Annotated in this window: 51 protein-coding genes and 1 pseudogene (1 of these 52 cut by a window edge); 24 read left to right on the plus strand and 28 right to left on the minus strand. The window is 73.0% G+C overall.

What is annotated here, in order from left to right; genetic code table 11:
- Nucleotides 1-58 precede the first annotated feature (58 nt).
- From IH45_RS1000000150165 to IH45_RS0125340, 4 genes are read right to left on the minus strand one after another with little or no spacing between them, the layout of a single operon-like run.
- Nucleotides 59-718, minus strand: a complete 660-nt coding sequence (locus tag IH45_RS1000000150165; RefSeq protein ID WP_234440665.1) for an FUSC family protein — start codon at nucleotides 716-718, stop codon at nucleotides 59-61.
- Nucleotides 601-1797, minus strand: coding sequence for a hypothetical protein (locus IH45_RS01000000144100; protein WP_234440666.1), 1197 nt, complete (start codon nucleotides 1795-1797; stop codon nucleotides 601-603). Before IH45_RS01000000144100 ends, IH45_RS1000000150165 begins: the two co-directional genes overlap by 118 nt.
- Nucleotides 1798-1819: 22 nt before the next feature.
- The gene (locus IH45_RS0125335) at nucleotides 1820-2866 is read right to left on the minus strand and encodes an acyl-CoA dehydrogenase family protein (protein WP_030672797.1); all 1047 of its coding nucleotides are present in this window, start codon (nucleotides 2864-2866) and stop codon (nucleotides 1820-1822) included.
- Between the two features lie 28 nt (nucleotides 2867-2894).
- On the minus strand, nucleotides 2895-4064 hold the full coding sequence (locus IH45_RS0125340; RefSeq protein ID WP_030672800.1) for an acyl-CoA dehydrogenase family protein: 1170 nt from the start codon (nucleotides 4062-4064) through the stop codon (nucleotides 2895-2897).
- A gap of 113 nt (nucleotides 4065-4177) precedes the next feature.
- Between IH45_RS0125340 and IH45_RS0125345 the strand changes: the two genes are divergently transcribed.
- From IH45_RS0125345 to IH45_RS0125355, 3 genes are all read left to right on the plus strand, one after another.
- Nucleotides 4178-5005 carry an SDR family oxidoreductase gene (locus tag IH45_RS0125345; protein ID WP_050515173.1) on the plus strand — a complete coding sequence of 276 codons (828 nt, stop codon included), beginning with the start codon at nucleotides 4178-4180 and terminating at the stop codon, nucleotides 5003-5005.
- A 79-nt stretch (nucleotides 5006-5084) separates the two neighbouring features.
- A complete protein-coding gene (locus IH45_RS0125350) occupies nucleotides 5085-5672 on the plus strand; it encodes a TetR/AcrR family transcriptional regulator (protein WP_030672806.1) in 588 nt (195 codons plus the stop codon).
- Nucleotides 5673-5728: 56 nt separating this feature from the next.
- Nucleotides 5729-6886, plus strand: a complete 1158-nt coding sequence (locus tag IH45_RS0125355; protein ID WP_030672809.1) for an acetyl-CoA C-acetyltransferase — start codon at nucleotides 5729-5731, stop codon at nucleotides 6884-6886.
- Nucleotides 6887-6929: 43 nt separating this feature from the next.
- On the opposite strand, the gene IH45_RS0125360 is transcribed toward IH45_RS0125355, so the two are convergent.
- The 5 genes from IH45_RS0125360 to IH45_RS0125380 form a co-directional block, all read right to left on the minus strand.
- Nucleotides 6930-7241: a hypothetical protein gene (locus IH45_RS0125360; RefSeq protein WP_030672812.1), complete on the minus strand. Its 312-nt coding sequence runs from the start codon at nucleotides 7239-7241 to the stop codon at nucleotides 6930-6932.
- Between the two features lie 202 nt (nucleotides 7242-7443).
- Entirely contained in the window at nucleotides 7444-8499 is a 1056-nt protein-coding gene (locus tag IH45_RS0125365) for an NAD(P)H-dependent flavin oxidoreductase (protein ID WP_030672815.1), read from the minus strand.
- Nucleotides 8496-9281, minus strand: a complete 786-nt coding sequence (locus tag IH45_RS0125370) for a CoA-transferase subunit beta (RefSeq protein WP_030672818.1) — start codon at nucleotides 9279-9281, stop codon at nucleotides 8496-8498. The genes IH45_RS0125365 and IH45_RS0125370 overlap by 4 nt, the downstream gene beginning before the upstream one ends.
- A 16-nt stretch (nucleotides 9282-9297) precedes the next feature.
- Nucleotides 9298-10173 (minus strand): CoA transferase subunit A, encoded by an 876-nt coding sequence (locus IH45_RS0125375; RefSeq protein ID WP_032918326.1) that lies wholly within the window; start codon nucleotides 10171-10173, stop codon nucleotides 9298-9300.
- On the minus strand, nucleotides 10170-10985 hold the full coding sequence (locus IH45_RS0125380; RefSeq protein ID WP_030672825.1) for an enoyl-CoA hydratase family protein: 816 nt from the start codon (nucleotides 10983-10985) through the stop codon (nucleotides 10170-10172). Before IH45_RS0125380 ends, IH45_RS0125375 begins: the two co-directional genes overlap by 4 nt.
- Nucleotides 10986-11083: 98 nt before the next feature.
- Here IH45_RS0125380 and IH45_RS0125385 point away from each other — a divergent pair, with 98 nt between their 5' ends.
- The 3 genes from IH45_RS0125385 to IH45_RS0125395 all read left to right on the plus strand — a co-directional run bounded on the left by IH45_RS0125385 (nucleotide 11084) and on the right by IH45_RS0125395 (nucleotide 13764).
- Nucleotides 11084-11920, plus strand: coding sequence for an SDR family oxidoreductase (locus IH45_RS0125385; protein WP_030672828.1), 837 nt, complete (start codon nucleotides 11084-11086; stop codon nucleotides 11918-11920).
- Nucleotides 11913-12860: an SDR family oxidoreductase gene (locus tag IH45_RS0125390; protein ID WP_030672831.1), complete on the plus strand. Its 948-nt coding sequence runs from the start codon at nucleotides 11913-11915 to the stop codon at nucleotides 12858-12860. Before IH45_RS0125385 ends, IH45_RS0125390 begins: the two co-directional genes overlap by 8 nt.
- Nucleotides 12861-12984: 124 nt before the next feature.
- A complete protein-coding gene (locus IH45_RS0125395; RefSeq protein WP_030672833.1) occupies nucleotides 12985-13764 on the plus strand; it encodes an SDR family oxidoreductase in 780 nt (259 codons plus the stop codon).
- 40 nt (nucleotides 13765-13804) lie between these two features.
- Here the strand turns inward: IH45_RS0125395 and IH45_RS0125400 are convergent, their stop codons facing one another.
- The 5 genes from IH45_RS0125400 to IH45_RS0125420 all read right to left on the minus strand — a co-directional run bounded on the left by IH45_RS0125400 (nucleotide 13805) and on the right by IH45_RS0125420 (nucleotide 18329).
- Nucleotides 13805-14119 carry a hypothetical protein gene (locus IH45_RS0125400; protein ID WP_030672835.1) on the minus strand — a complete coding sequence of 105 codons (315 nt, stop codon included), beginning with the start codon at nucleotides 14117-14119 and terminating at the stop codon, nucleotides 13805-13807.
- 394 nt (nucleotides 14120-14513) lie between these two features.
- Nucleotides 14514-15197, minus strand: coding sequence for an N-acyl homoserine lactonase family protein (locus IH45_RS0125405; protein WP_030672838.1), 684 nt, complete (start codon nucleotides 15195-15197; stop codon nucleotides 14514-14516).
- Nucleotides 15198-15360: 163 nt separating this feature from the next.
- Nucleotides 15361-16167 carry a DeoR/GlpR family DNA-binding transcription regulator gene (locus IH45_RS0125410; protein WP_030672839.1) on the minus strand — a complete coding sequence of 269 codons (807 nt, stop codon included), beginning with the start codon at nucleotides 16165-16167 and terminating at the stop codon, nucleotides 15361-15363.
- Nucleotides 16168-16469: 302 nt separating this feature from the next.
- Nucleotides 16470-17354 (minus strand): class II fructose-bisphosphate aldolase, encoded by an 885-nt coding sequence (locus IH45_RS0125415; protein ID WP_030672841.1) that lies wholly within the window; start codon nucleotides 17352-17354, stop codon nucleotides 16470-16472.
- Between the two features lie 63 nt (nucleotides 17355-17417).
- On the minus strand, nucleotides 17418-18329 hold the full coding sequence (locus tag IH45_RS0125420) for an SIS domain-containing protein (RefSeq protein WP_107058722.1): 912 nt from the start codon (nucleotides 18327-18329) through the stop codon (nucleotides 17418-17420).
- Between the two features lie 382 nt (nucleotides 18330-18711).
- On the opposite strand from IH45_RS0125420, the gene IH45_RS0125430 reads away from it, so the two are divergent.
- Nucleotides 18712-20124: a sugar porter family MFS transporter gene (locus tag IH45_RS0125430; protein ID WP_030672845.1), complete on the plus strand. Its 1413-nt coding sequence runs from the start codon at nucleotides 18712-18714 to the stop codon at nucleotides 20122-20124.
- Nucleotides 20125-20330: 206 nt separating this feature from the next.
- Nucleotides 20331-21167, plus strand: a complete 837-nt coding sequence (locus tag IH45_RS0125440) for a nucleotidyltransferase family protein (RefSeq protein WP_030672848.1) — start codon at nucleotides 20331-20333, stop codon at nucleotides 21165-21167.
- Between the two features lie 5 nt (nucleotides 21168-21172).
- On the opposite strand, the gene IH45_RS0125445 is transcribed toward IH45_RS0125440, so the two are convergent.
- From IH45_RS0125445 to IH45_RS0125460, 4 genes are all read right to left on the minus strand, one after another.
- Nucleotides 21173-21472 carry a YciI family protein gene (locus IH45_RS0125445; RefSeq protein ID WP_030672851.1) on the minus strand — a complete coding sequence of 100 codons (300 nt, stop codon included), beginning with the start codon at nucleotides 21470-21472 and terminating at the stop codon, nucleotides 21173-21175.
- 147 nt (nucleotides 21473-21619) lie between these two features.
- A complete protein-coding gene (locus IH45_RS0125450) occupies nucleotides 21620-22141 on the minus strand; it encodes a hypothetical protein (RefSeq protein WP_030672854.1) in 522 nt (173 codons plus the stop codon).
- Between the two features lie 474 nt (nucleotides 22142-22615).
- Nucleotides 22616-22831 (minus strand): ferredoxin, encoded by a 216-nt coding sequence (locus tag IH45_RS0125455; protein ID WP_030672857.1) that lies wholly within the window; start codon nucleotides 22829-22831, stop codon nucleotides 22616-22618.
- A 5-nt stretch (nucleotides 22832-22836) separates the two neighbouring features.
- On the minus strand, nucleotides 22837-24027 hold the full coding sequence (locus IH45_RS0125460; RefSeq protein WP_030672859.1) for a cytochrome P450: 1191 nt from the start codon (nucleotides 24025-24027) through the stop codon (nucleotides 22837-22839).
- Between the two features lie 195 nt (nucleotides 24028-24222).
- Between IH45_RS0125460 and IH45_RS0125465 the strand changes: the two genes are divergently transcribed.
- Entirely contained in the window at nucleotides 24223-24903 is a 681-nt protein-coding gene (locus tag IH45_RS0125465) for a TetR/AcrR family transcriptional regulator (RefSeq protein WP_030672861.1), read from the plus strand.
- Nucleotides 24904-24973: 70 nt separating this feature from the next.
- On the opposite strand, the gene IH45_RS0125470 is transcribed toward IH45_RS0125465, so the two are convergent.
- Nucleotides 24974-25540 (minus strand): GNAT family N-acetyltransferase, encoded by a 567-nt coding sequence (locus IH45_RS0125470; protein ID WP_030672864.1) that lies wholly within the window; start codon nucleotides 25538-25540, stop codon nucleotides 24974-24976.
- Between the two features lie 138 nt (nucleotides 25541-25678).
- Between IH45_RS0125470 and IH45_RS0125475 the strand changes: the two genes are divergently transcribed.
- Nucleotides 25679-26416, plus strand: coding sequence for an endonuclease V (locus IH45_RS0125475; RefSeq protein ID WP_030672868.1), 738 nt, complete (start codon nucleotides 25679-25681; stop codon nucleotides 26414-26416).
- 33 nt (nucleotides 26417-26449) lie between these two features.
- Here the strand turns inward: IH45_RS0125475 and IH45_RS0125480 are convergent, their stop codons facing one another.
- Complete coding sequence (locus IH45_RS0125480) at nucleotides 26450-27676, minus strand: saccharopine dehydrogenase family protein (RefSeq protein ID WP_050515174.1); 1227 nt, start codon at nucleotides 27674-27676, stop codon at nucleotides 26450-26452.
- A 202-nt stretch (nucleotides 27677-27878) separates the two neighbouring features.
- On the opposite strand from IH45_RS0125480, the gene IH45_RS0125485 reads away from it, so the two are divergent.
- Together IH45_RS0125485 and IH45_RS0125490 are read left to right on the plus strand one after the other, a co-directional pair.
- Nucleotides 27879-28808 carry a dihydrodipicolinate synthase family protein gene (locus tag IH45_RS0125485; RefSeq protein ID WP_030672874.1) on the plus strand — a complete coding sequence of 310 codons (930 nt, stop codon included), beginning with the start codon at nucleotides 27879-27881 and terminating at the stop codon, nucleotides 28806-28808.
- Nucleotides 28805-30301 carry a sialate:H+ symport family MFS transporter gene (locus tag IH45_RS0125490; RefSeq protein ID WP_078897777.1) on the plus strand — a complete coding sequence of 499 codons (1497 nt, stop codon included), beginning with the start codon at nucleotides 28805-28807 and terminating at the stop codon, nucleotides 30299-30301. The genes IH45_RS0125485 and IH45_RS0125490 overlap by 4 nt, the downstream gene beginning before the upstream one ends.
- Here IH45_RS0125490 and IH45_RS0125495 read toward each other — a convergent pair.
- Both IH45_RS0125495 and IH45_RS0125500 read right to left on the minus strand, forming a co-directional pair.
- Entirely contained in the window at nucleotides 30277-30711 is a 435-nt protein-coding gene (locus IH45_RS0125495; protein WP_030672881.1) for a phosphatase domain-containing protein, read from the minus strand. The two genes, IH45_RS0125490 and IH45_RS0125495, sit on opposite strands and share 25 nt — an antisense overlap.
- A gap of 35 nt (nucleotides 30712-30746) precedes the next feature.
- Nucleotides 30747-31484: an MgtC/SapB family protein gene (locus IH45_RS0125500; RefSeq protein WP_030672882.1), complete on the minus strand. Its 738-nt coding sequence runs from the start codon at nucleotides 31482-31484 to the stop codon at nucleotides 30747-30749.
- A gap of 374 nt (nucleotides 31485-31858) precedes the next feature.
- Between IH45_RS0125500 and IH45_RS0125505 the strand changes: the two genes are divergently transcribed.
- From IH45_RS0125505 to IH45_RS0125520, 4 genes are all read left to right on the plus strand, one after another.
- On the plus strand, nucleotides 31859-33076 hold the full coding sequence (locus tag IH45_RS0125505; protein WP_078897778.1) for a CaiB/BaiF CoA transferase family protein: 1218 nt from the start codon (nucleotides 31859-31861) through the stop codon (nucleotides 33074-33076).
- Between the two features lie 49 nt (nucleotides 33077-33125).
- Entirely contained in the window at nucleotides 33126-34280 is a 1155-nt protein-coding gene (locus tag IH45_RS0125510; RefSeq protein ID WP_030672891.1) for an acyl-CoA dehydrogenase family protein, read from the plus strand.
- 77 nt (nucleotides 34281-34357) lie between these two features.
- On the plus strand, nucleotides 34358-35572 hold the full coding sequence (locus tag IH45_RS0125515; RefSeq protein ID WP_030672895.1) for an acetyl-CoA C-acetyltransferase: 1215 nt from the start codon (nucleotides 34358-34360) through the stop codon (nucleotides 35570-35572).
- A 32-nt stretch (nucleotides 35573-35604) separates the two neighbouring features.
- Nucleotides 35605-37779 carry a 3-hydroxyacyl-CoA dehydrogenase NAD-binding domain-containing protein gene (locus IH45_RS0125520; RefSeq protein ID WP_030672898.1) on the plus strand — a complete coding sequence of 725 codons (2175 nt, stop codon included), beginning with the start codon at nucleotides 35605-35607 and terminating at the stop codon, nucleotides 37777-37779.
- A 62-nt stretch (nucleotides 37780-37841) separates the two neighbouring features.
- On the opposite strand, the gene IH45_RS0125525 is transcribed toward IH45_RS0125520, so the two are convergent.
- A complete protein-coding gene (locus tag IH45_RS0125525) occupies nucleotides 37842-39236 on the minus strand; it encodes an ATP-binding protein (RefSeq protein WP_030672901.1) in 1395 nt (464 codons plus the stop codon).
- A gap of 87 nt (nucleotides 39237-39323) precedes the next feature.
- On the minus strand, nucleotides 39324-40055 hold the full coding sequence (locus IH45_RS0125530) for a MerR family transcriptional regulator (RefSeq protein WP_030672904.1): 732 nt from the start codon (nucleotides 40053-40055) through the stop codon (nucleotides 39324-39326).
- Between the two features lie 501 nt (nucleotides 40056-40556).
- Here IH45_RS0125530 and IH45_RS0125535 point away from each other — a divergent pair.
- The gene (locus tag IH45_RS0125535; protein ID WP_030672908.1) at nucleotides 40557-42053 is read left to right on the plus strand and encodes an amino acid permease; all 1497 of its coding nucleotides are present in this window, start codon (nucleotides 40557-40559) and stop codon (nucleotides 42051-42053) included.
- A 75-nt stretch (nucleotides 42054-42128) separates the two neighbouring features.
- Here IH45_RS0125535 and IH45_RS0125540 read toward each other — a convergent pair whose 3' ends face one another.
- On the minus strand, nucleotides 42129-43610 hold the full coding sequence (locus IH45_RS0125540) for an MFS transporter (RefSeq protein WP_234440668.1): 1482 nt from the start codon (nucleotides 43608-43610) through the stop codon (nucleotides 42129-42131).
- Between the two features lie 191 nt (nucleotides 43611-43801).
- Between IH45_RS0125540 and IH45_RS0125545 the strand changes: the two genes are divergently transcribed.
- Complete coding sequence (locus IH45_RS0125545) at nucleotides 43802-44623, plus strand: CPBP family intramembrane glutamic endopeptidase (RefSeq protein ID WP_234440669.1); 822 nt, start codon at nucleotides 43802-43804, stop codon at nucleotides 44621-44623.
- Between the two features lie 4 nt (nucleotides 44624-44627).
- On the opposite strand, the gene sph is transcribed toward IH45_RS0125545, so the two are convergent.
- The gene (gene sph, locus IH45_RS0125550; protein WP_030672918.1) at nucleotides 44628-45632 is read right to left on the minus strand and encodes a sphingomyelin phosphodiesterase; all 1005 of its coding nucleotides are present in this window, start codon (nucleotides 45630-45632) and stop codon (nucleotides 44628-44630) included.
- A gap of 386 nt (nucleotides 45633-46018) precedes the next feature.
- Here sph and IH45_RS0125555 point away from each other — a divergent pair, with 386 nt between their 5' ends.
- On the plus strand, nucleotides 46019-46441 hold the full coding sequence (locus tag IH45_RS0125555) for a hypothetical protein (RefSeq protein WP_030672920.1): 423 nt from the start codon (nucleotides 46019-46021) through the stop codon (nucleotides 46439-46441).
- 69 nt (nucleotides 46442-46510) lie between these two features.
- On the opposite strand, the gene IH45_RS0125560 is transcribed toward IH45_RS0125555, so the two are convergent.
- Nucleotides 46511-48016: a M1 family metallopeptidase gene (locus IH45_RS0125560; protein WP_030672923.1), complete on the minus strand. Its 1506-nt coding sequence runs from the start codon at nucleotides 48014-48016 to the stop codon at nucleotides 46511-46513.
- A 112-nt stretch (nucleotides 48017-48128) separates the two neighbouring features.
- On the opposite strand from IH45_RS0125560, the gene IH45_RS0125565 reads away from it, so the two are divergent.
- From IH45_RS0125565 to IH45_RS0125575, 3 genes are all read left to right on the plus strand, one after another.
- A complete protein-coding gene (locus IH45_RS0125565) occupies nucleotides 48129-50216 on the plus strand; it encodes a Xaa-Pro dipeptidyl-peptidase (RefSeq protein WP_078897779.1) in 2088 nt (695 codons plus the stop codon).
- A gap of 109 nt (nucleotides 50217-50325) precedes the next feature.
- Nucleotides 50326-51639: a M14 family metallopeptidase gene (locus IH45_RS0125570; RefSeq protein WP_030672928.1), complete on the plus strand. Its 1314-nt coding sequence runs from the start codon at nucleotides 50326-50328 to the stop codon at nucleotides 51637-51639.
- Nucleotides 51640-51704: 65 nt separating this feature from the next.
- Entirely contained in the window at nucleotides 51705-53447 is a 1743-nt protein-coding gene (locus IH45_RS0125575) for a BCCT family transporter (RefSeq protein ID WP_050515178.1), read from the plus strand.
- A gap of 64 nt (nucleotides 53448-53511) precedes the next feature.
- Here IH45_RS0125575 and IH45_RS0125580 read toward each other — a convergent pair whose 3' ends face one another.
- Nucleotides 53512-54501 carry an FAD-dependent oxidoreductase gene (locus tag IH45_RS0125580; RefSeq protein ID WP_030672935.1) on the minus strand — a complete coding sequence of 330 codons (990 nt, stop codon included), beginning with the start codon at nucleotides 54499-54501 and terminating at the stop codon, nucleotides 53512-53514.
- A 185-nt stretch (nucleotides 54502-54686) separates the two neighbouring features.
- On the opposite strand from IH45_RS0125580, the gene IH45_RS0125585 reads away from it, so the two are divergent.
- Together IH45_RS0125585 and IH45_RS0125590 are read left to right on the plus strand one after the other, a co-directional pair.
- Nucleotides 54687-55733 (plus strand): hypothetical protein, encoded by a 1047-nt coding sequence (locus IH45_RS0125585; RefSeq protein WP_030672938.1) that lies wholly within the window; start codon nucleotides 54687-54689, stop codon nucleotides 55731-55733.
- A 335-nt stretch (nucleotides 55734-56068) separates the two neighbouring features.
- Nucleotides 56069-56311 (plus strand): annotated as a pseudogene (locus IH45_RS0125590) (FUSC family protein) (its annotated part continues 493 nt past the right edge of the window); the annotation flags it as partial.

Genomic DNA, 56311 nt, shown 5'->3' on the forward strand with positions numbered 1-56311 from the left:
GCACCGGCGCGGCCCGGGGGGTGGCTGCCGGGGGACGGCCCGGTCCGGCGGCCACGCGCTACGCGGCCAGCGCCGGGGCGGACAGGCGGCGCACGAGGCGGGCCAGCGTGCGGTGCCCCCGCTGCTCGGCCAGGGTGACGCGCTCCTCGGGGACGGCCCGCTGCCACCACTCGCCGGCCGACACCTCCACCGCCTCCCGCAGCTCCATCAGGCTCGCGGCGAGCCGGTCCCGCGCCCAGCCGGTCTCGCGCGCGTCGTCCTGTACGGCCTCCGTGGCCGGCTCGCCGTCGCCGTCCAGCAGCCGCAGGGCCGCCGCCTCGGCCGCGGCCACCCGGTCGAGCGCGACCTCGATGCGGTCCGCGGCGCGGCGGTTGGTGACCAGGACGCAGCAGGCCAGGCCCACGGCGGCGCCCACGACGGTGTCGGTCCAGCGGTCGGTGACCAGCGTCCGGGCGGGCAGCTGCCGCGCGAACTCGGTCAGCAGCAGCGCCATCGGGGTGACCCAGACCGAGCCGAGCCAGTAGTTGCGGGTGATGCTCGCCTCCGCGCAGAACTGGAAGGTGAGCGCCAGCAGGATCATCGCGAGGTGGCCGGTGTGGATCACCGGCAGCAGCGCGGTGAAGAGCAGCAGGCCGAGCAGGTTGCCGAGGGTGCGCTGGAGGGCCCGCTGCCACGAGAGGGTGGTGTTGGCCTGGTAGATGGAGGCCGCGGTGACCACGGCCCAGTACGGATGGCCGACACCGACCGCCATCGAGGCCCAGCCCGCCAGCGCACAGCCCGCGGCGACCCGCGCGCCGATGGGCAGCAGCGGCGAACCGGGCGCGAGGCGGCGGAGCACGGCGGGGAAGCCGCGCGGGCGGCCGGGGGCGGGGGGGGGGGGCACAACGCCTGCCGCCCGTTCGTGCTCAGCGGGGGTCCCCCCCCACCCCCCCCCCCGGGCGCCGGGAAGTAACGCTCGGCCTCCGCCGGATCGGCGTCCCGGGCCGCGAGGGCCGACTCGGCCCGTACGAGCAGCCGCTCCAGCCCGGCGCGGGCGGCTGCCGCGGCAGGGGTGCGGCCCGGCACCTGGAACAGCGTCTGCCAGGCGGCGTTCACGGCGGCCGCGGTGGCGTGCCGGGCGCGGTCCGGCCCGCCGGGGGTGTCCGCCGCGGCCGGGCCGGAGCGCAGCAGCCCGGCGGCGGCCTCCAGCGCCCGCGCCGTCGCGATCCGCTCCGGGCCGCGGGGCCGGACCAGCGCGGGCGCCATGCACACCAGCCAGGCCAGCCCGCCCGCGCCGAGCGCCAGCGCCAGGTGGAAGGGCAGCTGCCCGATCCGCTGCGGAACGAAGAAGGCGGATGCCGAGATGAAGGTGAAGATCAGGTTTCCGGGCGGTCCGACGCGCGTCGCGTCGCACACCATCTTGTGCACGGCGGCGACCAGCGAGGCGAGGAGGACGAGCAGCGGTACGGAGGTGGTCAGGGAGGCCGCCGACAGGGCGACGCCGAGGCTCGCGACCATGCCGAGCACCACCCACACCAGGGTGCGGGCCCGCGCCGCGTACGGCAGGCCGTGCGCGTACAGGGCGCACATCGCGCCCGCCGAGGTGTAGAGCACCAGATCCAGGCGCCCCAGCGCGAGCAGCGTGAACTCGGGGATGCCGAGCGCGACGACGGCGCTCAGCGCGGGCTTGTGCCAGATGTCCACGGGGCGGCGCAGCAGCACCGTGCTCCTGATGGGCAGCGGGCGGGCGCGTACGGCGCCGCCGCTCCCGGACGTGACCGCCGCGCGCTTTCCCGTGGGCCTGGCATGCTTCCCCATACCCGAAAGGTTAGCAGGTGTTTTACTCGTGAAATATTTGCGCTCCGGCCGACGCGGGGCCGGGGAGGATCCGGGCCCGGCACTCCGCGGGCGTTCCCCAGGCGCCACGCAGGGCCCGCGCCTTGCGGATCCACAGGGAAAGGTCCAGCTCGTCGGTGTAGCCGAGGGCGCCGTGCAGCTGGAGTGCGGCCCGTGCGGCGGTGTACGCCGCCTCGCCCGCGGCCACCTTCGCCATTGCGATGCCGACGCCCGTCGCATCCGCCGAACCCGCCACACCTGCCTGCGATGCCCCTGCCAGCTCCACCGCCGCCCCGTACACCAGCGGCTCGGCTAACTCCAGCGCCAGCAGCACATCGGCCAGCCGGTGCTTCACCGCCTGGAACGAGCCGATGGCGACGCCGAACTGGGTGCGCTGCTTCACGTACGCCACGGTGTCGTCCAGCAGTCGCCGGCCGACGCCGAGCGCCTGGGCCGCGGTGAGCAGCCGCGCGGTGTCCGCGGCCTGCGCGGCGGCGGCCCGTACGGCCGGACCGCTCGCCAGGACGGCCCCTGCGGCGCACCGGGTCAGTCGCCGCACCGGATCGACCGAGGGCTGGACCGGCCCGTTCCCGCCGGAGGCCCGCAGCGTGTCGCCGTCGACGAGGAGCGTCACATCGGCGGTCGCCGCATCAAGGGCGTACGGACCGCGGGACAGGTCCGCGTACGACACCATCGCGTCCCCGGCCGCGATCGCGGGCAGCCAGGTATCGGCCAGGCCGTCCGCGTCGCCGAGCCGGTCCAGCAGGACCGCCGCCGCGACCGTCTCCGCCAGCGGCCCGGGTACGGCATGCCGCCCCAACTCCACGAAAGACACGACCAGTTCGATGGGCAGGAGCCCAGCACCCTCGTGCTTCTCCGGTACGGCGAGCCCGAACACCCCGGCCCCGGCGAGCCGCCGCCACGCCGCGCGCCCGGGCCCGCTGTCACCGGCGCCCCAGGCCCGTACGGCCGCCGGGGTGTCCGCCGCCGCCAGCATGCGGCCGAGGGTCCGGCCGAACTCCGCCTGCTCCGCGTCCAGCAGGAACCGCATCCTCACTCCTCCCACCGGCGCGGCCCGCTCAGCGCCGTCCCTTCGGCAGGCCCAGCAGCCGCTCGGCGATGATGTCGCGCTGGATCTCGTTCGTACCGGCGTAGACCGGACCGGCCAGCGCGAAGACCCAGCCGTCGGCCCAGCTGCCGTGGTCCGGTGCCTCGGGTGCGGCGTCGGCCAGTTCGCCGCGCGGCCCGAGGAGGTCGAGCGCGGTCTCGTGCAGGGCGATGTCGAGTTCGGACCAGAAGACCTTGGTGAGGCTGGCCCCGGCGCCCGGGGTGCCGCCCTCCGTGAGGCGTGCGACGCCTGCGTAGGCGGACAGCTGGTAGGCGCGGGCTCCTATGAGCGCGTCGGCGACCCGGTCGCGCAGCGCAGTGTCCGCCGGGTCGGCGGTGGCCCGCCACAGGGCGGCGAGCCGGCCGGCGGCGGCCGTGAAGCGTCCGGGGCTGCGCAGCGTCAGCCCGCGTTCGTTGCCTGCCGTGCTCATGGCGACCTGCCACCCCTGGCCCGGCTCGCCGATCACGTCCGCGTCCGGCACGAACACGTCGTCCAGGCGGAGTTCGGCGAAGGCGGGTTTGCCGTCGAGGCGGCCGATGGGCCGTACCGTCACGCCCGGCGCGGCCAGGTCGAACATCAGGTACGTCAGGCCGTGGTGCGGCCGGTCCGCGCCGGGATGGCTGCGGAACAGCCCGAAGGCGCGGTCCGCGAAGGCGGCCCGGGAGGACCATGTCTTGTGCCCGCGCAGCAGCCAGCCGCCGTCGGTCCGTACGGCGGACGAGCGCAGCGCGGCGAGGTCGGAGCCCGCGCCGGGCTCCGACCACGCCTGCGCCCAGATCGTCTGCCCGCGCGCCATCGGCGGCAGCACCCGCGCCACCTGCTCGTCCGTACCGTGCGCGAAGAGGGTGGGGGCGAGCAGGCTGATGCCGTTCTGGGAGACCCGGCCCGGAGCGCGCGCCGCGTAGTACTCCTCCTCGAACAGCAGCCACCGCAGCAGCGACGCGCCGCGCCCGCCGTACTCCTCCGGCCAGGTCACGGCCGACCAGCGGCCGCCGTACAGCTCGCGTTCCCACTCCCGGTGGGCGGCGAAGCCCTTGGCCGTCTCCAGGGAGGGCAGCGGTTCGGCGGGCACATGGGAGGCCAGCCAGGTCCGCGTCTCCTGCCGGAACTCCTCGTCCTCCGGGCCGAGTTCGAGATCCATCGACGAGCGGCCTCCCGTTGCGGTGGCGGCTGGCTCCGGCGTGGTTCCTGCCGGGGGCCGCGGCTGCTCCGCGACCGTTCCCTAACAAGTGTTAGGTAGGTTAGCGTACGGCCATGACGCCCGAGAAGCCTCCGACGGCGCACCCGGCACCGCAGACACCGCAGGCACCCCCGTACGTCCGCGGGCACGGCCTGCTCGACGGGCGGACGGCGGTCGTCACCGCCGCGGCGGGCACCGGTATCGGCGGCGCCACCGCCCGCCGGCTCCTGGAGGAGGGCGCGGACGTGGTCCTCTCCGACGCGCACACCCGGCGGCTGAAGGAGTCCGAGGCGGCGCTCGCCGCCGAGTTCGGCGCCGCGCGGGTCGCCGCGCTGCCCTGCGACGTCACCGACGAGGCCCAGGTCACCGCCCTCTTCGACGGCGTCGAGCGGCGGCACGGACGGCTGGACGTGGTGGTCAACAACGCCGGACTCGGCGGCAGCGCCGACCTGGTGGCGATGACCGACGAGCAGTGGACCGCCGTCCTGGACGTCACGCTGAACGGCACCTTCCGCTGCACCCGCGCCGCACTGCGCAGAATGCGGGCCGCGGGGCAGGGCGGAGTGATCGTCAACAATGCCTCCGTCGTCGGCTGGCGGGCCCAGCGCGGCCAGGCGCACTACGCCGCCGCCAAGGCCGGGGTGATGGCGCTGACCCGCTGCGCCGCCGTCGAGGCCGCCGCGTACGGGGTGCGGGTCAACGCCGTCTCGCCCAGCCTGGCCGTCCACCCGCACCTGGCGAAGGTCGCCGACGAGGAGCTGCTGGCCGGGCTCGCCGCCCGGGAGGCGTTCGGGCGCTCCGCCGAGCCGTGGGAGGTCGCCAACGTCATCGTCTTCCTGGCCAGCGACTACGCCTCGTACATGACCGGCGAGACGGTCCCGGTCAGCAGCCAGCGCGCGTGAGCGGGGGAGCGACAATGGCCCGGTGCCCACCGACAGCAAGCCCCGGAAGACCGGCGGCAAGTCCCAGAAGAAGCCCGCCGTGACCCCCTCGCCCGCCCGCCGTCGCGAACTGCTCGCCGCCGCGGCCGAGGTGTTCGCCGCGCACGGCTACAGCGCCACCACCGTACGCCGTATCGCGGAGGAGGCCGGGCTGCTCGCGGGCAGCCTCTACTACCACTTCGATTCCAAGGAATCGATGCTGGACGAGATCCTCAGCACGTTCCTGGACGAGCTGTGGGCCGGCTACGACGCGGTGCTCGCGGCCGGTCTCGGCCCCCGGGAGACCATCGAGGCGCTGGTCACCGAGTCCTTCCGGGAGATCGACCGGCACCGCGCCGCCGTCGCCATCTACCAGAACGAGTCCCGGCAGCTGGCCGCCCGCCCGCGCTTCGGCTACCTCGCCGACTCACAGCGCAGATTCGAGAAGGCGTGGCTCGGCACGCTGGAACGCGGCGTCGCCGAGGGCGTCTTCCGCCCCGAGCTGGACGCCCGGCTCACCTACCGGTTCGTCCGCGACACCGTCTGGGTCGCCGCGAGCTGGTACCGGCCGGGCGGCCACCACGGCCCGGAGGAGATCGCCCGCCAGTACCTGTCGATGGTGCTGGACGGCATCGCCGTACGGGACTGACCGCACAGCGCCCCTTCAAGAAGCACCGCGCACGCCCCGACGACCGAGGAGCCCGCATGGCCGAGGCCTACATCATCGACGCGCTGCGCACCCCCGTCGGCAAGCGCGGCGGCGGGCTCGCCGCCGCGCATCCGGCCGACCTCGGCGCCCACGTGCTGAAGGCGCTGATGGCACGCACGGGCGTGGACCCGGCCGCCGTGGACGACGTGGTCTTCGGCTGCCTGGACGCCGTCGGCCCGCAGGCCGGGGACATCGCCCGGACCAGCTGGCTGGCGGCCGGGCTGCCCGAGGAGGTGCCGGGCGTCACCGTCGACCGGCAGTGCGGCTCCTCCCAGCAGGCCGTCCACTTCGCCGCGCAGGGCGTGCTCTCCGGCACCCAGGACCTGGTGGTCGCGGGCGGCACCCAGAACATGTCGATGGTGCCCATCGCCTTCGCCAGTCGCCGGGCCGCCGAACCGCTCGGCCTGACCGAGGGCCCGTTCGCCGGCAGCGCGGGCTGGCGCGCCCGCTACGGCGACCGGCCCGTGAACCAGTTCCACGGAGCCGAGCTGATCGCTGAGCAGTGGGGCATATCCCGTACGGATATGGAGGAGTACGCGCTGGGCTCGCACCGGCGGGCCGTGCGCGCCCTCGACGAGGGGCGCTTCGCGCGCGAGCTGGTCCCGTACGGGGACATGACGGCCGACGAGGGCCCGCGGCGCGACACGTCCGCCGGGAAGATGGCCGCCCTGCCGCCCGTGGTGCCCGGCGGGCGGCTCACCGCCGCCGTCTCCTCCCAGGTCTCCGACGGCGCGGCGGCCCTGCTGCTGGCGAGCGAAGGTGCCGTACGGGACCACGGCCTGACGCCGCGGGCCCGCGTCCACCACCTGTCCGTCCGCGGCGAGGACCCGATCCGGATGCTGACCGCGCCGATCCCGGCCACCGCGCACGCCCTGAAGAAGACCGGGCTGCGCATCGACGCCATCGACCTCGTGGAGATCAACGAGGCGTTCGCGCCGGTGGTGCTGGCCTGGCTGAAGGAGACCGGCGCCGACCCCGCCCGGGTCAACGTCAACGGCGGCGCCATCGCGCTCGGCCACCCGCTCGGCGCGACCGGGTGCAGACTCATGGCGACGCTGCTGCACGAGCTGGAGCGCACCGGCGGGCGCTACGGCCTCCAGACGATGTGCGAAGGCGGCGGGCAGGCCAATGTGACGGTGGTCGAACGGCTGTGAAACCGGGCCGGGACCGCGGCCCCGGCCCGGCGGCGCGCCCGCGTCAGCAGGCCCGGTTCTTCACGTACAGGGCGCGCGGGCCCCGGTCCGTGCCGTACCGGACGTCCTTCGTCTGTGCCTTGGCGAGGCGTCCGTTCACGGCGGGCCGGGTCGGTACGACGATCGTGTAGCAGGCCGGGCGCTGCTTGCAGAGGTTCTTCAGGCGGACCACCCGCTGGTGGTCCTTGGTGAAGTACTTCAGCACCTTGGCGCACTGCGGCGCCCGCGGGGCCGCGGCGGCCTGCGACGCGGTGGCCAGACCGAGCGTCGAGCTGAGCGCCGTCACCGCGACGGCTGTGGCGAGAAACTTGCGCATCTGATCTCCCCCGATGGAAACCTGCGCCCGCGATGGCACCACGGGCAACCTCTCTGGTCGGTCCCCACCGTAGTCCGCCGGAGTCCCGTTCGATATTCGGGGCATGCGTTCGAGCCGGGTGGCCGGTCGCCGGCCGGACGGTACGGGTCCGGGCGGCGGCCCGATCGGCGCCGGGTGGCCCGCCCCCGGCGTGGCGCCCTGCTCAGGCCGGGTGGCCGGCCCCCAGCCGGGCCAGCGTCGCCGCCGCCTCGGCCATGACGCGGTCGACCAGTTCCGCGCACGACGGCAGGTCGCCGATGAGCCCCGCCACCTGACCGGACGCCAGCACCCCGGCGTCCGTACGGCCCTCCACCAGGCCGGCCCGCAGCATCATCGGCGTGTTCGCGGCCAGCAGCACCTGGCCCCAGGTCAGCTCCGCGCCGCGCTTCATGGCCAGCCCGTCGCGCACCATACGGGCCCAGCCCGTGCCCGTCTGCTTCCGGAACGCCGCCGCGTGCCGCACGGACCGCAGCAGGGCCGCCGGACGCCCGGACCGTTCGAGGGCGGCGACCAGGTCCGTCCGCAGCATCCGGTGCGGCAGCCCGTCCACCTTGCGCGTCACGGTCACGTCCCGGACCGAGGCGGCCAGATAGCGCGCCTTGACCGCGGCCGGGACGGTGCTGTCGGAGGTGAGCAGGAAACGCGTGCCCATGGCCACGCCCGCGGCCCCGAAGGCCAGCGCGGCCACCAGCCCCCGCCCGTCGTGGAAGCCGCCGGCCGCCACCACGGGGATGTCCACCGCGTCCACGACCTGCGGCAGCAGCACGGTGGTGGCCACCTCGCCGGTGTGCCCGCCGCCCTCGGCCCCCTGGACGACCACCGCGTCCGCGCCCCACGCGGCGACCTTCTCCGCGTGCCGCCGCGCCCCCACCGTCGGGATGACGACCACGCCCGCGTCCTTCAGCCGGGCGATCAGCTCCCGCGAGGGCGCCAGGGCGAACGAGGCCACCCGTACGCCCTCCTCGACGATGATCCGCACCCGCTCCGCCGCGTCCCCGGCGTCCGCCCGCAGGTTGACGCCGAACGGCCGGTCCGTACGGGCGGCCACCTCGCGGACCGCGGCCCGCAGCCGCTCCGCGGACATGGTGGCGGAGGCGAGGATGCCGAGCGCCCCGGCCTCGGCGGTGGCGGAGACCAGGCGCGGCCCGGCGACCCAGCCCATGCCGGTCTGCACGATCGGGTACCGGACGCCGGTCAGCTCGGTGAGCGCGGTGGTCAGGGGCCGCACGGCGGCACCTCCCGGTCGCGCAGCCCGCCCGGATCGAGCACCTCGCGGAGCAGCCGCAGCTCGGCAGGGTCCGGCGCGCGTGTCTCGGGCACCCCGCCGTCCGCCCCGCGCAGGGGGAATCCGGTCGCCTCCCGTACGTCCGCCGGCCGTACGCCGGGGTGCAGCGACCGGATCCGCATGGTGCGGTCCGGCGTGTCGAAGTCGAAGACGCCGAGATTGCTGACGACCTCCCGCACGTCGTGATAGCGGGTGGCGGACGGCCCGGCCGCCGCGGCCCGGTCGTACCCGACGCCGCAGACCATGTCCACCCGCGCGACGAAGGTCCGGGGCGAGTGCCGGGGCACCCAGTAACTGGTCGGGTTGTTGAGCGTGTTGACGGGCGCGCCGCGCACTCCGAGCAACTGCCGGGAGGGGCGCGCCCAGTCCCCGACGCAGGAGATGTTCTGGTTGCCGTACCGGTCGATCTGGCTCGCGCCCATCATGACGTGCCGGCGGCCGGTGGCGACCAGCGCCAGATGGCGGCGGTACGGGAGCCAGCCCTCCGCCACCGCCGCTCCGTTCCCCGGCTCCGGCGCGTCGCCGACGAGCAGCGCCTCGCCGTCCGTCAGCAGGAGGTCCGGGGAGAAGGTGAGCTTCGCCAGGCGGGCGCCGAGGGCGGGGACGGTGCCCATGGGGGAGGCGAGCACCTCGCCCGCGCCGCGCCACGCCTCGGCACACGCGACCACGCAGTACTCGGCGCGGGTGACGGTCATGGGTCCGGCCTCGGCTGTCATGTGCGCTCCCCGGCTGTCATGCGTGCTCCCCGGCGGTCTCCTCGGCGAAGGCGGCGACCGCGGCGCGGTAGTCGTCCTCGTCGCCCGACAGGAAGCGCTTCGCGAACGCGGCCCAGGCGTCCGGCTCCGCCGCCGCTCGTACGTAGGCCCGCTGGAACGCCTCGTCCCGCCCGTAGTCCGGCGCGCACGAGGTGAAGTGCGCGCCGTGCGGCGCCTCGACGACACCGCTGACGAACATCCGGCTGACCAGCAGCGTCTGCGGGCCGCCCGCCCGGCTCAGCTCCGCGCCGTCCACGATCCGCTCGCACGAGACGTACGCCGCGTCCGCCGCCTCGCAGAAGAGGTCGTCGAAGTACGGGTCGGGCCCCAGGTACTGGCCGTTGCCGCGCGCGTCCGCCCGGTTGAGGTGCACCAGGGCAGCGTCCAGCCGCAGCGCGGGTACGGCGGCCAGCTCCTCGCCGTCCGCGTACGGCGAAGTCACCGTACGGATGTGGGGGTTGACCCGCATGACGTCGGACCCCGGGCCGGCCCGTACCGGCAGGAAGGGCAGCCGCTGGCCGGCCGCGGTCAGCCCCCACATGAACATCGCCTCGTCCAGCTCGGTCAGCGCGAAGGCGCCGCGCTCGCGTGCCGCGCGGAAATGCGGCTCCAGCGGGACGGAGTCCAGGGTGACGAAGGGCGTGACCAGCCGCCGTATTCTCCCGGCGGCAGCCAGCAGGCCGACGTCCGGGCCGCCGCAGGAGACGATCGTGAGGTCCGTCAGCGGGGAGCGCAGCAGGGCCCGTACGAGAGCCATCGGCTTCCGGCGCGAGCCCCAGCCGCCGATGCCGATGGTCATGCCGCTCGCCAGCCGCGCCACGACGCCGTCGGCGGTCATGGTCTTGTCGCTCAACCCGCTCCCTCCTCAGGCGTGTTGGTTCCTGCTGTGCCCGGCTGGTCCGCGGGTCGCGGCGTCCCGTTCCCGAACGCGTCCCGGAGCCGGTCCGCCACCCCGCTGAGGCCGGCCTCGAAGGTGAAGCCCTGCTCGAAGCGGTAGCTGCGGTGTACGTCGACGGGGTCGATGCCGTTGATGGCGGCCTTGGCCAGCCGCAGCAGATACCCGTCCTTGGCAGCGATCTCCCCGGCCAGCGCAAGCGCCGCCGCCAGCAGCGCCTCGCGCGGCACCACCTCCCACACCGAGCCGTGCCGGTGGAGTTCGGCGGCGGTCACGGTGCGCGAGGTGTAGTAGAGGGTGCGCATCAGGTGCGGCGGGACCAGCCGGGCGAGGTGGGTGGCCGCGCCGAGCGCGCCACGGTCCAGCTCCGGCAGGCCGAACGTCGCGTCCTCGCTCGCCACGATCGCGTCCGCGTTGCCGACCAGCCCGATCCCGCCGCCCAGGCAGTGGCCCTGCACCGCGGCGACGACCGGCACCTCGCAGTCGTACACGGCCCCGAACGCCGCGTGGCACCCGCGGTTGACGCCGAGCAGCGCGCCGAACCCCGGTGTCCTCCGCAACTCCTTGATGTCCACCCCCGCGTTGAACCCGCGCCCGGCGGCGGCGAGCACCACACAGCGGATGCCGGGGTCGCGGCCCGCCGCCCGTACCGCGTCGGCGAGGTCGAACCACCCTTGTACGGGCAGGGCGTTGACCGGCGGCCGGTCGACGGTGACGAGTGCGATGCCGTCCCCGGGGCGGGACAGCGTGACGGCGGTGGAGACACCCATGGGCGGATCAGCTACCTTTCCACCAAACGTTTGTTAGGTGCCGGGTGTCTGAGAAGGTAGCAGCGCGGCGCCCGCAACGGGAGGGCGGAGGTGGCCTTTTGGCGATCGGCATCGACCTGTCGGGGCGCGTCGCGGTCGTCACCGGCGGCACGCGCGGCGTCGGCGCCGGCATCGCCAGGGCCCTGCTCGCGGCGGGCGCCACGGTCGTCGCCGCCGCGCGCCGCCCGCCGGACCGGCCGGTCGCCGGGGCGGACGGGCGCGCCGCCGTCTTCGAGCAGGTGGACGTGCGCGACGCCGACGCGGTCACCGCCTGCTTCGCCCGCGTACGGGACCGGTACGGCAGTCTCGACATCCTCGTCAACAACGCGGGCGGCACCCCCTACCGGCTCCTCGCCGACTCCACGCCGCAGCAGGCCGCCCGGGTCATCGAGCTGAACCTCGTCGCACCGCTGACCGCGTCCCTCGCCGCCCGCGCCGTCATGGTGGACCAGCGGACCGGCGGTTCCATCATCATGGTCGGCAGCGTCAGCGGCACCCGCCCCTCGCCCGGCACCGCCGCCTACGGAGCTGCCAAGGCGGGCCTGGAAAATCTCGCCCGCACCCTGGCCGTCGAATGGGCGCCGCACATCCGCGTCAACACGCTCGTCGTCGGCATGGTGCACACCGAACGCTCCCACCTGCACTACGGCGACGCGGCGGGCGTCGCCGCCGTCGGCCGCACCGTCCCGCTCGGCCGCCTCGCGACCCCCGACGAGGTCGGCGAGGTCTGCGCCTTCCTGGCGGGGGACCGGTGCGGGTACGTGACCGGCGCCAGCCTCGCCGTCCACGGCGGAGGCGAGCGGCCGGCGTTCCTGGACGCCGCTGCCGGCGCGCCGAGCGGTCCGCCTTCGTTCCGTACGCCCGCAACCACCGACCCGGAGGACGCAGATGGCTGAGAACGCGCGCAAGGAAGCGGCCGGTGCGGGGCTGTGCGCCGGGCGCGTGGTCGCCGTCACCGGGGCGGGCCGCGGCCTCGGGCGCGCCCACGCGCTGGCGTTCGCCGCCGAGGGGGCGCGCGTCGTCGTCAACGACCTGGGCGTACGGCCGGACGGCAGCCCGGCGGCGGAAGCGGGCGGACCCGCCGAGGAGGTCGCCGCGGAGATCCGCGCGGCGGGCGGCGAGGCGGTCGCCCACGACGGGGACATCGCCACGCCCGCGGGCGCCGCCTCGCTCGTGGCCACCGCGCTCGGCACATTCGGGCGCCTGGACACCCTGGTCAACAACGCGGGCTTCGTCCGCGACCGGATGCTGGTGAACCTCACCGAGGACGAGTGGGACGCCGTGCTGCGCGTCCACCTCAAGGGCCACTTCCTGCCGCTCCGGCACGCGGCAGCGCACTGGCGCGCGGAGGCGAAGGCGGGCCGCCCGCCGCGGGCGCGCGTCGTCAACACCAGCTCCGGCGCGGGCCTCGCGGGCAGCGTCGGCCAGGCGAACTACTCCGCCGCCAAGGCCGGCGTCCTCGGCCTCACCCTCGTGGCCGCCGCCGAGCTGAGCCGGTACGGGGTCCAGGTCAACGCCATCGCGCCAGCCGCCCGCACACGGATGACCGAGCGGACCTTCGCCGAGACCATGGCCGCGCCGACGGACGGCACGTTCGACGCCATGGCCCCCGAGAACGTCTCCCCGCTCGTCGTCTGGCTCGGCTCAGCCGCCTCCGAAGGCGTCACCGGCCGCATCTTCTCCGCGGAAGGCGGCCGGATCACGGTCATGGAGGGCTGGCGCCCCGGCCCCACCGCCGACAAAGGGGCCCGCTGGAGCCCGGGCGAGGTGGGGGAGGCCGTGCGGGGGCTGGTGGCCGGTGCGAGGGCGGCGGAGGGGGTTTACGGGGCGGGGTGAGAGGCGCTGACGGGCTGGTGGGCGTGCGCTACGGGCGTACGTACGGGCCAGGCCGAGGTGGCGTGCGGGGCGTTCGGAACCCGCGGGTATGTTGGCGCGGCCAGCATCGACCGAGGAGCACACCATGCCGTCCCGTACCTACCTCGTGACCGGAGCGGCCTCCGGCATAGGCGAGGCCACCGCCGCCCGTCTCCGCGCGCAGGGCCACACCGTGATCGGCGCCGACCTCAAGGACGCCGACATCGAAGCGGACCTCGCCACCGCCGAAGGCCGTACGGAACTGGCCGTACGGGCCCGGGAACTGACCGGCGGCCGACTGGACGCGGTGATCGCCTGCGCCGGTACCGCCGCCTTCGACCCGCTGACCGTCAAGGTGAACCACTTCGGCGCGGTGGCCACCCTGGAAGGGCTGCGCCCGCTGCTCACCGCCGGCACCGACCCGCGCGCGGTCGTGGTCTCCTCGATCGCGTCGGTGCACCCGTACGACAGCGCCATCGTCGACGCCGCGCTGGCCGGTGACGAACCGGCGGCGGTCGCCGCGGCGCAGGCGGCCGTCGACCGCGGCGAGAGCCACCTCGTCTACGGCTCGTCCAAGGCCGCCATCGCGCGCTGGATCCGCCGTACCGCACCGACCGGCGACTGGGCGGGCGTCGGCATCCCGCTCAACGCCGTGGCCCCCGGCACCGTCGTCACGCCGATGACCGCGCCCATGCTCGCCGACCCGGACACCCGCCGGATGGTGAACGCCGGCGTGCCGATGCCGCTGCACGGACACGCCCGTCCGGAGCAGGCCGCGGCGCTGCTGACCTGGCTGACATCACCCGAGAACACGCACGTCACCGGGCAGGTCGTCTTCCTCGACGGCGGAGCGGACGCGGTTCTGCGGGGCGACAGCACCTGGTGAGAGGGCATCGCGTCACCCATCGGCCGTCACCCGGCGCCCGTCACCCGTCGGCCGCACCGTCCCGCTTGCCCTTCTTGCCGCCCGCCCGCTTCACCAGGAAGACGGTGCGCATCGACGGAAGGAAAGTCCTGCCGCGGCTCTTGCCGGTGGCGGCGGGCACACCGACGTCGTGATGGGCACCCTCGGCGGTGACCAGAGCGTACGCACGGGAGAGGTTTTTCAGCGCCTTGCTGGACCGCCCTTTCCGCTTGCCCTTGCGGAGGGCGGTGGCTTCGCCGGCGATCGCTTTGAGGAGTTTCTCGTGGGTGACGGCAGCGGGTGACCGCGGGACGGCGGTCGGTTCCTTCTTGGCCATGATGGTTCCTTTTCTTGTCAGGCCTGTGAGCCCGGTGAGCGGGGACGGACTGCCGTCGGGACGGCGTCGGCACCCGCAGCAATGTGAAATGGGCAGGCGGGACGGCTGCGCACCACCGAAAAGCGGGGCGGATTCGCGGACGGAACACCGACGTGTGGCGGACGCGATGCACGGCGATTCCGTCGGTCACGGTCTCGTCGGCACGCACCTGCTCATGGCTGACACGCGCCTGCCCATGGGTGGGACGCACCTGCCCACGGCTGGGACGCACCGCCCATCCCCGGATTTCCGCCGGCCTCACCAGCAGTTTCCCCAACAACGGCAGGACATAAGCCTTTTCGGGCGCTCTGTCCCCGCGGGAAACAGGCTTCGCGGCCTGCCGCTGTCGGCCCGCCTATCGAGCCGGTTCCCACACCGAACAGTCGTGGGCGAACAACACCCGCCGCGGGTCGAACGCGTTGAGCCGTTCCAGCCACGCCGGGTGCCCGGGCAGCGGGGCGCCGGCACCGTCGAGGGCGGCCTGCCGGGCCAGCTGGTCCGACGCGAACTCCGAGGCGAAATCGTGCGCCTGGCCCGCCAGGACGACGGTGCCGTCCGGCTGCCGTACGGCCAACGACTGGTGCCCCGCGGTATGGCCCGGCGTCGGGACGATGTGCACGCCGGGCCACACCTCGGCCTCACCGTGCAGTTCCTCGTACACGACACCCGGGAAGTCGACCAGCGCGTCCACCGTGTACCCGCTCCGGCGGGCCAGTTCCAGCTCCGTCGCCTGTACGAGGACGGGTTTCCCGGCCAGCAGCGGATTGCCGCCGCAGTGGTCGAAGTGCAGATGGCAGTTGACCACCAGGGAGACGTCCGCGAGCCGGTGCCCGGCCGCGGCCAGCGCCGCTTCCAGGGGCCTGCGCCGCGGCCGGTAGTGCGCCTCGGTTTCCGGATCGGCCATGCCGATACCCGTATCGAACAGCAGCAGCCCGGCCTCGTGCCGCACCAGATAGGCGAGCGCCGGTTCCACCCGCGGTTCCGGGCCTCCGGTCTCCGATGCGGGACGGACGAAGTAGCCGAGATCGAGCCGGCGCACTGCACGCGGCGCTGCTGCCTTCGCGGGAACGGTTCGGGGTGCGGGTGCGGGTGCGGGTGCGGGCGCGGGGGTGGGTGCGGGGGTGGGTTTGGGTGCGGGTACCTGTTCCTTGGCGTCCATCCGGCCATCGTGGCAGCGGCCGGAGGGGAACTCAGAGGGGAACTCAGTCGTCCGCGGTGGTTGTCCGGGCGGCGACCACGCGCAGGCCCCGCTCGCCGAACTCCCGCCGGACGGACTCCTTCGCGCCGCTGTCCGTGATGAGGGTGTCGAAGACGTCCGCGGCGCCGACCCGGGCGAAGCAGCGCGCGCCGATCTTCGAGGAGTCCGCCACCACCACGGCACGCCGGGCCCGTTCGGCCATCAGGCGGTTGACCCGGGCCTCCGCCTCGTCGTGCACGGTCGCGCCCATCACCGGGTCCATCCCGTTGGCGCCGATGAAGGCGATGTCCACGGAGATCTGCTGGAGGACCAGCTCGCTGAACGGGCCGACCAGTTCGAACGACCGGGAGTGCGCCACGCCGCCGGTCAGCACGATCTTGATCTGCGGGCGTACGGCGAGTTCGTTGGCGATGTTCAGCGAGTTGGTGACGATGGTCAGGTGCGGCTGCGGCCCGGCCTCGGCGAAGTCCGGCCGGGTGGCCAGCACCCGGGCGATCTCCGTGGTCGTGGTGCCGCCGCTCAGGCCGACCACGTCGCCGCGCTCGACCAGCTTCGCCGCCGCCTGCGCCACCGCCTCCTTCTCGTCGGCGCGGTGCGCCCGCTTGTAACGGATGGGCAGGTCGTACGCCACCGAGCTGAGCACCGCGCCGCCCCGGGTACGGGTCAGCAGCTGCTGGTCGGCCAGCGCGTCCATGTCGCGCCGCATGGTCGCGGCGGACACCTCCAGCTGGGTCGCGGCCTCCTCGACCTCCACCCGGCCGCGTTCGCCGAGCAGCTCCAGGAGGGCGTTCATCCGTTCATGGCGGTTCATGGCGCGAGCCTAAGTCCTTTCCGGCGGCCTGCGTGATATCGGGGAGCCCGACGAACGGCCGGGGCGAAGGGCGGGCGGGAGCCGCGCCCACCCGTGGTGCGAGGGTACGCAAGCGTTTTCGCGTCATATGCCGGAGGGGGCGCCATGCCTGCCGCCGCTCCGCTCCCTTCCGCACGACCGGCGCACGCCCCTGAGTGCCTGCGCACACCTCCACATCGGTTCGCGCCGGTTCGCGGCCCTTCGCTCCGGTTCACAGCCCTTCGCGCCGGTCCGCGGCAGTGCTCCCCGCGCCCCGCATTCCCTCACCCCTGCACAGGCGCCTCCGCGGCGGTCGACTGGCCCGGGACCGCGGCCGGGGCGCCGAGTACGGCCAGCAGCCGCGCGGCTTCCCGGGTGACCGCTTCCCTGGCCGGCTTCACGTACTTCCGCGAGTCGACGAGGGCCGGGTCCGCGTCCAGGGTGTCCCGGATGCTGCGGGTGAAGACGGAGACCAGATGGGTGGAGATATTGATCTTCGTCATGCCGGCCGCGATGGCCCGGCGCAGCTCGTCGTCCGGCACGCCGGAGGAGCCGTGCAGCACCAGCGGCACCGGCAGCTTCGCGGCCAGCGCGGCGATCAGCTCCTTGTCCAGGACGGCGGTGCGCTCGTGCATCGCGTGGGACGAGCCGACGGCGACCGCCAGCGCGTCCACCCCGGTCGCCCGGACGAACGCCAGCGCCTCGTCGGGGTCCGTACGGGCGCCGGGCGCGTGCACACCGTCCTTGCCGCCGACCTCGCCCAGCTCGGCCTCGACGTAGGCGCCACGCTCGTGGCACCAGGCGGTCAGCTCCGCCGTGGCGGCGACGTTCTGCTCGTACGGCAGCGCCGACGCGTCCACCATCACCGACCGCACCCCGGCCTCGACGCCCGCACGCACCAGCTCCGCTTCGGTGATGTGGTCCAGGTGCACGGCGACCCGGGCACTGGACGCCTCGGCGAGTGCGAGCGTGGCCCGGACGATGGGCAGCAGGCTGCCGTGGTAGCGGATGCAGTTCTCGCTGATCCCCAGGATGACCGGGAGCCCGGTGCGCTCGGCAGCCGCGACGAGCGCTTCGGCGGTCTCCAGATGGATGACGTTGAACGCCGCCGCACCGGCCCGCGCCTCACGCGCGGCGGTGACGATGGAAGAGGTAGGAACAAGCGACATGGAACCTGACTCCCTTGCGGGGCGGGGTGGTTGGGGGAAGAGGCGGGGGAGGGGAACCCGCCCCTACCCGGTTGCCCCCTCCCCGGCCGTGAGCATCACCGACCGCGTCAGGCTCCGCGGGTTGTCCGGGTCCAGGCCGCGGGCCCGGGCCCGTGCCAGGGCGATGCGCTGGACCAGGACGAGGTCGGCCAGCGGGTCGCGGTCGTGGTGGACGAAGCGGGCGCCGGTGCGGGCGACGTCGGCCTCCAGGCCCTCCGGGATTTCGCCGAACACCCAGGTGACGCGGCCCGGGGCCGCTATGGAGATCGGGCCGTGGCGGTACTCCATCGCGGGGTAGGACTCCGTCCAGCTCTGCGACGCCTCGCGCATCTTCAGCGCCGCCTCGTTGGCCAGGCCGTACGTCCAGCCCGTGCCCAGGAAGGAGAACTGCTCGGCGTCCAGCCACTCCTTCTCCACGGGTGCGGTCAGCGCCTCCTCCGCGTCGCGCACCGCGTCGGTCAGGTCCGCGCCGAGGTGGGCCCGCAGCAGTGCGAGCGCGGTTGTCGCGAACCGGGTCTGCACCACGGACCGCTCGTCGGCGAAGGGCAGCGGGACGGTGGCGTCCGACAGGCCGGTGGCGGGGGTGTCGGGGTCGCCGAGCACCGTCACGGTCGGAATGCGCCCCTTGACCTCCTCCAGGACGCGCAGCACCTCCGTCGTGGTCCCGGAACGCGTGATCGCCAGGACGGTGTCGTAACCGCGGTCGGCGCCGAGGAACGCCTCCGAGGCGGCGAATGCGTCCGTCACGCCGAGCCCGGCGCCCTCGCGCAGGGCCGCGTACGCCTGCGCCATGAACCACGAGGTGCCGCAGCCCACCACCGCGACGCGCCGGCCCGCCCCGGGCAGCGGGCCGTCGGCGCCGCCGATCCTCGCGGCCTCCCGCCACGTCCCGGGCTGGCTGCGCAGCTCCTGCTCCATGTACGAGGTCCCGCCCACGACACCCTCCAGCTGCTGTCTGCGTGAACTTGCAACATCATGCTTGCTTACGAACAACTCTACGCACGCCCTGTGTCGTAATCCATCCCTCGTAAGGGTGGGACATCCGGGCAGGGTGGGAAGGGATGCTGCACGAACTAGCGCTACCTGCAGGAACTGTGGCGAACACCTGGTCGCCTCAGGTGACTGTTGACACATGCATGAAAGGAGCCGAATACTCGCAGGATCACTCATGCAGCCGCAGTGGGGCGGCGGCCGTCAGGCAGTGCAGCCAGTGCTGGCACCGGGCGGTGCGTCCGGTCCCGGCCGCCCACCGGTGGCTGTCGCAGTGATCGTCACGCAGCAAGGCCGTTCCGCCGACAGTCGTCACAAAGGACTTCCCATGTCCGTTGCAACGCGCTCCACGCAGCCACCGTCATCGCCGCCGCCCGGCCCGCCGCCCCGCCGCACCGGCCGGCTCTTCGCCCTCACCGGCGCCGTCGTCGGCGTGATCTACGGCTACGACACCGGCAGCATCTCCGGCGCCCTGGTGTTCCTGAGCAAGGACTTCCACCTCACCGACACCGAAAAGGGCCTGGTAAACAGCATCCTGGTGTTCGGTTCGATCGTGGGCGCGCTGCTCGGCGGCAAACTGGCGGACGCGCTGGGCCGCAAGGCCGCCATGCTGATCGTCGCCGGGTCCTACACCGTCTTCGTGGCACTGTCCGCCCTCGCGCCGAACGTCGTGATTCTGGACGTGGTGCGCTTCCTGCTCGGCATCGCCATCGGCATCTCGATCGTGGCGGCCCCGCTGTACATCGCCGAGTCCACCCCGGCCCGTACACGCGGCGCGTCCGTGGCCGCGTACCAGGTCGCCACGGTCGCGGGCATCGCCCTGACGTACTTCGTGAACTGGGGCCTGTCCGGCGGCGGCCACTGGCGGCTGATGCTCGGCCTGTCCGCCATCCCGGCCGCGCTCGTGCTGATCCCGCTGTTCCGGCTGCCCGACACACCGCGCTGGTACGTCCTCAAGGGGCGCACGGAAAAGGCCGTCGAGGTCATGGCGCTGACCGACCCCGACGTGGACCCGCGGGCGGAGACCGAGGCGGTGCGTGCCGCGCTGGCCGAGGAGAGCGGCGGTTCACTGCGCTCGCTGCTGCGCAAGCCGTACGCCCGCGCCACGCTCTTCGTCATCGGCCTCGGCTTCTTCTGCCAGATCACCGGTATCAACGCCGTGACGTACTACAGCCCGCAGATCTTCGAGGAGATGGGCTTCACCGGCGACGGGCAGAACTTCCTGCTGCCGTCCTTCGTCCAGCTGGCCTCCCTGGCCGCGACCGTCCTGGCCATCCTCATCATCGACCGGCTCGGCCGGCGCGTCGTCCTGCTCTCCGGCATCGCCACGATGACGGCCATGCTCGCCGTGCTGACCGCCGTCTTCGGCTTCGGCGACCCGCAGGGCACCACCATCTGGATCGGCTTCGGCGCCATCCTGCTCTTCACCGCCGCCTTCAACTTCGGCTTCGGCTCCCTGATCTGGGTGTACGCGGGCGAGGCGTTCCCCGCCCAGCTGCGCTCCACCGGCGCGTCGGCGATGCTCACGGCCGACCTCGTCGCCAACCTCCTCATCGCCCAGTTCTTCCCCTCCCTGATGGCCTGGGCAGGCGCCGCCACCACCTTCGCCGGCCTCGGCCTCCTCGCCCTCGCCGCCCTCGTCTTCGCCGCGGCCACCGCCCCGGAGACCAAGGGCCGCCAACTGGAAGAGATCCAGGGCTACTGGATCAATGGGGGCCGCTGGCCGTCTCCCGCCGCGTAACGAAGCGGGTGGGACGGGCGATCGGCGGTCCGCCTCCGTACACCGAAATCCGGTGGCCCGCCGCCGATCACTCCTGGCACCATGCCCCCATGGGCATCTTCATCTGAGCAGACGGACGAGTTCCGCGACCTGGCCGCCCGGCGTCACACCGCCGGGCCGGTTCCGTATGTCCGTATGCCCGACCGTCTGCTCAGGAGACCGAACCCATGGCACACACACGCCACCACCCCGCATCGCCCTGTCCCGCCCTCGACCGCCGCATCGCCCGCCTGCGTGAGCTGGCCGAGGCCGAGCCCCGGCTGGAGGGGGTGCTGCTCTACGGGTCGTGGACCCTCGGGGAAGCCGATGCCCACTCCGACATCGAGGCGTATCTGTACGTCCGCGACGCGCATGCCGACACCTTCGACGGGGTGGAGTTCGTCGGCCGTCTGGCGCCGCTGAAACTGGCGTACACCAATATGTACGGGATCCTGGCTGTCGTCTTCGACGATCTGATGCGCGGCGAGTTCCACGTCGTCGCCGCCGGGACGGGGATCGACGAGGTGCCCACCTGGCGCGGCATGGTGCATCTGCCGGACCCCGGCGCCGCCGTACTGCTGGACCGCAGCGGCCGGCTGACCATCGCGGCCCGTCGCCTTGCCGACCGCTGCCCGCCCGAGCCCGGCCCGACCGCTCAGCAGCTCGCCGACGAACTCGCCAACTGGACGTTGATGCTCGCCCACGTCCTGGGCCGTGGTGAGACCGCTCGCGCACATGCTCTTCTGCATACGGTCGTCGCCCCGCAGCAGCTTCAGCTGTGCCGCCTGCTGCGCGGGTCCACCACACACTGGCTGACGCCCAGCCGCGCTCTGGAACAGGACCTGCCCGCCGCCGACCGCGACCGTTACACCGCGACCACCGCTCCCGCCGTGCTCCCGGCCGTACGTACGGCGGCGCGGGCCAGCTGGCAGTGGAGCCGGGAACTGGCCGCCGAGGCGGTGTCGCGGTGGGACATCCGGGTGCCGGTCGAGCTGCACGAAGAGATCGGGGGGCTGCTCCGCTGAAAACCTCAGGACGGCAGCTGCTCCCTGTACCGCTCCAGTTCCGGCGCCGTCGTGGTCGCCACGAACTCGGTGATCCGGTAGTCGCAGACGCCCGCGACGGTGAAGGGGTCCTCCGCGACGATCCGCTCCGCCGTCGCCCGGTCCGGCACGGACGCGAGGATGACGCCGCCGTCGCGCGGCACCTTGCGGCCCGCGGCGATGAAGTGCCCGGCCGCGTAGTTCCTCTTCAGCCACTCCACGTGGTCGGGCAGGGCGGCGTCGACGCGCTCCAGCGGCGCGGTGTAGGTCAGCTCCAGTACGAACATGAGTGCCATCGTAAGCGGCGCTGACCGCGACGCCGCCGGAGCCGCACGGTCCGTGGTGCGGCCGCTGTGCCCCTGCCGGGCGGGAGGTGGGACCCGACGGGGCACAGCGGCCCGGGATGCCGCCGTGTGCGTGGCTTCCGGCGCCGTCTAGGACTGGTTGTTCTGGCGGCGGCGCAGGAAGTAGGTGCCGCCGATGGCGGCCGTGGCCAGCACCGCGGCGCCCGCGACGATCTCCGTGGTGTTGGAGTCCTCGCTGGTGCCGCCGACGCCCGTGCGCACCTTGCCCTTGGGCAGCTTGGCGTCGGTCCGGAAGCTGGTCATCCACTGCTTGCCGTCGGGGCAGTTGCCGTTCACGCCCCAGCTGGAGTAGCGGCCGAGGTTGTGGGGGCCGCCGCTGAGCTGGTTCGCGACCCGGGCGGTGCCGCGGTAGGTCTTGCCGTGCCGGTGGGTGCGGTACAGCCAGACGGTGCCGCTGCGGAACCCCTGCGAGGAGGCGGCGATACGGCCGGCCTTGCCCGTGTCGCAGGTGACGGTGACGGTGACGGCGCCGCCCGGTCCCGAGAGCTTCGGCGAGGTGGTGGCCACCGGCTTGGCGAACGCGGCGCCGGTCGACAGGCCCAGTGCGGCGATGGTCAGACCGGATGCGGCGATGACGCGAGTGGAACGCATGGTGATCCTCCGGCAGCGCGGAGGCGGCGCGGGTACGCCGCGGCGAGATCGGATGGATCCGCGCTGACGCATTCGAGACAAGCGGCGGCGCGCCGTCCCCGCCCGGTGAGGGCCCGTCAGGTACAGTGCGCCCGCCCGGCGTGTCGGCCCCCGCCGGGCGGCGTTGTGGCAGGTCACTGCGCTGAGGGGCGGTCAGCGATTTGTCCGCGTCCGGCAGGGACAGACGGGTGAGGGGCGGCGGGGCCGGTGTAGGCCGTTCGGGAGAGCAGGTGTCCGCCCCCCGGCCGGGCGCACGTCAGGCGCGGCGCGGACACGGGTTCCCTACGGCTGCGGCCTGCCCGCCCAACCGTACGGAACCGAGGTCCCGGCCTTCCCGTACGACGGCCATGGACCGCCGATGCCCACAGGTCCACGGCCCGTCCCCACTTCGGGCACCTTTCAGGCCGCAGCCTGCCCCGCCCCCGCAACGCCTTCTCAAGGCCGCGGCCCGATCACCTTCTCCCCGTCCCGGATCAGGATCGCCATGGCGGGGCAGGAGTCCGCCGCGTCCAGCGCGGCCTCGTCCTCGGGGATCTCCTCCTGGAGCGGCCGGGCGTGCGGGCCGTCCAGGACGAAGAGGTCCGGGGCGATGCCGGCGCACATGCCGGACGCCATGCACTGCTGTCCGTCGATCGCCGCCTTCCACGTCATCCGGCTCACCACCCCACCGGCATCACGCGCGGGCCGCGGACCAGCATCTGGTCCTTCCACACCACGTCCCCGGCCACATGCAGCCCGGGGAAGCGGGTGATCAGGGCGATCAGCGCCTCCTGGAGCTCCAGCCGGGCCAGCGGCGCGCCGAGGCAGTGGTGCACACCGTGTCCGAAGCCGAGGTGCTGGTTGCCGTCGCGGGCGATGTCGAGGGTGCCGGGCTCGTCGAAGCGCAGTGCGTCCCGGTTGGCCGCGCCGACGGCGACCAGCACCGGTTCACCCGCGCGGACGAGTGTGCCGCCCACCTCGATGTCCTCGGTGGCGTAGCGCGGGAAGCCCGCACCGCTGCCGAGCGGTACGAAGCGCAGCAGTTCCTCGACGGCGCTCTTGACCAGCGCGGGCTCGGCGCGCAGCCGCGCCAGCTCGCCCGGGTGGTCCAGCAGCGACAGGACGAAGTTGGGGATCTGGGTGGCCGTCGTCTCGTGCCCGGCGACCAGGATGCCGACGCACAGGTCGATCAGCTCCAGCTCGGACAGCCGGTCGCCGACGTCCCGGGCCTCGATCAGCCGCGTCATCAGGTCGTCCCGCGGCGTCACGCGGTGATCCTCGATCAACTTCGCCATGTAGGCGCGCAGTTCCTCGCGGTTGGCGTCGAACTCCTCGGCCGTCAGCGAGCTGGTGGACAGCGCGGCGTCGCTCCACTTGCGGAACTTGGGCCGGTCCTCCTCGGGTACGCCGAGCATCCGGCAGATCACCGCGACCGGGATGGGCAGCGCGTAGCGGTCCACGAGGTCCACGGGCGGGCCCGCGGCCTCCAGTTCGTCGATCAGGCCGTGCGTCAGCTCGCGCACCCACGGCCGCAGTTTCTCCACCTGGTGGACGGTGAACGCCTTGGCGACCAGGGTGCGCAGGCGGGTGTGGTCGGGCGGGTCCATGCTCAGTATCCCGCTGTCCCGCTGGCCCTCCGACTGCCGCGGCTCGTCGCGTTCGAGCCCTTCCGCGCGGCTGAAGCGCCGGTCGCCGAGCACCAGCCGGGCGTCGGCGTAACGGGTGGCGAGCCAGGCCGGTTCGCCGTACGCCATCTGTACCCGCAGCAGTCCGGGCCGGTCGCGGACCTGCTCGTAGATCTCGGACAGGGCCAGTCCGTCGGCGTCGTTGAACGGGTAGGCAAGGGGCATCGTGTCGGCTGTGGTCACCGGGGCCTCCCTCGTGTAAGCAGCTGCTTACAAACTAGAGGGGGGCTCTTGGTACGGTCAACGGCCTTGCGTGATCCGCCTGCTGGCGGGGCGTCGGGTCGGCGGCCGCGGTACAGGGGCGCGTGTACGGAGAGCGTGTACGGGGAGAGCCGGTGCAGGCAGAGCGTGCGCAGGCACAGCGGAAGGAGTACGCGGATGACCGGGAACGAGACGTGGGCCGGGACGGTGACCGATACGGGATGCGCGCGGGGCGGGCCGGACGCGGCGAATGGGCCGGCCGGGCCGGAGGGCGGCGCCGGGGCGCGCCGTCGCGGGGCGCAGGGCACCCGGCTGCTGCTCCTGGAGGCCGCGGCGGCGCTGTTCGCCGAGCGGGGGTACGAGCGGGCGACCGTACGCGACATCGCGGAGCGGGCCGGGGTCAACCAGGCGCTGCTCTTCCGCTACTTCGGCTCCAAGAAGGCGCTGTTCGGCGAAGTGGTGGCGCGCGGCGGCCAGGAACAGCTGCACAGCACCCCGCCCGCGGAGCTGTTCGAGGTGGCCCTGCGCGGCATGCTCGGCCGCCGCGGCGAGGAGGCGGGGGACCGGGCGCTGGAGACGTTCCTGCGCTCGATCGGCGACAGCGACGAGATCACCACCGCGGTACGGGAGATGGGCGACGACTACGCGCGGGTGCTCGCGACGCTCAGCACCGCCGCCGACCGCGGGCTGCGCGCCGATCTCGCCCTCTCGTGGATGCTCGGCATCGGCCTCATGCGGGTGGTCGTCGGCAAGCAGCCGCTCGCCGACGCCGACCCGGACGAGGTGTGCGCGCTGGTCACCGGCGCGCTCGGCACCCTCCTGGAGGACCTGCCGCCCGCGGCGCCGCCGACGGCCTGACCGGTCCGGCCGCACCGGTCAGCGGTGGCCGCCGGCCGCCGTCGTGCACCCGGCAGCCGCACGTCTGCGATCAGCGCACGCCCGCCCGCTTCTCCCGCCACTCCGGCGCGAGCACCGACCAGATCTCCACGTCGTGGCGTACGCCGCCGCGCGCGTACTTCTCCCGCTGCACCCCGTCGCGCACCAGCCCGAGCCGCTCGGCCACCTTCAGGCTCGCGGTGTTGCCGGACGCGGCGATCCACTCCACGCGGTGGATGCCGCGTACCTCGACCGCCCAGTCGACGATCACCTGGATCGCCCGGGTCACCAGTCCGCGCCCGACGGCCGCCTCCTCCAGCCAGCAGCCGACCTCGCAGGTCCCGGCCGCGGCGTCGAAGGTACGGAACAGGACGCCGCCGACGAGCGTGCCGTCCGCCGTCCAGATCCCGTACAGCCGCCCGCTGTCGTCCGCCGCCTTCTCCGCGTACGACCGCAGGAACGCCCGTGTGGAGTCGAGATCGGCGCAGGCGTCCGCCAGCCCGATGAAGCGGCCGATGTACTCCCGGCCGCGGTCGATGTGCGCCAGGTACTCCTCGGCGTGGTACGGCTCCAGGGGCCGCAGTTCGGCACCGTCGTCACCCAGCGAGATCGCGAACATCCCCGTTCCCCCTTGTTCCGTGCGCCCGTACGGACGCGGTTCGGCGGTGCGCCACACGCGCACCGCGCGCATCATCACACACCGCCGCCACGCCCACCGCACCTCACCCACCAGGCCGTTCGATACCGTGGCCGCACCATGACGAACGACGGCACGATCAACCTCGAAGACGAGCTGGCCCACTGGCCCACCGACGAGACCGGGGCGCTCGCGGTCCAGGACCGGCTGCGCGTCCATGTGCGCCGGGAGCAGTCCGGGCCCGAGCCGGGCTTCGCCGGGACGGTCGTCGGCGTGGACGTCGCCTACGACGACGAGCACGACCTGGTGGCCGCGGCGGCCGTCGCCCTGGACGCCGTCACGCTCGCGGTCGTCGAGGAGGCCACCGCCGTCGGCCGGGTCTCCTTCCCGTACGTACCGGGACTGCTCGCCTTCCGGGAGATTCCCACCGTCGTGGACGCGCTCGGCCGCCTGAGCCGTACGCCGGACCTGGTGGTCTGCGACGGGTACGGGCTCGCGCACCCGCGCCGCTTCGGCCTCGCCAGCCACCTCGGCGTGCTCACCGGCCTGCCCACCATCGGCGTCGCCAAGAATCCGTTCACCTCGCGCTACGAACTGCCCGGTGCGGAGCGCGGCGCGTCCTCGCCGCTGGTGGACGGCTCCGGCGCGGCGGGGGACGGGGGAGACGAGGTGGTCGGTCGGGCGCTGCGTACGCAGAAGGGCGTCAAGCCGGTGTTCGTGTCCGTCGGCCACCGCATCGACCTCGACCGGGCCTGCGCGCACACTCTCCACCTCGCGCCGAAGTATCGCATCCCGGAGACGACCCGGGCCGCGGACGCGCTGTGCCGGCGCGCCCTTGCGGAGGCGCGCGCCGACTGACGTCCTGGGACCGTTCCCCGGCCGGGCGCCCGATCAGGCCACCGGAGCCGTACGCTCCACCCGCGACGTGGACTCGGCCACCACCCGGAACGTGAGACCCGCCCGCCGGAGCCGCCCGGTGAGCGCGTCGCCCATCGCGACCGCCGTCGTCACCTGCCCGGAGGCGGCGGGCAGATCGTCGAAGGCCAGGCTCAGCGCCGACTCCGCGAGGATCTTCGCCGTCTCGTCGTACCCCGGGTCGCCGCCCGAGACCTCCGTCAGGACGCGCCGGCCCCCGCCCTCGCCGACGAACCGCAGGCTGAACGTGCTGCGCGCCCGCCGCTCCGCGCTCGGCCCGGTGCCCGGCGCCAGCCGGCCGGACAGCCACCGGCGCGCGGGCGGCACCTGCGCGAGCGTGCAGGCCGCGGAGGCCGCGCCCACCGCGCCCACGGCGACCGGCAGCCACTTGACGGCGGCGAAGTGGCGGTAGCGGAAGTCCGGTCCGTACTGCTCCAGCCCGGCCGCCGAGCGCGCCACCACCTGCGGGTCGAGCGTCGGCAGCGGCAGGGCCCAGGCCCGTACCGCGCCGTTGCGGTACGGGCGGCCGAGCGGGGCCCGCACCGTGCGGTCCGCGGGCCGCGGCTCCAGCCGCTGCCGGTCGCGGGCGGCGCGCAGCAGGCCCAGCGGGCGTGCGACGGTCGTCAGCGCGGAGGCCAGCGTGCCGCCGGAGACGGTGCCGTTGCTCCGTACGAAGCCGTCGACGCGCAGCGGCACACCGGCCGGCAGCCGGCCGACGGTGAAGCGCACGCCGAGGTCCGCCGGCACGCAGTCGAAGCCGCAGGCGTGCACGATGCGGGCGCCGGACGCGCGCGCCGCCGCGTCATACCGTACATACGTCCGGTCGACGAATTCGGCCTCGCCGGTCAGATCGGCGTAGTCCGTACCGGCCTCCGCGCAGGCGGCGACCAGCGCGTCCCCGTACGTGAGGTACGGGCCGACGGTCGTGGCGAGCACGCGGGTGCCCGCGGCGAGCGCGCGCAGCGAGCCGGGGTCGTCCACATCCGCGCACAGCAGGGGCAGTTCCGCGCAGGCCGGGTCGATCGCGGCCAGATCGTCGCGCAGCCGTGCCAGCTTCGCGCGGTCGCGGCCGGCCAGTGCCCAGCGGCAGCCGGCGGGCGCGTGCCGGGCCAGGTACGCGGCGGTGAGCCGCCCCACGAATCCGGTGGCGCCGAACAGCACCAGGTCGTGCGGCCGTGCTGCGGTCTCCTGCGGTCCTGTCACGCCTGCCTCCGCCTCGGTTCCCGGCCGTTCCGTACCGCGGCCGGTGCGGCGCCACGCTAGGCAGCGGTTGACCTCCCGTCAACGAACGGCCTCGTCCGGCGAGGGGCCGGGCGGTATTGACACGCCTGGTCGGCTGGACCACATTCACCCGCACGTCCGCCAACATGGGACGTCCGATGTCCGGAATGTGGAGATCTCGCCCATGCCCCTCCCCATGCCCTTCAGCGGTGTCGTTCCGCCGCTGTGCACCCCGCTGACCCCCGACGGCCGGATCGACACCCGCTCGCTGGCCGCGCTCGCCGGCCGGCTCACCGCGGCCGGGGTGAGCGGGCTGTTCGTCCTCGGCTCCAGCGGGGAGGCCGCTTACCTGACCGACGCGCAGCGCCGTACCGTCGTCGAGACGGTGGCCGAGGCCGCCGCGGGACGGCTGCCCGTCCTGGCCGGGGCCATCGACATGACCACGCCGCGCGTGCTGGAACACGCCCGGCAGGCCCGGAGCCTGGGCGCCGACGCGATCGTGGCCACCGCCCCGTACTACACGCGCACCCATCCCGCGGAGATCGCCGACCACTTCCGGCGGGTACGCGACGGCGCCGGGCTGCCGCTGTTCGCGTACGACATCCCGATGGCCGTGCACACCAAACTGCCGGCCGACACGGTGGTCACGCTCGCGCGGGACGGCGTGCTGGCGGGTCTGAAGGACAGCAGCGGCGAGGACGGGGCGCTGCGGCGCCTTCTGGTACGGGTGCGCGCGCAGGCACCCGGCTTCGCCGTGCTCACCGGATCGGAGCTGACCGTGGACGGCGCCCTGCTGGCGGGTGCCCACGGCGTCGTGCCCGGCCTCGGCAACGTCGATCCGCACGGCTACGTACGCCTCTACGAGCACGCCGCCGCGGGCCGCTGGCGCGAGGCCGCCGCCGAACAGGACCGGCTTGCCGCGCTCTTCGCGCTCACCGACGCGGGCGACCCGGCGGTGATGGGCCGCAACTCCTCCGCGCTGGGCGCCTTCAAGGCGGCCCTGCACCTCCAGGGCGTCATCGACTGCCCGGCCACTGCGCCGCCGCAGGTGCCGCTGGACGAGGCCGCCGTCGGCCGGGTCCGGCGGTGTCTGGAGGAAGCCGGGCTGCTGTGAGGCCGCGCGCGTCGAAGCCGACGAGGGGCGGGCGGGCGCCCTGGTACCGGCAGGTGACGCCGCGCCAGTGGAAGTCCCTGTTCGCCGCCTGGGTGGGCTACCTCCTGGACGGCTTCGACTTCGTCCTGATCACCCTCGTGCTGACCGAGATCGCCGGCACCTTCGGCCTGAGTACGGCGGGCGCGGCCTCCTTGGTGTCCGGCGCGTTCATCACCCGCTGGCTCGGCGGGGCGCTGCTCGGCGCGCTGGGCGACCGGTACGGGCGCAAGGCCGCGATGATCACCAGCATCCTGCTGTACTCGCTGGGGACTTTCGCCTGCGGCTTCGCCTGGGACTACACCAGCCTGTTCACCGCCCGGCTGGTCATCGGCATGGGCATGGCCGGGGAGTACAGCGCCAGCGCCACCTACGTCCTGGAGAGCTGGCCCGCCGCCCTGCGCAACCGCGCCTCCGGCTTCCTCATATCCGGGTACGCGGGAGGCACGGTCCTCGCGGCCCAGCTCTACCAGTGGGTCGTGCCGAACCGGGGCTGGCGCTGGATGTTCTGGATCGGGGTGCTGCCGGTGCTGGTCGCGCTGTGGGTCCGCAGGTCGCTGCCGGAGGCGGGCGACTGGAGCGCCGAGGTGGCGGCTGCCGGGAGCCGCCCCAACCCGTTCCGGCCGCTGTTCGCCGGGCGCTTGCGGCGATGGCTCAACGCGGTGCTCGCGGCCGTCGCTTCCGCCGCCCTCTTCTGCGTCTTCACCCCGGCCGGTACGGGGCAGGTGCCCTGGCTGGCGGCGCTCGCCGCGATCTGCCTAGCCGCGTTCGCCGTCCAGCTCGGCGGCCGGCGCGGCTGGGTGCTGTACGTCGCCTTGACGGTCACCGTGTTCTGCGCCTTTCTCTACAGCTGGCCCGTCCAGGCGCTGCTGCCCACCTACCTCAAGTCCGAGCTGGGGTACGCGCCCGCGCAGGTCGCCGACGTGATGTTCTACGCCGGGTTCGGCACGATGGCGGGCTGCTGGCTGGCCGGCTTCACGGGCGACCGGTTCGGCACCCGCCGCGCGTACGCCGGCACGCTGCTGGCCTCCCTGGCCTTCGTCTTTCCGGTGTTCGCCGTACAGGACAACCTGGTCGCCCTGGGGCTCCTGCTCTTCGGGCTGCTCGCCCTCGGCCAGGGCATCTCGGGCATCTTGCCGAAATACATCGCCGGGCACTTCCCGACCCCGGTGCGCGCCGCCTCGCTCGGCTTCGTCTACAACGTCGGCGCGCTCGGCGGGGCGGTCGCCCCGGTGCTCGGCGCCCGGCTCGCCGAGGGCATGACACTGGGCCGGGCCCTGGCCGTCCTCACCTTCGGGCTGACGCTGGTCGTCATCGTCCTGGTGGGCGGCGACGTACCGGTACGGCTCGCCCGCCTGGCGGACCGGGAGGTGGTGGGCGATCACCTGGTGCCGGGCGGGGGCGGACCGGAAGAGGCGGGCGAGCCCGGCGGTCAGCGTCCGAAGCGACGTACGTAGCGCCGCTGCCAGGGCGTCTCGACGGCCCGGTGGTCATAAGCGCCGCGCACGAAGTCCACCGCCTGCCCGGCCGGCACGCCGTCCAGGACCGCGAGGCAGGCCAGGGCCGTTCCGGTCCGGCCGCGGCCGCCCCCGCAGGCGACCTCGACACGCTCGGTCGCCGCGCGCTCCCACACCTCGCCGAACAGTTCCCGCGCCCGCGCGCGGTCGCTGGGCAGCCGGAAGTCCGGCCAGCGCAGCCAGCGGGCCTCCCAGGGGACCTCGGGCGGCTGCTTGCCGAGCAGGTACACGGCGAAATCCGGTACCGGGCCCGACGGCAGCGGGCGGCGCAGGCCCCGCCCGCGGACCGTGCGCCCGGAAGGCAGCCGGAGCACCCCCGGACCGTCCTCCTGCCACGCCGCGTTCACCATGCCGTGCCCACCCCTTCCCCCGTCGCCCTCGCCCGTCACTCCGTACGGTCCGACTCCCGCCCCAAAGACACTCCGCGCACGCCGTCCAGCTCCGTCAGCCGTTCCACGAGCGGGTGCGCCGAACCCGTGCCTTCCAGGCGCAGCAGCACCTCGGCCGGCACCTGGTCGTCCGAGCCCGTCTCCACCTGGACGTCGGTCACCTGGAAGCCGCTGCTGGTGCACATCTCCAGCATCCGGCCCAGCAGACCGTGCTGTGCACGGTAGCTCAGGCGCAGTTCGACGCGCTCGACGAACGGCGCACGCCGCCGCTCGGAGAACAACTTCGGGAAACCGCGTACGACGAGGAAGTGGACGAGGGTCGCGCCCAGGGCCAGCAGGGGCAGGCCGCCGCCGCACGCCATGCCGATGGCGCAGGTCAGCCAGATCGTCGCGGCGGTCGTCAGGCCCCGTACCGCGTCCTTCTTCACGAAGATCAGGCCGCCGCCGATGAAGCCGATGCCCGAGACGATCTGCGCGGCCACCCGGGACGGGTCCAGCGCGACCCCGTCCGTGCCCAGCAGCGCGTAGAAGCCGTGGACCGAGACCTCCATGAACAGCGCGCTGCCCACGCCGACGAGGGTGTGGGTGCGCAGCCCCGCGCTCTTCTGCTGTACCTGCCGCTCCAGCCCGATGAGGGAGGACAGCAGGAGCGCCAGGGCCAGTTCGGCGAACTGGCGGAGGCCCTGACCGTGGCTGATGTCGAACAACGGTGATGCGAGGTGCGTATGAGGCATCCGTCCATTGTCCCTCCATGATCGGCGGACGGGCCGTTGTCAGTGGTCGCCGCTAGCGTGGTTTTCACGGTGACCGGCGGACGGCCGGTCCGGAGCGCAAGGCGGTGGGTGCGGTGGGTGTGACGGTGCGGCGGTCCATATCCGGGCGCGGTCCCGTCGCCGGTTCCCCCGGGGGAGCGCGCCGCTGGTGAAGTGGCGTGCGAAGGCCCGTGGCGGCGGTGGGAGTTGACCACCGCCGCCACGGGCTTTCCGGTGCCCGCCGGTTGCCCTCGGGGTCTTGTGGAAAGTGGAACACGTTCTTAACATCGCGAGTGTTACATCAGAAGTGTCACAGTCTCGGTAATGGCACAGTCCTGCGGAGCTCAGGGGGCCCGATGGCAGGGACAGGGAACGGCCCGCTGAGCGGGGTGCGCGTGGTGGAGCTGGCCGGTATCGGGCCGGGCCCGTTCGCCGCGATGCTGCTGGCCGACCTCGGCGCCGACGTGGTGCGCGTCGACCGCCCCGGCGGCCCGGCCCTCGGCATCGACCCGGCGTACGACATCACCAACCGCAACAAGCGCTCCGTGCTCGTGGACCTGAAGTCCGCCGAAGGGCCCGGTCAGGTCCTCGACCTCGTCGAGCGCGCCGACGTGCTGATCGAGGGGTACCGCCCCGGCGTCGCCGAACGGCTCGGCATCGGCCCGGACGCCTGCCTGGAACGCAACCCGCGGCTGGTGTACGGCCGGATGACCGGCTGGGGCCAGCAGGGCCCGCTGGCCGCCACCGCCGGACACGACATCGGCTACATCGCCGTCACCGGCGCCCTCGGCATGACCGGCCCGCCCGACGGCCCACCCGCCGCCCCCGCCAACCTGCTCGGCGATTACGCGGGCGGCTCCCTGTACCTGGTCGTCGGCGTCCTGGCCGCGCTGCGGCACGCCCACACCGAAGGCGGCGGCGGCCAGGTCGTGGACGCGGCCATCGTCGACGGCACGGCCCACCTCACCGCGATGATCCACGGCATGCTGGCCGCCGGCGGCTGGCAGGACCGGCGCGGCGCCAACCTCCTGGACGGCGGAGCCCCGTTCTACGGCACCTACGAGACCGCCGACGGCGGCCATATGGCGGTCGGCGCGCTGGAGCCGCGCTTCTACGCGGAGTTCGTCCGGCTGCTCGGCATCGAGGACGACGCGCCCGCGCGCGACGACCTCGGCGCCTGGAAGGAGCTGCGCGCCGCCATCGCCGCCCGCTTCAAGACCCGTACGCGCCAGGAGTGGACCGCCGTCTTCGAGGCGTCCGACGCCTGCGTGGCGCCCGTACTGTCGCTGCGCGAGGCGCCCGCACACCCGCACCTCGCCGCCCGCGGCACCTTCACCGGCCACGGCGGCATCACCCAGCCCGCACCGGCCCCGCGCTTCTCCGCCACCCCCGGCGCCATCCGCCGCCCCCCGGCCCAGCCCGGCGCGGACACCGTCGACGTGGCCCGCGACTGGGGCGTCCCGGCCCTGACCGACCGCCGGGAGCCGGCCCCCGGCACCGGCCACCGCACGGCCTGGCCCGACGGCACCCGCGCCGCGGACGGCCGCGCCCGCCCCGAGGGCGGGGCCGGCTGATGGCCGCCGCCCCGCCGACCCACCGCCCGCCCCGAGGAGGCCCGAAGCGATGACCGCGCAGCTCAGGCGCCAGATCTTCACCGAGGACCACGACGCCTTCCGCCGCACCGTACGGACCTTCCTCGACCGGGAGGTGACGCCGCACTACGACCAGTGGGAGAAGGACGGCATCGTCAGCCGCGACGCCTGGCGCGCGGCCGGCAAGCAGGGCCTGCTGGGCCTGGCCGTCCCGGAGGAGTACGGAGGCGGCGGCAACCCCGACTTCCGCTACGCCGCCGTGCTGGCCGAGGAGTTCACCCGGGCCGGCGCCGCCGGGCTCGCCGTCGGCCTGCACAACGACATCGTCGGCCCGTATCTGACCCAGCTCGCCACCGAGGAGCAGAAACGCCGCTGGCTGCCCGGCTTCTGCAGCGGCGAGACCATCACCGCCATCGCCATGACCGAGCCGGGCGCGGGCTCCGACCTCCAGGCCATCCGCACCACCGCCGAGGACCGAGGCGACCACTGGCTGCTGAACGGCACCAAGACGTTCATCTCCAACGGCATCCTCGCCGACCTGGTCATCGTCGTCGCCAAGACCACGCCCGAGGGCGGCGCGCACGGCCTGAGCCTGCTGGTCGTGGAGCGGGGCATGCCGGGGTTCGAGCGGGGGCGCAACCTGGACAAGATCGGCCAGAAGGCGCAGGACACCGCCGAGCTGTTCTTCACCGACGTACGGGTGCCCAAGGAGAACCTGCTCGGCGAGCTGAACGGCGCGTTCGTCCATCTGATGACCAACCTCGCGCAGGAGCGGATGGGCATCGCGGTCGCCGGGATCGCCGCCGCCGAACACCTGCTGGAGATCACCACGACGTACGTGAAGGAGCGCGAGGCGTTCGGCCGGCCGCTCGCCAAGCTCCAGCACATCCGCTTCGAGATGGCCGAGATGGCGACCGAGTGCGCCGTCACCCGCGAATTCATGGACCGCTGCATCGTGGACCACTCCGCGGGGCAGCTCGCCGCCGTACACGCCTCGATGGCCAAGTGGTGGGCCACCGAACTGCAAAAACGCGTCGCCGACCGCTGCCTGCAACTGCACGGCGGCTACGGCTACATGAGCGAGTACCCGGTCGCCAGGGCCTTCACCGACGGCCGCATCCAGACCATCTACGGAGGCACCACCGAGATCATGAAGGAGATCATCGGCCGTTCCCTCCTCGGCTGACCGGCCGCCCGGCCCGGCGTCCCACGCGCCCCCACACCCCGCCGCCCCCGAAACCACAGCTCGAAAGGCTGCACACCGTGACTTCCGAAGCGTACGTATACGACGCGATCCGCACCCCGCGCGGACGCGGCAAGGCCAACGGCGCGCTGTACGGCACCAAACCGATCGACCTCGTCGTCGGCCTCATCCACGAGGTGCGCAGGCGCTTCCCCGGCCTCGACCCGGCCGCCATCGACGACATCGTGCTCGGCGTCGTCGGCCCGGTCGGCGACCAGGGCTCGGACATCGCCCGGATCGCGGCGATCGCCGCCGGGCTGCCGGACACCGTCGCGGGCGTCCAGGAGAACCGCTTCTGTGCCTCCGGCCTCGAAGCCGTCAACATGGCCGCCGCCAAGGTCCGCTCCGGCTGGGAGGACCTGGTGCTGGCGGGCGGCGTCGAGTCGATGTCACGGGTGCCGATGGCCTCCGACGGCGGCGCCTGGTTCGCCGACCCGATGACCAACTTCGACACCGGCTTCGTCCCGCAGGGCATCGGCGCCGACCTCATCGCCACCATCGAGGGCTACTCCCGCCGCGACGTGGACGAGTACGCCGCACTCTCCCAGGAGCGCGCCGCCGCGGCCTGGAAGGACGGCCGTTTCGCGCGCTCCGTCGTGCCCGTCACCGACCGCAACGGCCTGGTCGTCCTCGACCACGACGAACACCTGCGGCCCGGCACCACCGCCGACTCGCTGGCCGGCCTCAAGCCGTCCTTCGCCGCCATCGGCGACATGGGCGGCTTCGACGCGGTGGCCCTGCAGAAGTACCACTGGATCGAGAAGATCGACCACGTCCACCATGCGGGCAACGCCTCCGGCATCGTGGACGGCGCGGCGCTGGTCGCCATCGGCTCCCGCGAGGTCGGCGAGCGCTACGGCCTCACCCCGCGCGCCCGCATCATCTCCGCCGCGGTCTCCGGCTCGGAACCCACGATCATGCTCACCGGCCCGGCCCCCGCCACCCGCAAGGCGCTGGCCAAGGCGGGGCTGACCATCGACGACATCGACCTCGTGGAGATCAACGAGGCGTTCGCCGCGGTCGTGCTGCGCTTCGTCAAGGACCTGGGCCTGAGCCTGGACAAGGTCAACGTCAACGGCGGCGCCATCGCCCTGGGCCACCCCCTCGGCGCCACCGGCGCGATGATCCTGGGCACCCTCGTCGACGAACTGGAGCGCCAGGACAAGCGGTACGGCCTGGCCACCCTGTGCGTCGGCGGCGGCATGGGCATCGCCACCGTCATCGAGCGCGTCTGACCCCCGTCCGAACCAGCCACGGAGCACGCATCATGACCGAGTCCACCACCATCCGCTGGGAACAGGACAAAACCGGCGTCGTCACCCTCGTCCTCGACGACCCGAACCAGTCGGCCAACACGATGAACGACGCCTTCAAGACCTCCCTGACGGCCGTCGCCGACCGCCTGGAGGCCGAGCGGGACTCCGTACGCGGCGTCATCGTCACCTCCGCCAAGAAGACCTTCTTCGCCGGCGGCGACCTGCGGGACCTGATCGCCGTCACCCCCGAGCACGCCCAGCGCGCGTTCGACAGCGGCCAGGCCATCAAGCGCGACCTGCGCCGCATCGAGACCCTCGGCAAGCCGGTCGTCGCCGCCATCAACGGCGCGGCCCTCGGCGGCGGTTACGAGATCGCCCTCGCCTGCCACCACCGCGTCGCGCTGGACACCCGCGCCACCAAGATCGGCCTGCCCGAGGTCACGCTCGGCCTGCTCCCGGCGGCCGGCGGCGTGGTCCGTACGGTGCGGCTGCTCGGCATCGCCGACGCGCTGCTGAAGGTGCTGCTCCAGGGCACCCAGTACAACGCCGTACGGGCCCGGGACAACGGCCTGATCCACGACGTGGCGGCCACCCCGGAGGAACTGACCGAGAAGGCGCGCGCGTTCATCGACGCGCACCCCGAGTCCCAGCAGCCCTGGGACGTCAAGGGCTACAAGATCCCTGGCGGCACCCCCGCGCACCCGAAGTTCGCCGCCAACCTCCCCGCCTTCCCGGCCAACCTGAAGAAGCAGCTGAACGGCGCCCCGTACCCGGCCCCGCGCAACATCCTCGCGGCGGCCGTCGAGGGCTCCCAGGTCGACTTCGAGACCGCGCAGGCCATCGAGGCGCGCTACTTCACCGAGCTGGTCACCGGCCAGATCTCGAAGAACATGATCCAGGCGTTCTTCTTCGACCTCCAGGCCGTCAACTCCGGCGCCAGCCGCCCCAAGGACATCACCCCGCGCACGGTCCAGAAGGTCGCCGTGCTCGGCGCGGGCATGATGGGCGCCGGCATCGCGTACGCCTGCGCCAAGGCCGGGATCGAGGTCGTCCTCAAGGACGTCACCCCGGAGGCGGCCGAGAAGGGCAAGGCGTACGCGGAGGGACTGCTCGCCAAGGCGCTGAGCCGCGGCCGGACGACCGAGGCGAAGCGGGACGAGCTCCTCGCCCGCATCAGGCCCACCGCCGAGGCGCGGGACCTGGCCGGCTGCGACGCCGTCATCGAGGCCGTCTTCGAGGACACCGCCCTCAAGCACAAGGTGTTCCAGGAGATCCAGCACATCGTCGCCCCCGACGCGCTGCTGTGCTCCAACACCTCCACCCTGCCCATCACCACCCTCGCCCAGGGCGTCGAGCGGGACGCCGACTTCATCGGGCTGCACTTCTTCTCGCCCGTCGACAAGATGCCGCTGGTCGAGATCATCAAGGGCGAGCGGACCGGCGACGAGGCGCTGGCCCGCGCCTTCGACCTGGTACGCCAGATCCGCAAGACCCCCATCGTCGTCAACGACTCGCGCGGCTTCTTCACCTCCCGCGTCATCGGCCACTTCATCAACGAGGGCGTGGCGATGGTCGGCGAGGGCATCGAGCCGGCCTCGGTCGAACAGGCCGCGGCCCAGGCCGGCTACCCGGCCAAGGTGCTCTCCCTGATGGACGAGCTGACCCTCACCCTCCCGCGCAAGATCCGCGACGAGACCCGGCGGGCGGTTGAGGCGGCCGGCGGCACCTGGCAGGAGCACCCGGCCGACACCGTCATCGACCGCATGGTGGACGAGTTCGGGCGGCCGGGCCGCAGCGGCGGCGCCGGCTTCTACGAGTACGGCGAGGACGGCGGCCGCACGGGCCTGTGGCCGGGCCTGCGCGAGCACTTCACCCGGGAGGGCACCGCCATCCCGTTCCGCGACATGCAGGAGCGGATGCTGTTCGCCGAGGCGCTGGACACCGTCCGGTGCGTCGAGGAAGGCGTGCTCACCACGGTCGCGGACGCCAACATCGGCTCCATCCTGGGCATCGGCTTCCCCGGCTGGACCGGCGGCGTGCTCCAGTACATCAACGGTTACGAGGGCGGCCTCCCCGGCTTCGTGGCCCGCGCCCGCGAGCTCCAGGCGACGTACGGGGACCGGTTCGCGCCGCCCGCGCTGCTGGTGGAGAAGGCGGAGAAGGGGGAGCGGTTCGGGGACGCGTAGCCGTACGGGACGCGGTGCGGACCGGCTTGCGGGGGCCGGTCCGCCCGGTCCCCGCTGCGCGGTCACCCCTGCCTGAGCCGCCACGCGGCACGCGACCCCGCCCGCCCCGGCACCGGTTCGATCTGCCCGGCGTCCCGCAGCCGGTGGAAGACCCGCTTCATCCGGTTCTCGGAGGCGATGCCGGTGAGCCGGCGCGCGATCCGGTTCGGGATCTCCGGGTTCGACCGCAGGTACTGGAGCACCAGTTCCTCGGGCCGGGCGAGCGGGGTGTGCTCCAGCACCACCACGAACGCGTTCGCCTCGACGAAGAACCGCGGCTCCTTGAGCTTCGCGGCCTTCATCGTGCTCAGCACCGTGTCCAGGCCCTCCCCGATGTCCTTGTTGGGGGCGTCCGGGTACTTGTTCAGCAGCCGCACGATCGTGGGGTTGCGCGCGAAGCGGTCCGTGAGCAGGTTGTCCGGCGTCATGTGACCGGGCAGCCGGCCCGGACTGCGCACTTCCACCCGGTTGTCGAAGACCGAGATCAGGATGTCGTCGGAGAGGTTGTAGTCCCGGTGGATCACCGCGTTGACGATGATCTCCTTCAGCGCCTCCGGCGGATAGGCCATCGGCGACAGCGAGCCGTCCGGGCCCAGCACCGGCACCGACTGGATGATCCGGGTCACCGCCGCCAGGGTCCGCTCGATCAGCGCCCGCGCCGGCCCGTCGACCGTCGTCGGCGCCGCTCGCAGGTGCCGGCGGTCCGGCAGCTGCTCGGCGGTCTCGTACCGGGCGATCTTGACCGAGCACTTCTTCGGTACGACGGCGGGCGGCTCGGCGGCGAACAGCACGGCGCCGGCGACGGTCGCCAGACAGCCGCCGCGGTCCACCAGGCGCTGCCGGCGCAGAAAGCGCTCGGCCGAGGTCCGGGGGCTGTACCGGCCGAGGAAGACGTGCAGCTCCTCCTCCTCGCGCAGCTCCTCCAGGCCGTAGTCGCCCAGCGGCTGGTCCTCGTAGGAGCGGGCACCCTTGGACAGCGACAGATCGGTGATCTGCGTGCCCTTCAGCCGCCGCGACTGGGCGCCGCGCCGCTGCGGCACCTCGCCGCGCGCCGTCCGGTGCACATCCGGGCTCTTGTGCACGGTCACCAGACAGGCCCAGCCCAGCTCCGGGCGGCCCGCGACGCGCAGGAACTCGATGTCGTACGGGACCGGCGGCAGCACCTGGTCGACCATGGCCTGCTGGACGAAGTTGGCGTCCTCCAGTGTGGCGAAGCCGCGCCACCGGGCGAGCCCCTGCCCGGTACGCGGGTCCTCGATGCCCACCATGAACTCGCCGCCCTCGGCGTTGGCCAGGGCGGCGGCGATGACCTGCACGACCGCCCCGCCGCTGCGGGCGCTCTTGAACTCCCAGAAGTGGTCTTCCTGCCGGCCGAGGAGGTCCGCCGCCTCGGCCCGGGAAACGGTGCGCCCCTCCACCCGCGGCCTCGTCTCGCTCGTAGGGCTGTGCCGCCCGCCCGGCCGCGCGCCGGACCGGTACCCACGCTATGCCCGCCGTGCGCGGGCTCACTCCTCGGCGTACGTCGCCCGCAGCTCCTCGCGCATGGACCGCTGGAAGGCCGTCACCAGGGCCTGCACCACCATCGGCTGCATGTGGGCGGAGAGCGACTTCATCGTCTCCACCTGCTCCGGGTCCGACTCGCGGGCCCGGTACGGGCCCCACACCTGATCGTGGAAGAGCCGGGTCAGCTCACGCGCCGCCGCGCGGGTGTGGTCCTGGACGACGGCGCGGGCGGCGAGCAGCGTCTCCAGCGATACGGGGACGTCCAGCAGCCGGATGCCCAGGTGGAGGACGGCCGGATCGACCCGGAACGCGTCCGGTTCCCCGGTCCGCTCCAGGACGTCCATCGCCGCCAGCCGGTCGATGTCGTCCTCGCTCAGCGCCCGGCCCGCGCGGCGCTCCAACTGGGCCCGGGTGGCCTCCTCGGCGGAGTCCGGCGACCAGGAGGCGACCAGTGCGCGGTGGATGGCCAGGTCGTGTTCGCTGAGGTCGTCGGGCAGCCGGGCGAGGTAGCGCTCGATGGCGGCCAGCGTCATGCCGTGGTGCTGGAGCTCCTCGATCAGCGCGAGCCGGGACAGGTGGGCGGCGCCGTACCGGCCGACCCGGCGCGGGCCGATCGCGGGCGGGGGCAGCAGCCCGCGGGTGCTGTAGAAGCGGACGGTCCGCACGGTCACCCCGGCGCGGGCGGCCAACTCGTCGACGGTCAGCGTCGGTTCTTCCCCGGTCCCGGTGGCCATTGCCGCGCCTCACTTCCCTCGCTGCGTCCGCGCGTCCCCGCGCCCCCTCGGTCCACCGCGTTCCGTGGCGCGGTCCGTGTTCAACAGTATTGCTGTCTCACCGACCCTGTGAAACCTCCCGGGACGGACGGGCCCCCGGGGGCGCAACCGGCGGTCCGCGGCGGTGGAGGCCGCACGTACGCCGGTCGAAGGAGGGAGGGAAGCCGTACGCGCACCGACGGCGATTTCCGGCCACCCCCGACCGGATCACATCCCCCGCGCCACTCTCCTGAGTGAGGGGCGATGACCGGAGCGTGGCGAATTGCTCGACTCGTGCAGATGACTTCCGTACGGCATTCCGGGCATACGGGGGTGAATTATTGGTGTCTTATACACGCTGTGATCCAGCACACAGACGAGGGGGCGCCTCTGGGGGAAGGTGTGCCGTCGGCCGGACTTCGCGTGACCCGTGGGGCCGCCGTCGGCTCCATCGCCTGCCCCCGAAAGCGAGATGAACCAGCTGTGAGCACGGAAACCGTCCAGGAACACGCCCACAGGCCACCGGACGGGGGGAAGGCCGGATCCGCGCAGGACGCGGGCGACGCCGGATACAGCAAGGCCCTCAAGGGCCGGCACATCAACATGATCGCGATCGGCGGGGCGATCGGCACCGGCCTGTTCCTGGGCGCCGGCGGCCGGCTCGCCTCCGCCGGGCCCGCGCTGGCCGTCGCGTACGCCGTCTGCGGCCTGTTCGCGTTCTTCGTCGTACGGGCCCTGGGCGAACTGGTGCTGCACCGCCCCTCGTCGGGCTCGTTCGTCTCGTACGCCCGTGAGTTCCTGGGGGAGAAGGGCGCCTACGTCGCGGGCTGGATGTACGTCGTCAACTGGTCCACGACCGGTATCGCCGACATCACCGCCATCGCGCTCTACACCCACTACTGGAGCCTGTTCACCGCCGTCCCGCAGTGGGTGATGGCGCTGATCGCGCTCGCGGTGGTGCTGTCCATCAACCTCATCTCGGTGAAGATCTTCGGCGAGATGGAGTTCTGGTTCGCGATCATCAAGGTCGCGGCGCTGGTCGTCTTCATGTTCATCGGGATCTTCCTGCTGGCCACCCAGCACCCGGTCGGCGGCAGCACCCCGGGCCTGAGCCTGATCACCGACCACGGCGGCTTCTTCCCGACCGGCCTGCTGCCGGTGGTGATCGTGCTGCAGGGCGTGGTCTTCGCCTACTCCGCCGTCGAACTGGTCGGCGTCACCGCCGGTGAGACCAGCGAGCCGGAGAAGGTCGTCCCCAAGGCCGTGAACTCGATCATGTGGCGGGTCGGCGTCTTCTACGTCGGCTCGGTCGTCCTGCTCGCGCTGCTGCTGCCGTGGAACAAGTACACCGGCTCCGAGAGCCCCTTCGTGACGGTGCTCTCCAACGTCGGTGTGCCGGCCGCGGGCGACGTGATGAACCTCGTGGTGCTCACCGCCGCCATGTCCAGCCTCAACTCGGGCCTGTACTCGACCGGCCGCATCCTGCGCTCGATGTCGATGGCCGGCTCGGCGCCGAAGTTCGCCGGCCTGATGAACCGCAACCAGGTGCCGTACGGCGGCATCATGCTCACCTCCGCGGTGTGCGTGCTGGGCGTCGGGCTCAACTACCTGGTGCCCGGCAAGGCGTTCGAGATCGTGCTGAACATCGCGGCGCTCGGCATCATCAGCACCTGGTGCACGATCATGATCTGTCACATGGTCTTCGTCCGCCGCTCCCACGCGGGCCTGGTGGAGCGCCCCCGCTTCCAGCTGCCGGGCACCCCCGTCACCGACATCGCGACCATCGTCTTCCTGGTCGGCGTGATCGTCCTGATGGCCTTCGACAGCGAGGGCGTGGGACGGCAGACCGTCATGCTGGTGCCGGTCATCGGCGCGGCGCTGGTCGTCGGCTGGTTCGCGGTCCGCGGCCGGGTGAGCCGGATCGCGGCCGAGCGCGAGCAGGCCGCGGCGGCCGGCCCGGGCACGCTCGACAAGGGCTGATCAAGGACCGTACGTACAGGAAAGGGCGGTCGCGTGGATCTCACGCGGCCGCCCTTGGCCGTACCTGCGGAAGACTCAGCCGCCCGTCGCCCCGTCCGCCTGCGCGGCGCGGTCGGCCGCGCGCCGGATGACCGTGGTCAGCACGGTGACCACACAGGTCAGCGCGACCGAGACCAGGGTGGTCCACATGGCGGCGCGGGCGTGGTCGGCGGTGTCCGGCGCGGTGCCGGCCAGGGCGAAGAAGGCCGCCCCGATGACCGCCACACCGGCGGCGCCGCCGAACTGCTGGGCGGTGGTGAGCACCCCGGCGCCGGTGCCGGCCCGCCGCGCCGGCACCCGTACCAGAGAGGCGCCGATCAGCTGCGGGAAGGTGAGCCCGTTGCCCACCCCGGCCACCGCCATGGTGAGGACCACCCAGGGCAGCGCCCCGCGGTCCGGCTGCAGAGCGAGCACGAGGGTGAGCGCCGACAGGCCGGTGACCGTGATGACGCTGCCCAGTTGCAGGATGCGCAGACCGTAACGCTGCACCAGCGGGCGGCTGAGCAGCGAGCTGCCCGCGAAGCAGACGCCGGTCGGCGCGAAGGCCAGCCCCGCCGCGAAGGGCCCCAGCCCGAAACCGCCCTGGAGCAGCAGCGTGAGGGTGAACATCAGGCTCGCCCAGTACGCCATGAAGGCGGCCTGGGTCACCACGCCGGCCAGGTAGGAGCCCTCGCGGAACAGCGTGAGGTCGAGGACCGGGTCGCCGCCGCGGGCGGTCAGCGTCCGCTGCCAGTACACGGTCGCCGCGCCCACCGGTACGGCGGCGCCCAGGCACAGCCACGTCCAGGCCGGCCAGCCGGCGGTCCGGCCCATCGCGAGCGGTACCAGGACCAGGCCGAGCGCCAGCGCCACACCGCTCGCGCCGGGAAGGTCCAGCCGGGCCCGGCGGGCGGGGCGCACCGCGGGCAGGTACCGCACCGCCACCACCGCCGCGGCCACGCCGATCGGCACATTGACCAGGAACAGGATCCGCCAGCCCAGCCCCAGCACATCGGCGTCCAGCAGCAGCCCGCCCAGCACCTGGCCGGCGACCGACGCCGTGCCGCCGGCGACGCCGTACCACGCCATCGCCCGGCCCCGGGCGTGCGCCGGGAACGAGGCGGTGATCGTGGCGAGCACCTGCGGCACCATCACCGCCCCGGCGAAGCCCTGCAGCAGCCGGGCGCCCACCAGCTGGCCCGGGCTGACCGCGATCCCGCACAGCAGCGAGGTGACGGCGAAGGCGGCCAGGCCCGCGACGAACACGCGCCGGTGGCCGAACAGATCGCCCAGCCGGCCACCGGTGATCATGCCGCTGGCGTACGCGAAGGCGTAGCCGCCGACGATCAGCTCCAGCGCGGCGGGCCCGGTGTGCAGATCGTGTTCGAGCGAGGGGGCGGCGACGTTGACGACGAAGAAGTCGAACTGCGCCATGAACCACGCGGACAGCAGGACGGTGAGCAGCGGCCCCGGGCGCGGGGCTGCGGTGGGGGAGGGCCGTGTGGGGGCCGTGCGTGGATCAGCTGATATCTCGGTCACGAACCATCAGCCTGAACCCATCATGCCCAGGATGCAAACGCCCGCCGGGCCGAGCGCCTGCCCCTCAACTCCACGGCGTGTGCTGTCCGGTGACGGGGCAGTTGCCCCCGGGCAGGGGTGTACCTGGGTACACCCCTGCCCGGAAACAAGACCCAGTGGCAGCGGCTCCGCCAGAGGGCATCGTCAATGTCATGCGAATGAAACCTGTCGACATCAAGGCGGTGGCCCTGTACCTCACCGTCGCCTTCCTCGCGGCCGGAGCGCTCGGCGCGGTCCAGCCCGCGACCGGGATACCCGCCCAGGTCATCCAGCTGACACAGTTCGGGCCCGCGATCGGTGTCGGACTGGCCGCGCTGCTGTGGCCGTCGCGGGTACGGGAACTGCTCGCCGGCTCCGGACCGGGCGGAAGCGGCCGGGGAGCGCTCCTGCTCGCCACCGCACCCGCGGTCATCGCGCTGAGCGTCGGCGCCCACACGGCACTCACCGGGGACGCCCGGTTCACCCGGCCGGACGCCCCGTTCGCGCTGATCGCCGTGGCGCAGCTGGTCGGCGCGTGCGGCGAGGAGATCGGGTGGCGCTGCTTCCTGCAGCCGCTGCTGCGCCCCCGCTTCGGCCCCCTGACGACATCGGTCCTGGTGGGCGTGGTGTGGGGTGCCTGGCACGTGCAGATCTTCGCGAAGCACCCCCTGTACGCGGCGGCGTTCGTCACGATGGCCGTCTCCATGTCGGTCGTGCTGGGGTGGGCCCTCGAAGGGACGCGGGCCGTCCGGCTGCCGCTTGCGGGAGGCTTCCACGCCCTGATCAACCTGGGCCTGCTGCTGTTCCTGGACGAGGAGTCCGGCGCGGTGCTGCCCATGGCGCTGTTCGGCGCGTCGTGCCTGGTCGCGGCGGTGCTGTGGACGTGGGCGAGCACCGGCCGCGTGCGGTCGGCGGCGCCGGCGCGGGCCCGCACAGCCGGCCGCTGCTCCCCGTACCGCGCGGTGGCCGGCCGGCCCGGCCGGTGGAGCGGCTGACCGGTCACCCGGCGGCGCCCACCACGGGGTAGTGGTCCGAGAGGTTGGTGTAGGTGTATTCCTTGCCCCAACTCGACACCGTCCAAGGGGCGGACCGCTCCTTGACCACCTCGTTGCGCCAGGTGGCGGGCCGGGCGTGACCGGCGCGGTGCAGGACGTGGTCCAGGTCCTCGCGCGGGTCGTCCGGGTAGCGGTATTTCGCCACCGAATTCTCCCGGGTGTCGAAGGAGTACGGGTGGCCGGTGCGCGCGTCGGCCGCCACGAGGCCGGCGTCGGCGAGCATCGAGGGGAATTCGGGGCTGCGGCTGTCCACGTTCACGTCACCGGCGACCATGACCTGTTCGTCCGCCGGAATGTGCTTGGCGTCCAGAAAGGCGTCGATCTCCTTGAACTGCCGGGACCGGACCGCCGCCGCTTCCCCCGCCTTGCAGCCCGGATCGGTGGACTGGGCGTGCGTGCCGACCACGTGCACCCTGGCGCCGCGCACGTTCAGCACCGCATAGGCGAAACCCTTGTTGGACCAGGAGTCGGAGCCGCACGCGTCCTTGAAGACGTACTGCTCCTTGCGGATCACCGGCCATTTGCTGAGCACGGTGACACCGCCGTCCTCGGGAGTGGCGGCGGAATACGCGCCGCCGGTGGCGTCCCAGCCGCTCTTCGCGCGCCCGACGACCGGCGTCTGATACGGATACTGCGCGGCGGCCGCCGATTTGAGCGCGTCGGACGAGGAATTGTCGAAGGCTTCCTGGAGCACGACGACATCCTGGCCGCGGAAGAAGCCGGCGGCGGGTATCGCCGCGGCCCGGTGGTCCTGCCCCCAATTCGGGTAGAGGCTCTTGCTCATGAGGAAGACGTTGTACGAGAGCACTTTCACCGCGGGAGCGCCGGCCGGGGCCGTGGCGGCCGACGCCGCGGGGGCCGTGGCGACGAGCGTCGTCGCGGCCAGTACGGCGGTCAGCGTCGCGGCGGACGCGGCGCCGTGGAAGCGGCGGGGGCTGCGGTGCGGCATGGAATCTCCCGGTCGGGTGGGGGTGGGGTCGGGTGAGCCGCCGCACAGTGAACCAGGCCCGCCAACTTGTGAGTAACCTCCGCGTGATGCCGAGATGCACAAAAGGTGGCGGGTGAGGCGCAGGCGATGGTGGGGGATTTCCCGCGCCGCCGCCGCATTTCGGTCGCTCTCCACCAGGTGTTCCGGGCCCGGCAGCCGCGCGGAAGCCGTCGGTCAGCCGGTCGGTTCCGACCTGCCCGGAAGAACGCGGGCCGAAAATGCCGCCGTCCGGCAGCCGGCACCGACGGGAGGCATGGACAGGGCTCCGTGACGGTCGTAAGCAGGAAAGCGGTCAGCCCAATCAAGGCAGCTGCCGTGCCCGCCGCGGCAGGGAAAGGGGGGCCGCCATGGCGGTCGACATCTCCCCCGAGAGCCGCTACTACATGATCATCAATGATGGCAGCGGCCGGGGGATCAGCCGGGAACCCTATATGAACTGGGACTACTGCCTGCTGGCGAACGACAACGGCAACAAGGGTTACCCGGTGGTCTTCCACACCAAGGGTGCGGGTTTCAGCATCGAGATGACATCGAGCAACTGGGGCGGATACCGCTATCTGCAGGCCGTCACAACCGGTGTGAAGCTGGTCCAGGAAGGCGACGCGCACGTCTGGGAGCCGGAAGCCCGGGAGAAGGGAGCCGTGTTCAAGACCTTCGGTGCCTACATGGTGTACGGCTCGGAGACCGGCAAGTCGTGGATCGCGGTCGCCGCCAGCATTCTCCCCAACCTGGGCAGGGATTTCGCCTTCTGGAAGCTGGAGAAGGCGTGACCGTCACGTACGGGAAAAGGGGTCCGGTGCAGCCGCACCGGACCCCTCTTCACATCACCGCCGCACGGATCAGTGTCCGTGGTCGTGCACGTGGTTCGTCGCCTGGATCGACTTCCAGGACTTCGGCTGGACCGGGGCCTTGGCCGGGGCGGCCGACCGGGCGCCGAGGGCCTTCTTCGCCGCCGGGGCCGCGGGCTTGGACGGCTGGAACAGCCAGGTGTCGAAGAACCCGGCGAGCGGCTTGCCGGTCTTGCGCTCGGCGTACGTCACGAAGTCGCGCACCGAGGCGTTGCCGTACTTCCGGTCGGTCGGCCAGGACTTGAGGAGCCCGAAGAAGGCCTGGTCGCCGACCTCGTTGCGCAGCGCCTGGAGGGCGAGCGCGCCCCGGTCGTAGACCGCGCCGTGGAACTGGTTGTCCGGGCCCGGGTCGCCCGGCTTGACCGTCCAGAACGGGTCGTCGGCCGGGTGCTGGGCGTACACGTAGTCGGCCAGCTCCTGACCGGTGCCCTCGCCCTCCTTCTCCGACCACAGCCACTGGCTGTAGCGGGCGAAGCCCTCGTTGACCCAGATGTCCTTCCAGTCCTTGACGGACACGCTGTCGCCGTACCACTGGTGCGCCAGCTCGTGCACCACCACGGAGACGTTGGTGCCGTTGGCGAACGCCTCCTTGCCGTAGAACGGGCGGGTCTGCGTCTCCAGCGCGTACCCGGCCTTCACGTTCGGGACATAGCCGCCGACGGAGTTGAACGGGTACGGGCCGAAGACCGACTCCAGCCACTCCGTGACCTCGGTGGTGCGCTCGATGCTCGCGCGCGCCGAGCCCTCGTAGGAGCCGAGGTCCTTGCTGACGGCGGTGATCACCGGCAGGCCGTTGGCCGTGGTGTCCTTGGTGACGTCGAACTTGCCGACCGCGAGCGTGGTCAGGTACGTCGCCTGCGGCTTGTCCGAGCGCCAGTTGTAGCGCGTCCAGCCGAGCTTGGAGGTCTGTGACAGCAGGACGCCGTTGCTGAGCGCCTGGTTGCCGTCCGGCACCGAGACCGAGATGTCGTACGTCGCCTTGTCGCTGGGGTGGTCGTTGCTCGGGAACCACCACACGGCGGCGTCCGGCTCCTGCGCGATCACCCCGCCGTCCGGCGTGCGGTGCCAGGCGGAGTAGCCGTCGATCTTCAGCTCGGACGGCTTGCCCGCGTAGCGCACGACGACGCTGATCTGCTTGCCCTTCGGCAGCGGCGCGGCCGGGGTGACCTCCAGCTCGTGCTTGCCGGAGGTGGCGAAGGAGGCCTTCTTGCCGTTGACGCGTATCTCGCTGACCTTCAGGCCGAAGTCCAGGTTGAAGCGGCTGAGATCCTGCGTGGTCGTGGCGAGCAGCGTCGCCGTGCCCTCCAGCAGGTCCGTCTTCGGCTGGTACTTCAGACGCAGGTCGTAGTGGGAGACGTCGTACCCGCCGTTGCCGCTCTCGGGGTAGTAGGAGTCGCCCGCGCCCGGAGCGCCGGGTGTGTAACTGGCCGCGGAAGCCGGGATCGCCAGCAGCAGGCTGAGGGCGGCCGCACCCGGAACGATGAGTCTGTGACGCACGAAATCCTCCATCTTGTAGGGGAGGTGAGCCCGTTCGGGTCGTCATCTCTTCAGATGCTCAGACCCTATGTACTCGGAAGCCGCCCGTCATGTCCATGGCCGCATCTGACACATGACCGACATCAGCACGTCACAGGCTGATCGTCACCGCCCGGCACGACCGCCCCCGCGGACACTTCCGTCCCCTCGCGCACTCTTACGCACAGGAGTTCCCCCGCGCTACCGTCCGCCCGTGACCAATCGCGCGCGGATCACCCGCATCCCCTGGAAAGCGCTCGTGACGGCGGTCGTGGCCGCCCTGCTGTCCTCGCTCGTCGGCCCGGTGTCCGCCGCACGGGCCGCCCCCGCCGAGTCCAGACCCGTGTACTCCTACGACCGCGCGATACGCGAATCGGTCTGGGTGGACACGCGGATCGACGGCGACTCGGACGGGCGGACCGACCGGGTCGCCGTCGACATCGTGCGGCCCCGCGAGCCGGCGCAGCAGGGCCGCCGGGTCCCCGTGATCATGGATGCCAGCCCGTACTACTCCTGCTGCGGGCGCGGCAACGAGAGCCAGAAGAAGACCTACGACAGCGCCGGGCGGCCGGTGCAGTTCCCGCTCTTCTACGACAACTACTTCGTGCCGCGCGGCTATGCGGCCGTGCTGGTCGACCTGGCCGGCACCAACCGCTCGGACGGCTGCGTGGACGTGGGCGGGCGCTCCGACATCCAGTCGGCGCGCGCCGTGGTCGACTGGCTCAACGGCCGGGGCCGCGCCTACGACTCCCGTACCGGCGGCAAGCGTGTCACCGCCGGCTGGTCCAACGGCGACACCGGCATGATCGGCAAGAGCTGGGACGGCACCATCGCCAACGGTGTCGCCGCCACCGGCGTCGAGGGCCTGAAGACCATCGTGCCGATCGCCGCCATCTCCTCCTGGTACGACTACTACTTCGCCAAGGGCGCCCCGCTGTACAACTCCGGCCCCGACCGGCTGGCCGACCGGGTCGAGAGCCCCGAGGCCCGACTGCGCTGCGCGGGCATGCAGAAGAAGCTCGCCGAGGGCGCGCCGCGCACCGGCGACTGGACCCGGCTGTGGACCGAGCGCGACTACGTCAAGGACGCGGAGAACGTCACCGCCAGCGTCTTCGCCGTCCACGGCATGCAGGACCTCAACGTCCGCACCAAGCACTTCGGACAGTGGTGGGACGCGCTCGCCGACAACGGCGTCGAGCGCAAGGTCTGGCTCTCCCAGACCGGCCACGTCGACCCGTTCGACTTCCGCCGTACGGACTGGGTGCGGACCCTGCACCGCTGGTTCGACCACTACCTGATGGGCTACGAGAACGGCATCGACGAGGAGCCGATGGCCGACATCGAGCGCGCGCCCGACCGGTGGACCACCGACCGCGTCTGGCCCGCCGCCGGCACGTCGGCCACCACCGTACGGCCGCGCAACGGGACCGCTCCCGGCGTCGGCGAACTCGGCACCCGGCGCGCGCCGCACGGCGCCACCGAGACCTTCACCGACGACCCGCGCCTGAACGAGGCCGACTGGGCGGCGCAGATCGACACCCCGACGCCCGCCAAGGCCGGGTTCACCACCGGGCCGCTGGCCGAGCCGCTGCGGCTGTCCGGCTCCGGCAAGGTGACCGTCACCGCCACGCCCAGCACCTCCACCGCCCACCTCTCCGCCGTCCTGGTGGACCTCGGCCCCGACACCATCCGCAACTACGGCGCCGCGGGCGAGGGCATCACCACCCTCGCCGACCGCACCTGCTGGGGCATGAGCACCACCGGTGACAGCGCCTGCTACAAGGAGACGAAGGCCGACACGGTCCAGGTCGGCCACACCGTCTTCAGCCGCGGCTGGGCCGACCTGGGCAACTGGGCGAACCCGGGCAAGGGCCGCCCGCTGACCCCCGGCAAGCCCTACACGATCACCCTCGACCTGGCCGCCAGTGACCACGTCGTCCCCGCCGGGCACCGGCTCGCGCTCATCATCGCCGGCACGGACGCCGACCTGATCGACCCGCCGTCCACCACCCCGCGGCTCACCCTCGACCTGGCCCGCACCGCCGCCCGCCTGCCGGTCGTCGGCGGGCACAAGGCGCTGGCCGCCGCCACGGCCGGCACCGGCGGACCGGCCCGCGTTGCCCCGGCGCCGCTGACCGGCGTCGAGCCGTCCGTACCGAGCCGCATCCCCGGTACGCGCTGACGGCACGGCGGGGCCGGGGCCACGCGCTCCGGCCCCGCCGTACCGCTCCCGGCGCGGCGCGCCTTCCTCCACCGTTCGCCCCACCGACCGACACCGGAGGCACCCCCTCGTGAAACCTTTCTCCCGCCGCCTCGCCTTCTCGGCGCTGGCCGCCGCGCTCACCACGACCCTGCTGGCCTCGGCGCCCGCCGGGGCGGCCGGCCCGGACCTGCCCCGTACCGGCTTCGAGACCAGCAAGGGCGCCCGCTGGACCACCCAGCCCGAGGAGCAGGACTTCCTCGCCGCCGTGGACCGGGCGAGCGACCGGGTCCGCACGGACCGGATAGGCACCACCGCGCAGGGCCGCCCGATTCGCCTCGTACGGATCGGCGCGCCGGCGCCCAGGAGCGCCGACGCCGCACGGCACGGCAACACGGTGCTGCTCATCTGCTCCCAGCACGGCGACGAGCCGTCCGGGCGCGAGGCGTGCCTGTCCACGGTCCGCGACCTCGCCTTCGCCGGTGACCGCGCCACCCGGCGCTTCCTGGAACGCACGAACGTGCTGGTCGTGCCGACCGCCAACCCGGACGGCCGGGCCGCCGACACCCGCGGCAACTCCGCCGGGGTGGACATCAACCGCGACCACCTCGCCCTGAAGACCGCCGAGGCCCGGGCGATGGCCGCCGTACAGCGCGACTACCGCCCGGACGTCGTCTACGACCTGCACGAGTACGGGCCCACCGTGCCCTACTACATGAAGGACCTGCTGTCCCTGTGGCCGCGCAACCTGAACACCGCGGGCGCGGTGCACCGGGAGTCCGTCACCCTCTCCGAGCGGTACGTCCGGCCCGGGGCCGCCGGGGCGGGCTTCAGCACCGGGATCTACGGCATCTGGACCGACCCGGAGACCGGCGAGCCGGTCAAGCAGGTGGCCGGTGACGGCCAGGAGCGCATCCTGCGCAACACCGCCGGGGTGAAGAACTCCGTGGGACTGCTCGTGGAGACCCGGGTCGACGCGCTGACCGATGCCGAGAAGGCCGATCCGGCGGTCAACAACCGCCGCCGGGTCACCTCGCAACTGGCCGCCCTGCGCGGACTGTTCGATTTCACCACCGAACGCCGGCCCCGGATCGAGTCCGCCACCTCCCGCGCCCGGCTGGCCGGTTACGCCGACCGGGGCCCGGTATACCTCGGCGGCGCCGACAACGAACCGCCCGCGGCCGGGAAGATCCTGCGTGACCCGCCGTGCGCCTACCGCCTCGACAACCGGCAGTATGCCCAGGTCAGGGACGAACTTGCGCTGCACGCGGTGGCGTTGCGCCGGGACGGCAAGGGCGGTGCCGTGGTCCCGCTGCGCCAGTCGCTGCGCGCGCTGATACCGCTGCTGCTGGACGGCCGGGCCGAATATCACCTTACGGCCGCGACTCCGCTCAAGGGCTGCTGAACGCTTCCCACCGTGTGGTAGGGGGTAACGGACAGGGAAAATCCGGCCAATTGAAAGGTCGACACGTGTCGGAAACAGACAAGGACACGGGCGGCGGGGGAGGTGCGCCGGTCGTCGCGGACCTCCCCGGCGCGCCGCACCGCACCGGCCCTCCGCAGACCGACCGCGTGGTCTTCGGCGTCACCGCGCTGCTCACCATCGCCTTCATCGTCTGGGGCGCCACCTCCACCGAGTCGCTGAAGAGCGCCTCCTCGACGATGCTGGACTGGATCATCAAGAACGGCGGCTGGGCCTTCGTGCTCTCCGCCTCCGGTTTCGTGGTCTTCGCGATCTGGCTGGCCGTCAGCAAGTACGGGCGGATCACGCTGGGCAAGGAGGGCGAGGAGCCGGAGTTCCGTACGGTGTCCTGGGTCGCGATGATGTTCAGCGCGGGCATGGGCATCGGCCTGATGTTCTACGGCGTCAGCGAGCCGCTGGGACACTTCGGCACGCCGCCCCCGGGCACCGACCCCAAGGACGCCGCGCAGGCCATGGACACGGCCATGGCCACCACGCTCTTCCACTGGACCCTGCACCCGTGGGCGATCTACGCGGTCGTGGGGCTGGCCATCGCGTACAGCTGCTTCCGGCGGGGGAGAAGGCAGACGATAAGCGCGGTGTTCACGCCGCTGATCGGCGCGCGGCGGGCCAACGGCTGGGGCGGGCAGGTCATCGACATCCTCGCCATCTTCGCCACGCTCTTCGGTTCCGCCGCCTCCCTGGGGCTCGGCGCGCTCCAGATCGGCAGCGGGATCAAGGTGCTGGGCTGGATGGACAGTGTCAGCACCACCCTTCTGGTCGTGATCATCGCGGTGCTGACCGTCGCCTTCGTCCTGTCGGCGGTCTCCGGCATCGCCCGCGGCGTCCAGCTGCTGTCCAACATCAACATGGTGCTGGCGCTGATCCTGGCCGTCTTCGTGTTCGTGGTCGGGCCGACCATCCTCATCCTGAACATGCTGCCGACCTCCGTCAGCACCTTCATCGGCGAGCTGCCGCAGCTCGCCGGGCGTACGGAGGCGAGCAGCGGCGACCAGGTCGGCGACTGGCTGCGCAGCTGGACGGTGTTCTACTGGGCGTGGTGGATCTCCTGGACGCCGTTCGTGGGCATGTTCATCGCCCGGATCAGCCGCGGGCGCACCATCCGGCAGTTCATCGGCGGGGTGATTTTGGTGCCGAGCGTGGTGAGCCTGCTGTGGTTCGCGGTGTTCGGCAGCTCGGCCATGCACCTCCAGGACACCAAGAAGCTCTCCGGCGAGAGCACGGCGGAGGGGCAGCTCTTCGACGTGCTGCACCAGTACCCGGTGGCCACCGTCACCAGCATCCTGGTCATGATCCTGGTCGGCATCTTCTTCGTCTCCGGCGCGGACGCCGCGTCCATCGTCATGGGCACGCTGTCGCAGAAGGGCTCCTTCGAACCGGCCCGGCTCGTGGTGGTCTTCTGGGGCGTGGTCACCGGCGCGGTCGCCGCGATCATGCTGCTGATCGGCGGCGGGTCGGGCGACGCGCTCACCGGACTGCAGAACCTGACGATCCTCGTGGCGGCGCCGTTCACCCTGGTGATGATCGCGATGTGCTGGGCGCTGCTGAAGGACCTGCGCCGCGACCCGCTGATCGTCCGCGGGCAGAAGGGCGAGGAGGTCGTCGAACTGGCCGTCATCGCGGGCCACGAGCGCTACGACGGCGACTTCGAGATCCGTATCGGGCCGAACAACGGCGCCCGTGCGGAAGGGGCCGGTACGGGGGCGGCCGCCGAGGAGGGCACGCCGTAGCGGCGGCCGTGTGGGCGATCCATGGTGATCCATGGAGAGGGCCGGTGGACCACCGGCCCTCTTCTCACGCCGTGCCGCCCCCGGCCAGGCGCACCACCTCGTCTGCGCAGCCCCACGCCACCGTCACCCCGGCCCCGCCGTGCCCGTAGTTGTGCACGCACAGCGCGCCGCCGGGCAGCCGCTCCGCTTCGAGCCGTACGGAGGTACGCGCCGGGCGCAGCCCCACCCGGTGGGCCAGGACGCGGGCGTGCGCCAGCTTCGGGTGGACGCGCGCGCAGCGCTCCACGATCGCGCGGGCGGTCGCCGGGTCCGGCTCCCGCGACCAGGCGCCCTCGCGTGCCGTACCGCCGAGCACCACGCCGTACGGCTGCGGCAGGATGTACGTCGTGGTCCCGGCGTGCTCGCCGGCCGACCCGAACCACTCCGCGATGCCGGGGTTCTCCGCGATCACCAGCTGTCCCTGCACCGGGTGCACCGCCACGTCCGGGACCAGCTCGCGGGCGCCCAGCCCGGAGCAGTTGACGACCGTGCCGGCCTCCCGCGCCGCCTCCGCGAGCGAGGTGAAGGGCCGCCGCTGTACCGTGCCGCCCGCCGCCGCCAGCCGCCGCTCCAGGTATCCCAGGTGCGACGGCATGTCGACCAGCGGCATACGCGCGCGCCACCCCGAGCCGTAGCCCGGCGGCAGCTCGTCCGGCGTGGCCCGCCGCAGGCCCGGCACGGCCGCGTGCCAGCCGTCCGGACCCGCTTCCGGACCCGCTTCCGGTGCCGCGCCGGGCTCGTCGGCCATCGTGCCGGTGACCATCCGTACGCCGGTCTCCGCCGGGCGCTCCGCCAGCTCCGCGAGCACGTGGAAGGAGCGTACGGACCAGGCCACCGCCCGGTCCTCGGGCCGCACCCGGTAGGGCCAGCACAGGCCCCCCGCCACCGCGGAGGTGGTGTCCCGGGCCGGATCGCGGCTGACGACCCGCACCCCGCGCCCGCCCTCCGCCAGCGCGACGGCGGCCGTCAGGCCGAGCACCCCGCCGCCGATCACGATCACATCGCTCGTCGTCATGTTCAGGACGCTATCCGCTGCGTCCGCCGGGGGCGACGGGTGCGGCGGGGCGGCGGAAGCCGGAAGCCCGGAACGGCCGGTGCGTACCGGCGCGAGGAGAATGCCGGAGCGATACGGAATGGACGGCTCCAAGGTATTTGCCGGAGCCGGGCACTTGCCACCGGATGCGTGGGGATACTCAGGACATGTCTGCGCACCACGCGACTTTCGGACTGGCCCCCGCGACGCGCGCCGGCGCCGTGCTGGCCGACGGCGCGTACGAAGTCCACCGCGACTTCTGGGACTTCATCGTGGACGGCAGACCGCTGCTGCTGCGCCTGGCGGACCTCGACGCGGTCTCCCCGCTCGCCGCCGACCTCGGCCCCTCCCTGTTCACCGCGCATGTGCGGCGGCTGCTCCTGGAGGAGGACGCCCCGCTCGCCGACGGGCGCTACGTCCTGTACGGCTGCCCGGAGTGCGAGGGGCTGGAGTGCGGCGCGGTCACCGCCGTCATCGAGCGCGACGGCGCGGACGTCGTGTGGCGGGACTTCGCCTGGCAGACCGGGGAGCGGGCGGACCTGCGGCGCGACGGCTACCCGGGCGTCGGACCGTTCCGCTTCGACGGCGCGCAGTACCGGGCCGCGCTGGAACGCCTGCTGTCCGACGGCGGCCCGGCGCACGGCGCGGCGACCGCCCGGCGGGTCCTGCTGGTCGGGCAGCGGGTCGCGCTGCCCGCCCGGCTGGCCGCCGCGCTGCGCGGCATCGGCATCGGCGCGGAGATCACCCGGGACGCGGCGGGCGCCTCGCCGGACGAACTGCGGTCCTACGGGGCGGTGGCCTTCGGCAGCGCGGTGGGCGAGGCGGAGCGGGCCGCGGTGCGCGCCGCGTTCGCGGCGGCGGGCTCCTCGGCGGTCTTCGTGGACCTGCCCGTACCGGTCGTCCCGCTGCTCGTCGCACGGATCGAAGAGGCCCTGGACCGCTGCCCGGAGGACCAGCGGCGGCTGCTCCGGCTGGCCGCCGCGCGCGGCGAGGTCACGGTCGGGACCGCCGCGCCGTGCCGGGTCACGCTCACCGCGTACCGCGTGGACCGCCTCTCGCGCACCCGGACTGCCGAGCTGTTCACCGGGCAAGTGGAGGCGGGCACGCACCGGTTGCCGGTGGACGCGCGGGCGACGAAGGGCACGGCGTACGTCGTCGCCCGGACGGGCGGGAGCGTGCTGGTGGCGGAGGTGGTGGGGATGGCGGGGGAGTAGGACGAGTAGGACGAGTAGGAGGAGCGGGGACGGGCAGGCGGGGGCGGGGCCGGGCGCGCGGCGGGTGCGGGCCGGAGGCCGGGTGCGCACCGGGTCACTCGTTCGGTACGGCTGAATGTGATCTTGACATCCCCGTAACCCGCACGTCCCGACGCGTACAAACGGGACCTTAAGCTGGAGGTCAGCACCGTCGGCCGATGACGCCCCTCGGACACCCGCCCCCGATCCGCGTACCGGAACCCGCCCAGCCCTCTGCCGGGCAGTACGTCCCGTTCCATCCGGGTACGTACCTCTACGTTTCCCGTACACCGTCATCCGCCGTACCAAGGAGGCCCATGCCCCGCGCCCCGCGCGCCGTGCCCACCTGGCTCGCCCACCCCCTGCGCTGGCAGCGGCTGCCCGTCCCCTGGGCCGCCGTGGTCCGCGGCGCGCTGTGCGCGGGCCCGCTGCTCGCCGCCGGTGTGGCCACCGGTCATCCGGCGGCCGGTGTGCTGGCGGGGCTCGGCTCCATGCTCGCGGGCGTCAACGACCGGCCCGGCACCCGGCGCCGCGGCATCGTGCACATCGGCCTGCCCGCC

Origin of the sequence: Streptomyces rimosus subsp. rimosus, from assembly GCF_000720725.1 — a bacterium.
Taxonomy (GTDB): Bacteria; Actinomycetota; Actinomycetes; order Streptomycetales; family Streptomycetaceae; genus Streptomyces; species Streptomyces rimosus_A.

Bases quoted from the DNA above. Each gene is read 5' to 3' on its own strand.
- IH45_RS01000000144100 (WP_234440666.1), bottom strand. From the start codon at position 1,797: ATGGGGAAGCATGCCAGGCCCACGGGAAAGCGCGCGGCGGTCACGTCC.
- IH45_RS0125335 (WP_030672797.1), bottom strand. From the start codon at position 2,866: ATGCGGTTCCTGCTGGACGCGGAGCAGGCGGAGTTCGGCCGGACCCTC.
- IH45_RS0125340 (WP_030672800.1), bottom strand. From the start codon at position 4,064: ATGGATCTCGAACTCGGCCCGGAGGACGAGGAGTTCCGGCAGGAGACG.
- IH45_RS0125345 (WP_050515173.1), top strand. From the start codon at position 4,178: ATGACGCCCGAGAAGCCTCCGACGGCGCACCCGGCACCGCAGACACCG.
- IH45_RS0125355 (WP_030672809.1), top strand. From the start codon at position 5,729: ATGGCCGAGGCCTACATCATCGACGCGCTGCGCACCCCCGTCGGCAAG.
- IH45_RS0125360 (WP_030672812.1), bottom strand. From the start codon at position 7,241: ATGCGCAAGTTTCTCGCCACAGCCGTCGCGGTGACGGCGCTCAGCTCG.
- IH45_RS0125370 (WP_030672818.1), bottom strand. From the start codon at position 9,281: ATGACAGCCGAGGCCGGACCCATGACCGTCACCCGCGCCGAGTACTGC.
- IH45_RS0125380 (WP_030672825.1), bottom strand. From the start codon at position 10,985: ATGGGTGTCTCCACCGCCGTCACGCTGTCCCGCCCCGGGGACGGCATC.
- IH45_RS0125390 (WP_030672831.1), top strand. From the start codon at position 11,913: ATGGCTGAGAACGCGCGCAAGGAAGCGGCCGGTGCGGGGCTGTGCGCC.
- IH45_RS0125395 (WP_030672833.1), top strand. From the start codon at position 12,985: ATGCCGTCCCGTACCTACCTCGTGACCGGAGCGGCCTCCGGCATAGGC.
- IH45_RS0125400 (WP_030672835.1), bottom strand. From the start codon at position 14,119: ATGGCCAAGAAGGAACCGACCGCCGTCCCGCGGTCACCCGCTGCCGTC.
- IH45_RS0125410 (WP_030672839.1), bottom strand. From the start codon at position 16,167: ATGAACCGCCATGAACGGATGAACGCCCTCCTGGAGCTGCTCGGCGAA.
- IH45_RS0125415 (WP_030672841.1), bottom strand. From the start codon at position 17,354: ATGTCGCTTGTTCCTACCTCTTCCATCGTCACCGCCGCGCGTGAGGCG.
- IH45_RS0125430 (WP_030672845.1), top strand. From the start codon at position 18,712: ATGTCCGTTGCAACGCGCTCCACGCAGCCACCGTCATCGCCGCCGCCC.
- IH45_RS0125440 (WP_030672848.1), top strand. From the start codon at position 20,331: ATGGCACACACACGCCACCACCCCGCATCGCCCTGTCCCGCCCTCGAC.
- IH45_RS0125445 (WP_030672851.1), bottom strand. From the start codon at position 21,472: ATGTTCGTACTGGAGCTGACCTACACCGCGCCGCTGGAGCGCGTCGAC.
- IH45_RS0125450 (WP_030672854.1), bottom strand. From the start codon at position 22,141: ATGCGTTCCACTCGCGTCATCGCCGCATCCGGTCTGACCATCGCCGCA.
- IH45_RS0125455 (WP_030672857.1), bottom strand. From the start codon at position 22,831: ATGACGTGGAAGGCGGCGATCGACGGACAGCAGTGCATGGCGTCCGGC.
- IH45_RS0125465 (WP_030672861.1), top strand. From the start codon at position 24,223: ATGACCGGGAACGAGACGTGGGCCGGGACGGTGACCGATACGGGATGC.
- IH45_RS0125470 (WP_030672864.1), bottom strand. From the start codon at position 25,540: ATGTTCGCGATCTCGCTGGGTGACGACGGTGCCGAACTGCGGCCCCTG.
- IH45_RS0125475 (WP_030672868.1), top strand. From the start codon at position 25,679: ATGACGAACGACGGCACGATCAACCTCGAAGACGAGCTGGCCCACTGG.
- IH45_RS0125485 (WP_030672874.1), top strand. From the start codon at position 27,879: ATGCCCCTCCCCATGCCCTTCAGCGGTGTCGTTCCGCCGCTGTGCACC.
- IH45_RS0125495 (WP_030672881.1), bottom strand. From the start codon at position 30,711: ATGGTGAACGCGGCGTGGCAGGAGGACGGTCCGGGGGTGCTCCGGCTG.
- IH45_RS0125500 (WP_030672882.1), bottom strand. From the start codon at position 31,484: ATGCCTCATACGCACCTCGCATCACCGTTGTTCGACATCAGCCACGGT.
- IH45_RS0125505 (WP_078897778.1), top strand. From the start codon at position 31,859: ATGGCAGGGACAGGGAACGGCCCGCTGAGCGGGGTGCGCGTGGTGGAG.
- IH45_RS0125510 (WP_030672891.1), top strand. From the start codon at position 33,126: ATGACCGCGCAGCTCAGGCGCCAGATCTTCACCGAGGACCACGACGCC.
- IH45_RS0125520 (WP_030672898.1), top strand. From the start codon at position 35,605: ATGACCGAGTCCACCACCATCCGCTGGGAACAGGACAAAACCGGCGTC.
- IH45_RS0125530 (WP_030672904.1), bottom strand. From the start codon at position 40,055: ATGGCCACCGGGACCGGGGAAGAACCGACGCTGACCGTCGACGAGTTG.
- IH45_RS0125545 (WP_234440669.1), top strand. From the start codon at position 43,802: ATGCGAATGAAACCTGTCGACATCAAGGCGGTGGCCCTGTACCTCACC.
- sph (WP_030672918.1), bottom strand. From the start codon at position 45,632: ATGCCGCACCGCAGCCCCCGCCGCTTCCACGGCGCCGCGTCCGCCGCG.
- IH45_RS0125555 (WP_030672920.1), top strand. From the start codon at position 46,019: ATGGCGGTCGACATCTCCCCCGAGAGCCGCTACTACATGATCATCAAT.
- IH45_RS0125565 (WP_078897779.1), top strand. From the start codon at position 48,129: ATGACCGACATCAGCACGTCACAGGCTGATCGTCACCGCCCGGCACGA.
- IH45_RS0125580 (WP_030672935.1), bottom strand. From the start codon at position 54,501: ATGACGACGAGCGATGTGATCGTGATCGGCGGCGGGGTGCTCGGCCTG.
- IH45_RS0125585 (WP_030672938.1), top strand. From the start codon at position 54,687: ATGTCTGCGCACCACGCGACTTTCGGACTGGCCCCCGCGACGCGCGCC.